The organism is Pseudomonas sp. NFACC02, from assembly GCF_900110765.1.
In the GTDB taxonomy this organism is placed as follows: domain Bacteria; phylum Pseudomonadota; class Gammaproteobacteria; order Pseudomonadales; family Pseudomonadaceae; genus Aquipseudomonas.
This window is the reverse complement of record NZ_FOEO01000001.1, coordinates 1-57,210: the sequence shown is the minus strand read 5'-3', so window position 1 is coordinate 57,210 and position 57,210 is coordinate 1. Positions and strand designations below refer to the sequence as shown.

The following is a 57,210-nucleotide window of genomic DNA, read 5'->3' as shown; positions in this document are numbered from 1 at the left end:
ATCTCACTCATCGCAAACTGACGCTCACTCAGGATTGGGGCGCAGCAGCGATGGCGTCGGCCAGATCTTCGTATTCTTCACAGGTCGTGTTGCACAGTCCCTTGATCTTCACCAACTGTTCCTGGGCCAGATCCAGGCGCCCTTTGATGACATACGCCTCTCCCAGGTATTCACGCACTTGCGCGTAGTTGGGGTCGAGTGCCACGGATTTCAGGTAGTAACTGATGCCTTCGTCGGTGCGGCCCAATTTGCGGGTCGCATACCCACGATAGTTCAGCGCCTTGGCCGTGTTCGGATTTTTCAGCGTATCGAGCAATGCCAGCGCTTCTTCATAGCGGCCGTCTTTGGCGAGTCGATACGCGTAATCGGTGCGATCGGCATCGGAGGTCGCCTGGCTGGTCTGCATTGTGCACTTGCCGGTCTTGCTGTCCCATATTTGCCCTTTAGGGCAATTGGGCTTGGGCGGAGACGATTCGTCGCCGGAGGCATGCGCCTGGCCTGCGACCAAGGCCAGTGCCATGCACATGCCAAGGAGCAAGGGGTTGCGGTGTTCAGCAGCTTCGTGGCTGTTCTTCATGGTGGTCATGCTCCGTAACGATCCAGTCAGGAAAGGTCAGTCTGGTAACAAACGGTGAATTCAATGCCCCACTCGTGGGAAATCCCAGAGCGCGTTGAGTAATGAACACGCCAGCAGGCGAACTTATTCGGTCGGGTAAGAAGGATTTTTTGCACGCTCCGTTCCGGCTTGCGGCGCAGGGGTGAAGGACTGCGTCAGGCAAGACGCAATCCTTCGCTGAAAGCTGAGTTCAGAGGAAGCTGAGTTCAGAGGCCGCTGGCCTCAGAGCTTGAAAAAGCTCACACGTGCGGTCAGCACATCCGCCAGATTGGACAGCTCGTGACTGGAACGTGCCACCTGGCTTGATCCCACGGCGGTTTGCTGCGCCGCGTCATGAATGCGGTTGATGTTATGACTCACGTCTTCCGCCGCCACACCCTGTTGTGCCGCGGCACTGGCGATCTGTGCGTTCATGTCGTTGAGCGCGCCCACTTCATGGCGAATCTTCACCAGAGAGGTCTGTGCTTCCTGCGTCTGGGCCACCGTCTGCTGTGCCATCTCGCGGCTTTCGCGCATCAGATCGGCCGTCTTGCCCGCGCCACTCTGCAACTGACCCACCATGTTGCGGATTTCTTGCGTGGACTCCTGGGTGCGGGTCGCCAGTGAGCGGACTTCGTCGGCCACCACGGCAAAGCCGCGGCCTGCTTCCCCGGCACGGGCAGCCTCGATGGCTGCGTTGAGGGCCAGCAGGTTGGTGCGCTCAGCGATGGAATTGATCACCGCGACAATCGTCTCGATGGCCTGGCTGTCGCTGGAAACCTGGGTCACCGATTCCGCGGCGGTTTCCAGTTTTTCGGCGAGCGCGTGCATGGCCTGTGCGGTGTCCTCGACCATGCGCTTGCCGTGCTCGACTTCATGATCGGCGTTCTGCGTCGCGTTGGCGGCTTTCGCGGCATAGCCCGCGACTTCTTTGACGGTGCTCGCCATCTGATTGATAGCAGCCGCCATGTGCTCGGTCTCGCTGGCCTGCAGACGCATCTGCTCGCTGTTGCTGTCGGAACTGGCGCGCAGTTGAGATGAAGAGCCCGTCAGCTCCATTGCGGCGGCGCGCACTTGGTGGATGGTCGCCGACAAGTGCGCGTTGGTGGTTTTCAGCGCGCCCATGACGCTGTCGGGGTAGGGTGTGTCGACCCGCTCGGTGAGTTCGCCCGCTGCCAGGCGACGAATTGAAGTCGCCACTTCATGGGGCTCTGCGCCGAGTGTCGATTTGATGCTGCGAATGATCAGCAGCGACGCGATGATGCCCAGCAACACGGCGATACCGGTCGACACCAGCATCAACGAGGCGAAGTGCGCGGCCGTCACACGGACGAAACCTATGTGCTCGCTAATGGACGCCTCTTCGAGATCGATCAGCGCATTGATGCGATTCAGCCATTCTTTGTAGGCGCCCGCCACTTCGGCCATCAATACGGCCTGTGCCCCTTCGATGTCACCCTGTTGGCGCAAGCGCAGCACCTTGTCGGTGGCGGTCAAGGCGCTGCGTTCGATGGCCTTGATGCTGCTGAGCAACGCCTGTTCCTGTGCCGTCGCCTGCTTGGTCTGATAAATCTGGTCCATGGGCGCGGCCGATGCCTGATACAGCGCGTTGAGGCGCTCGATATCGCGCAGGTGAGTGGCCAGCCCTTGATCATCGCGCACCAGCACGGCATCGCGAATAGCGATCGCCCGGTCGTGGACGCTGCCACGAAAGTTGATGGCGTAGCGCTGTTTGATGGTTGCGTCTTCGCTGACGTCTGTCAGGGTCGACTCGATCATGCCGACGCGCTGGACGCCGAAGAGGGCTACCAGAATCATCAGCGCCAGGACCAGGCCAAAACCAAGGCCCAGACGTTTTGCAATCGTGAGCTGCTTAAACATATGCGTTACGAATCCCGATTGAATGGTGATATTAGAGAGCTATCATTCGCGCACCTTATACACCGCCTGAGGGTCGGGAGTAGCCCGCTTTTTCTATTGGCGCGATAGTTTTTCACCAAGGGGATTCGCATCACGGCGTGCGTGACACCACTGACCAACCGCCGTGGGCATGGATTCGTTCGAGGTCGGGAGGTGCTTCAACGTCGAGCGTTGCGTGCCGCCTCGTTTTGAAACTATGGTTGCTCCTCTATGGTCGGGCGGCCCGCAGGCCACGACCGCCTTTTCGCATAAAAAGGATCTGTCATGCGCTTTTCTCCCTTCGTCGAGCGAGTTTCCGGCCATGGTGTGGCCGCTTGGGATATTCATCATGAAGCCTTCAACGCCCAGCGCGACGGCGCCGATGTGATCATCCTGAGCATCGGTGATCCCGACTTCGCCACGCCTGATTTCATCACGCAGGCGGCCATCGAGGCGTTACGCGCCGGTGACACCCACTACACGGACATTGCTGGCCGCCCCAAGCTGCGACAGGCCATCGCCGACCGGTATTCGCAACGACTCGGGCGCAGCGTGCTGGCGGACAACGTCATTACCGTGGCGGGCGCACAGAATGCATTGTTCATGGCGTCTATGTGTCTGTTTCAGCCGGGGGATGAGGTGGTCGTCCTTGACCCGATGTATGTCACGTATGAAGCAACGCTCAATGCATCGGGGGCCACACTGGTGCGCGCTACCTGCCGCGCCGAGGATGGATTTCGTCTGCGTGAAGCCGCGTTGAAAAATGCCATCACGCCACGTACCCGCGCCATCTTTCTGTCCAACCCCAACAACCCGACCGGCGTGGTGCTGGATCAACAGGAGCTGCAGTTCATCGCCGATCTGGCCATCGCCCATGACTTGTGGGTGGTGGTGGATGAGGTGTACGAGAGTCTGTGCTATGAGCGCGAATATCAAAGCCTGGCCAGTTTGCCGGGGATGGAGAAGCGTTGCGTGATCATCGGCAGCCTGTCCAAGTCTCACGCCATGACCGGATGGCGGATCGGCTGGATGATCGCCGATGCGCAGTTGATCGGCCATGCCGAAAACCTGGCGTTGAGCATGCTGTATGGCTTGCCGGGATTCGTGATGGAAGGCGCGCTGGCCGCCGTGAATGCCCATGAGCCGGTTACGCGGGAGATGCGCGAGACCTATCGGCGGCGGCGGGATCTGGTGGTGGGGCGCCTGAGCGATTGCCCAGGGCTGTCAGTACTTGCGCCGGACGCCGGGATGTTCGTCCTGGTGGATGTACGCGGAACCGGGCTGAGGTCGCTGGATTTCGCCTGGCGGCTGTTTCACGAAACCGGTGTGTCGGTATTGGACGCGGCAGCGTTTGGCGAGCCGGCGCAAGGGTTCGTGCGCTTGTCGTTCACCTTGAGCGATGAGCAACTGGCCGAAGCTTGTGAAAGGATTGCGAACTTTGTCGGTCAACTTCCCCGGGTAATTTGATCGCTGGAAACTTGCCTGATCCTGCAAGTTATCAGCAAACATTATCCTGGACGCTGACAGCGGTGTGCCCATTGATTGAACGGGACCGTACAGAAGTTAAAAATTTATTTAATAAAAAAAGCCACCGCACTGATGTGGGGTGGCTAAAAAGTCTTACCAAAGGAATGATGAAGTGGAGCAAGATTCGATTGCCTGATGTTGCGGATTCATCAGGCCGTTGAGTCATGTGCTTCATCGCCGACAACGGTAACACCGCATGGATGATTTCAACTATTACGAAGATCGATAATGACTATCACGACTCGTTTGGGAACCTTCGAGCGGAAAAGTGCTAAAAGTTTTTCGGTCGGTGGAGCACACCCGACGTAACAACGAAGCGCGTGACGCTTCAGGAAACAATAACGAAACGGGCTTGAAGCCCGTGAATTGACCGTGTATTTCAATACGGATTCGATGCAGTTAGCCCATCTGCCATAGCCTATATCCACCGTTTCAACTTCGCCTGAACGCAGGGGATTCCCCGTATCCAGGGGGACGGAACGCTGGGCCTTAATTGAGACAGGGGATAATAATGACGTTTGTGAAATGGAACCTCATGACGCTTGCGGTTTCGCTGGGCGTGAGTCAACTGGCAACGGCAGGGGTTGTCAGTGATCAATCGGAAGCCAAGGGGTTCGTCGAAGACAGCAGCCTGACCGTTCACCTCAAGAACTACTATTTCAATCGGGATGGCAAAAACGGCGGCGGCGATCGTAAGGACTGGACGCAAGGCGTGCTGGGCAATTTCAGTTCGGGTTTCACTCAAGGCACGGTCGGCTTCGGCGTTGATGCCTACGGTTACTGGGGTATCAAGCTGGATGGCGGCGCAGGCACCGCTGGCACAGGTAACTTGCCGGTCGATCGTCACGGCGACCCTGAGGATGAATATGGCACCGCAGGCGGTGCGATCAAGATGCGCATTTCCAAGACAGAGCTGCGCTATGGTGATCTGATGCCGACGGCGCCGGTATTCGCCGCCGGTGGCTCGCGGCTGTTCCCGCAAACCGCAACCGGTTTCAACCTCTTGAGCAGCGACATTGCCGGGCTCGAGCTGGACGGCGGTCACTTCACCGGCGGCAACGGGCCGGTCACGACTAACCACGATCACGATATTTATGCGTCGTATGCGGGTGTCACGGCATCGAGCATTGATTATGCCGGCGGCAAGTACACGTTCAACGACAATCTGACGGCGAGTCTGTATGGCTCCAACCTGCAGGATGTGTGGGACCAGTACTACGGCAATATTAACTACACCCAAGCCATCACGGGCGATCAGTCGGTTAACTTCGACTTCAATATCTATCGCACCAATGATGCCGGCTCCGCAAAAGCAGGCGATATCAGTAACACCACTTGGTCGCTGGCAGCCGCTTATTCTTTCCTGACGGCCCATACCATCACCCTGGCTTATCAGAAAGTTCACGGCGATACGCCGTTTGACTATGTGGCATTCGGGATTAATGGCCCCGGCGATACCGCGGACTCGATCTTCCTGGCGAACTCGGTGCAATATTCCGACTTCAATGGACCGGGTGAGAAATCCTGGCAGGCGCGTTATGACCTGAACATGGCGACTTATGGCGTACCGGGTTTAAGCTTCATGGCGCGTTATATCACCGGTGATGACATCGACGGCTCGCACATGCCGTCCAATAGCACCTACGTCAACTACGGATATGGTGACGACGGCAAGCACCACGAAATTAACGTCGAGGCCAAGTATGTCGTCCAGTCGGGTCCTGCGAAGGACTTGTCGCTGCGTATGCGTCAGGCGTTCCACCGCGCGAACAGCGATCAGGCCGAGGGCGACGTGAACGAATTCCGTCTGATCGCCGACTACCCGATCAACGTGTTCTGATGCATTAAGCATTACCAACGAAAGCCAGGCACTCCGCGAAGGTGCCTGGCTTTTTTGTACCCGCCTGCACTCAATCCGGCGTGTGGTCACCACGAATCGAGAAATTCGACATGTGCTCCAGGCCCTTGATCAGGCCCGAGTGATCCCAACCGCTGCCACCCAGTGCCGCACAGGTGCTGAACACCTGTTGCGCATTGGCGGTGTTGGGCAGGTTCAGCCCCAATTCACGTGCGCCTTCCAGCGCCAGGTTCAGGTCCTTCTGATGCAGGGCAATACGGAAGCCCGGATTGAAGGTGCCCTTGATCATGCGCTCACCGTGTACTTCGAGAATCTTCGACGAAGCGAAGCCACCCATCAGCGCTTCACGCACCTTGGCCGGATCCGCGCCGTTCTTCGAGGCGAACAGCAGGGCTTCGGCGACCGCCTGAATGTTCAGTGCAACGATGATCTGGTTGGCGACCTTGGCGGTCTGGCCGTCGCCGTTGCCGCCCACCAGGGTGATGTTCTTGCCCATGGTCTGGAACAGCGGCAGCGCACGGTCGAAGGTGCCTTGGTTGCCTCCCACCATGATGCTCAGGGTCGCGGCCTTGGCGCCGACTTCGCCGCCGGACACCGGTGCGTCAAGGTATTGCGCGCCCGTGGCGTTGATCCGGGAGGCAAACGCTTTGGTCGCCGACGGCGAAATCGAGCTCATGTCGATCACGACCTTGCCGGCACCCGTGCCTTCACTCAGCCCGTTCTCGCCGAACAGCACGTCGTTGACCTGCGGGGTGTCCGGCAGCATGACGATGATGAATTCAGCTTCCTGCGCCACCTCTCGTGGGTTGTTCAATACCGTCGCGCCGCCTTCGACCAGCGAGGCGGGCGGAGCGATGAAGTGCCTGGACAGAAACAGTTGATGACCTGCTTTTTGCAGGTTTTCTGCCATGGGCAGGCCCATGATGCCGGTGCCGATGAATCCGATGTTAGCCATGAGATGTTCCTCTTATTTTAGGTCAGGTTTTAGGTCAGGTTTTATGTCTGGTGCGGTCTCCTGTAGGCGCGTGGCTTGTCCCGCGATCGACTGGGAACCGGTCGTAAATCAGGGTGCGATGTGCGTCTGGCACACCGCACGATGAGGTTTTACTGCCGCTTCGCAGCAGATCGCGGGACAAGCCACGCTCCTACAGGATGTGGTTTTCGGTTAGAGCGGCGAGTGTGTTCAGATCAAGTTGTGGGTTTTCAGCCACCCCAGGCCCGCTTCGGTGGTCGTCAGCGGCTTGTACTCGCAACCGACCCATCCGCGATAACCCAGCGTGTCCAGATGCCCGAGCAGGAAGCCGTAGTTGATCTCTCCAGTACCGGGTTCGTGGCGACCGGGGTTGTCCGCCAGTTGCACATGGCGAATCACCGGCAAGTGCTTTTCCATCGTCCGGGCCAGGTCACCCTCCATGATCTGCATGTGATAGATGTCGTATTGCAATGACAGATTGCGGCTGCCGACTTTCTCGCGAATGTCCAGCGCCTGCGCCGTGGTGTTGAGGTAGAAACCGGGAATGTCGAGGGTGTTGATCATTTCCATGACCAGATCGATGCCTTGGGCCTGCAGCTTGTCCGCCGCGTATTTAAGGTTGTCGATGAAGGTCTTTTCGATCAGCGCATCGTCGAAGCCTTGTGGCTTGATCCCCGCCAGGCAGTTGACCTGGGTGTTGCCCAGCACTTTGGCGTAGGCAATTGCCAGGTCGACGCCGGCGTAGAACTCTTCGACCCGGTCAGGATGGCAGGCGATGCCGCGCTCGCCTTTGGCCCAGTCTCCAGCGGGCAGGTTGAACAGCACTTGAGTCAGGCCGTTGGCCTCCAGTTCGGCCTTGATCTGCGCCGAGCTGAAGTCGTACGGAAACAGGTACTCGACACCGCTGAAGCCCGCGTTGGCGGCGGCTTCGAAGCGTTGCAGGAAGTCCAGCTCGGTGAAGAGCATCGACAGGTTGGCGCATAAACGGGGCATGGTGGGTTCCTTGTTCTCGCTCGTATTGAGGGGCGCCGATCAGTCCAGCAGGCTGATGGCGGTCGGTGCGTCGTCGCGGTGTCCGGCCAGCGATTCGAATTCGTTGATCGCGTTGATCTCGGTGCCCATGGCGATATTGGTCACACGCTCGAGAATGATTTCGACGACCACCGGGACGCTGTACTGCTGCATCAGGCTGGACGCTTCGGCGAGGGCGGCCTGGATGTGTGACGGATCGCTGACCCGGATCGCCTTGCACCCCAGGCCCTCGGCGACCGCAACATGGTCGACGCCATAACCTTCCAGTTCCGGTGCGTTGATGTTGTCGAACGCCAGTTGCACGCAGTAATCGATGTCGAAGTTGCGCTGTGCCTGACGGATCAGCCCCAGGTACGAGTTGTTCACCACAACGTGGATGTACGGCAGATTGAACTGCGCACCGACGGCCAGTTCTTCGATCATGAACTGGAAGTCATAGTCGCCGGACAGCGCAACGACCTTGCGACCCGGATCTGCTTTCGCCACACCCAGTGCAGCCGGAATGGTCCAGCCGAGCGGACCGGCCTGGCCGCAGTTGATCCAGTGACGCGGCTTGTAGACATGCAGGAACTGCGCGCCGGCGATCTGCGACAGGCCGATGGTGCTGACGTAGCAGGTGTCCTTGCCGAAGTACTGGTTCATCTCTTCGTAGACACGTTGGGGCTTGACCGGAATGTTGTCGTAGTGCGTCTTGCGCTGCATCGTGCGCTTGCGTTCCTGGCAACTGGCGAGCCACGTACTGCGGTCTTTGAGCTTGCCAGCGGTGTGCCATTCGCGGGCCACCTCAAGGAACATCGCCAGTGCCGCGCCCGCGTCTGACACGATGCCAAGGTCTGGCGTCAGCACGCGGCCGATCTGCGTCGGCTCAATGTCGACGTGGATAAACGTGCGGCCTTCGCTGTACACCGAAACGGTGCCGGTGTGCCGGTTCGCCCAGCGGTTACCGATGCCGAGCACCATGTCCGACGCCAACATCGTGGCGTTGCCATAGCGATGAGACGTCTGCAGCCCGACCATGCCTGCCATCTGCGGATGGTCGTCCGGAATCGCGCCCCAGCCCATCAAGGTCGGGATCACCGGGATGCCGGTCAGTTCGGCGAATTCCACCAGCGCATCCGAGGCATCGGCATTGATGATGCCGCCACCGGCGACGATCAACGGGCGCTCGGACGCGTTGAGCATGGCCAGCGCTTTTTCGATCTGGTTGCGACTGGCTTGTGGCTTGACGACCGGCAGCGGCTCATACGCGTCGATGTCGAATTCGATTTCAGCCATCTGCACGTCGAACGGCAGGTCGATCAATACCGGGCCGGGGCGACCGCTGCGCATAAGCTGAAAAGCTTTCTGAAACACGTAAGGCACCTGGCCCGGCTCCATGACGGTCGTCGCCCACTTGGCGACCGGCGACGCGATGCTGGCGATGTCGACCGCCTGGAAATCTTCTTTGTGCATACGGGCACGGGGCGCTTGCCCGGTGATGCAGAGAATCGGGATCGAGTCGGCGGAGGCGGAGTACAGGCCGGTGATCATGTCAGTGCCGGCAGGGCCGGACGTTCCGATGCAGACGCCGATGTTGCCCGCGATTGCGCGGGTGTAACCCTCGGCCATATGCGAGGCGCCTTCGACGTGGCGCGCCAGCACGTGATCGATGCCGCCGAGTTTCTTGAATGCGGCGTACAACGGATTGATGGCAGCGCCGGGGATACCGAACGCGGTATCGACCCCTTCGCGACGCATCACCAGAACGGCAGCTTCGATGGCTCTCATGAGGGGCATTTGTTAGTCTCCTGAACTCGATAGTTTTTGTATTTGGTTCTGTAGTTTTTGTACGCAGTCAGCGTGATTTGAATCGAAGTTTTTGTGAATGGCTGCTTTTGGCAGTTCTGTCGGTATCAGGAGTATCGAATGGATCGTTACACAGAGCTGCGCAGCTACGTGCTGGTGGCCACCCACGGCAGCTTCGCAGCGGCGGCGCTGGTTGAAGGCGTGACACCGGTCATCATGGGGAGGCGGCTCAGTGCACTTGAGGCGCGGCTGGGGGTGAAGCTGATTCACCGGTCAACGCGCGGCCTGACCCTGACCGACGCGGGTGATTCCTATCTGGAAAGCGCCAGACAGGTGCTGCAGTCGTTCGAAGAACTGGATGCGAGCATCAGCGAAAACGAAAGCAGTGTGCGTGGCCATCTGGTGGTGTCGGCCCCGGCAGGTTTCGGGCGTCAGCATGTGGCGCCCCATGCGCCGGAATTCCAGGCGCGCTTTCCGGACTTGCAACTGTCGTTCAACCTTACGGACAACGTGGTCGACCTGGTGCGTGAGGGGTATGACATGAGCATCCGCATCGGTGAGGTGCTCGACCCCAACTACGTGGCCATCAAGCTGTACGCCAACAAACGCGTGGTCTGCGGCTCGCCGCAGTATTTCGTCGAACACGGGTTTCCACGGGCGCTGGAGGACCTGGCCGAGCACAATTGCCTGTCATTCAACCTTCAGGGCGGACAGCATCGTGGCTGGACATTTCTGCGCGACGGCAAACAGGTGGCGATCAAGGTGGCCGGGAATCTGTACTGCAACGACGGGGAGTTGCTGTACGACTGGGCCAAGCGTGGCCTTGGCCTGTGTTGGCGTTCAACGTGGGAGATTCAGAACGAAATCGAGAGTGGCGCATTGGTGACGGTACTGGATGAGTTCGCATTGCCCAGCTATGACATCCAGGGTGTGTACCCGCAGCAACATTACCTGCCGGCAAAGGTGCGGTTTTTTATTGCGTTTCTCAAAGAGGTGTACAACCGGCCGGGGTATTGGAAGCAGGGTTAGATAGGCTTTTGGTTCCCGACATTGAGGAAAGACTTCCCTCTGTGGGAGCGAGCTTGCTCGCGAAGACTGACGGGCAGACGATAGACACCTGTATCGAATTGACCGACGCATTCGCGAGCAAGCTCACTCCAACAGGGGAGGTATACAGCCGACGGATCGCTGTTCAAGCGGCGCGCGGCCTGTCAAATCAGCTCCACCGACACCGGCGGCAAGCCGCGAATTTCACCCACCGCCAATCCCGGTCCTTTGGTCACATACATGCCGGTGTACGACCCCGTCGTGATCACCAGGTCCGGCGTTAGGCTCTGGCCGTTTTGCGTGTGGTGATTGACCAGCCATGGCAGCAACCGGCGCGGGTCGCCAGCAGGATTCGCACCGTCGCCCGGGACGATGTCTTCATCGGCGAAGGTAAAGGTCAGCGCGGGTTCGACGAAGGGAAAGCTGGCGTCGTACGGGATAAATTCGCCGACGATCAACGCGCCATGGTTGAGCAGATCGCCGAGTGCCAGCAACGGCTCGATCTTCGGCCACGCCGCAAAACGGCTGGAGACCACTTCAATGGTGGCGCCCATGGAACCGATGCTGCCCAGCACTTCTTCGTCAGAGTAAGGCTGCTCGCGAGGGGCAAATTCACGGTTCAGGCGAAAGGCGATTTCCAGTTCCAGAATCGGCGACGGGTAGTCGATGCATTCCACCTGACTGCCACTGGCGAACAGGCCGTCTTCAGGCAGCAGCGCGCCATTGATAGGGCCGCCGCGGGTGGATTTGGAGCCGACCTTCCAACCGCCGACGGTCGTCTCGCGCAGGCGCAGGATTTCCCGCTGCAGCGCGTAGGCGCTGGCGGCATCGGCGGGCACGTATTCCGGACGAATCTCGGTGAGTTTCTGACCGTCGCGCATGGCGTTGACGATCAGTTCGGCAATGTTCGCTGGGTGAGACGGTTGAGTCACGCGGGACTTCCTTCATGTAATTGAATGGAAAGTGCCCCACGACCAAAACGCTGTGAGCCGTGGGGCGGGCAGCTCTACTCTAACCTCATTTGCTGACAACCGCTGAAACGGTGCTCAGCCCGGAGGACGGCTCGGTGGACTGCAGCGGACTCAACACAGGTGCTTCAGGGAGCGTGAATTTATCTTCGGGCTTCATCCGCAGGGCAAGAATCACGCCGATCGCCATCAGCACCACACTGCCCACGAAGGGCAGTTCCCAGCTGCCAAAGCGGTCGATCACGTAGCCCGAAACCACGGGCGACAGAATCGCCGCTGCCGCTGAACCAGTGTTCATGATCCCGGAAGCGGTGCCGCTGTACTGGGGGGCGATATCCATGGGAATCGCCCACATCGGGCCAATGGTCATTTCTGCGAAGAAGAAACCACCTGCCAGGCACACCATCGACACATAGACGTTGTGGCTGAGCATGACCGGGATCACGCAGAGCAGCGTCAGGAACATGCAGATCGCGACCATCCAGCTGCGTGAGCGCTTCAGGCATTGGGTCTTGACCAGCACACGGTCGGTGACCAGGCCGCCGAGGGTGTCACCGACCACGCCGGCGAGGAATACCGCCGACGCAAAAATCGCCGATTTCTTCAGGTCCATGCTGTAGCTGTGCAGGAAGTACTGCGGAATCCATGACAGAAATAACCAAAGCGTCCAGCCGTAGCAGAAGTAAACGATCGTCACCGGAAACATGCGCTTGAAGAGCGGTGTCCATGGCACTTTCGGTGGCTTGGGTTTGGGGGGCGGCAGCAGCGCCAGTTCTGCCTGAGTGATACGCGGATGATCCTTCGGGTGCTCGGTAAAGACGAACGCCCAGAGCACGACCCAGAGCAGGCTGATCGCGCCGCAGACGAAGAACGCTGCGCGCCAACTGTACGCGGCCATGATTGCCACCACGGCCGCGGGGGCCACGGCATTGCCGATACGGGCTGCCGAGTGCGTAATGCCTTGGGCGAAGCCGCGTTTCTCCTGGGCGACCCAGCGTGACATGGCCGCTGTGGCCGCAGGGAAGGTGGCGCCTTCACCCAGACCGAGCAGCAAGCGCGCCGCGAGCAGCGAGAACAGGCCGCCAGCGAAACCGGTGAGCACGGTCGCGAGCCCCCAGAGTGCGCCGCAGAAAATCAGCGTCCGGCGCGCGCCATACTTATCGCTGATCCAGCCGCCGATGATCTGGAATACCAGGTACGGGTAAGCGAACGCAGAAAACACCAGGCCGATTTGTGTATTGGACAGGCCGAACTCCGTGCCGAATCCAGAGGCGGCCGTGCTCACATTGACGCGGTCCAGGTAGGTGACGAAATACATGACGCAGAGCATGAGCAGCACCATGCTCGTGGGGCGAAGGCGGAACAGTTTCATGACGCTATCTCCAGTTTCTTATTGTTCGCGCCAAGGGCGCGTGAGTCGGGATAGGGCAGAAGCAGTAACAGGTTGCAAGGCTCAAGCGACAAGTGAGTTGCCGCTTGAAAGGCTTTTATCGCTGGAAAGGCAAGTTCTGCGAGCCGATGAAATCCATGGCTGCGGCCACGCCGCTGCCGCTGAGTTTCACCCCTGCCATTTGCAGGCCCATCTCACAACCGGCCAGGGTCGCCATCAAGGTCAGGTCGTTGCAGTCACCCAGGTGACCGATGCGGAACATGCGGCCTTTCATTTTGCCGAGTCCGGTCCCCAGCGACATGTCGAAGCGTTCGTAGATGACCTTGCGCACCTGATCGGCGTCGATGCCGTCGGGCGTCATCACACCGGTCAGTACGGGGCTGTAAACCGACGGGTCCGCGCACTGGATCGGCAAACCCCAGGCGTTGACCGCCGTCCGGCAGGCTTGCGCCAGACGATTGTGGCGGGCAAACACATTGTCCAGACCTTCGCCCAGGATCATGTCCAGCGCTTCGGACAGCCCGTACAGCAGGTTAGTATTGGGGGTGTACGGCCAGTAACCGGTCTTGTTCATCTCGATAATCTCGTCCCATGCCCAAAAGCTGCGCGGCAAACGCGCAGTTTTACTGGCGGCGACGGCTTTGGCGGAGACAGCGTTGAAGCTAATGCCTGGCGGCAGCATCAGGCCCTTCTGCGAACCCGACACCGTCACGTCCACACCCCATTCGTCATGACGATAATCCGCCGAGGCCAGTCCGGAGATCGTGTCGACCAGCAGTAGAGCAGGGTGCCCGGCAGCGTCGATGGCCTTGCGCACGGAGGCGATGTCAGACGTCACGCCGGTACTGGTTTCATTGTGGACCACACACACGGCTTTGATGCTGTGGGCGGTGTCGGTGCGCAAGCGCGCCTCGATCCTATTCGCGTCGACCCCATGGCGCCAGCCTTCGATGCCTGGCAAGCCCAGGAACTCCGGCTCGATGCCCAGGCTTTCGGCCATTTTCTTCCATAGCGTGGCGAAGTGGCCCGTCTCGAACATCAGAACCTTGTCACCTGCACTCAGCGTGTTGCACAGAGCCGCTTCCCAAGCACCTGTGCCGGAGGCCGGATAGATGATCACGGGTTGAGTGGTCTTGAAAATCTGTTTGATCCCCGTTAGCACCTTGAGCCCCAACTCGCCGAACTCAGGGCCCCGGTGGTCGATGGTGGGGTAGCTCATGGCGCGCAGAATGCGGTCCGGGACCGGACTGGGCCCAGGAATTTGCAGAAAGTGACGACCGGCAGGGTGGAAATCGAGCTTCATAGGGGCATGCCTCTGTTTTTGTATTTTGAATGCAAAATACATTAGCAGTGGTTTGGCGCACGTCAAATGCATGGGCGGAAGACGGTAATACCGCTATTTTCCGCCGCAAAGGTCGACATTTTGTCTTAGTATCCGAGCATCACTGTGAGGACTTTGTATGCAAGATCCAGAAGTCGCGATGTCCATGGAAGGCGTAAAGCAACTGCCCAAGCTGGAGCGTCAACGTCTTCATGACACCGTGGTAGAGCACCTGCGCAGCTTCATCATTGAAGGTACTTTGAGCGCGGGTACCAAGCTGAACGAGCGCGAGCTTTGCGAAACCCTCGGTATTTCACGGACGCCCTTGCGAGAAGCGTTGAAGGTTCTGGAAGCTGAAGGCCTTATCGACATCTCGCCCAATCGTGGCGCCAGCGTCGCCCGTATGTCGGAATTGGAGATTCGTGAAGCGTTTGAGCTGATGAGCGGCCTGGAAGCCTTCGCTGGCGAACTGGCGTGCGAACGCATCACCGCTGATGAGCTGGACGAAATCAAAGCACTGCATTACGCGATGGTCGTGTGCAAAAACCAGAATGACCTGCCTGGCTATTACCAGCGTAACCGGGCCATTCACGATCTGATCAATCTTGCTGCACGCAATTCGGCATTGCGCCAGACGTACATGGCCTTGAACTGGCGGATACAGGCATTGCGGTTTCGCTCGAATCTGCAATTACCCAAGTGGGACCGCGCGCTGCATGATCATGAAGAGATGATTCAGGCGCTGGAAGCGCGGGACGGGAAACGCTTGAGTGCCATCCTGAGGCAGCATTTGTTGGCCAAACGAGACGCACTGATGCTGATGGTGGGGCAGGGAAGCGTATGACCGAAAAAGCGGTCATCGACACGTCGACCAGCCACTTTTAGCCGTTATCACATTCATCGCCCAGCCGGGTGTACTCAAGTTTATGAGAGATCCCCTTGCTGTCGACGTATTCCATTTGAGCCTTGACCGGGCCACAGGCGTTGTTCGCTGAGCTGGCGTTGCTGATTCTCACGACCTTGGCGATGTCCAGGTCCTGTGTGTAATCGTACTGGACGTCCTGGGCCGCTGTGGCGGCGGTCTGGCTGGCAATGTCTTCGGCCGATGCGAACAGACTGAACATTGATAACGCGGCAAACAGTGCGTATTTCATGACGGGCTCCAACGAGGCGACAACGCCAGCGGCAATGACGGAAGGGCTTGCTGATGGCGTTATTCTAAGTAGCGTCTCTATCTGTCCTGAAATATTGTCTGTCGATAGGCGTCATCATGTTCAATGATGCTCACAACGCGGCCTGCTGTTTCGGTAAAGGCATCAGGCCAGTGCCGGATAGTCGATGTAGCCGCGTGCGTCGCCGCCGAAAAAGCTGCTGCCATCGGCGGGGTTCAGCGGGTGGTCTCCCCGCAGGCGCGCTGGCAGGTCGGGGTTAGCAATGAACGGGCGACCAAAAGCGATCAGGTCCGCGCGGCCATCCTGCAAGGCACGTTCGGCGGTGTGTTGATCGTAACCGCCGGCCAACATCAGCACGCCTTTGAACTCGCTGCGCAGACGCTCAATGATGGCGTCCCAGCGTGGATCGAATTGCTCGTCGCGCACGGTGCCGACCATGGCCGGTTCCACCAGATGCAGGTAGGCAAGGTTCAAGGTGTCGAGCTGGCGCACGATGTAGCTGAAGGTTTCTTCCGGGGTCTCATCGCCCATGCCCATGAAGCGTCCCATCGGCGTGAGTCGCACGGCAACGCGATCCGCCCCGACTTCCTCAACGACTGCGCGAGTGACCTCCAGGACCAGTCGTGCGCGCTTCTCCAGGGAGCCGCCGTATTCATCGGTGCGGTGATTACTCGCCGAGTTAATGAACTGATCCAGCAGATAGCCATTGCCGGCGTGAATCTCGACGCCGTCCATGCCTGCCAGCAGCGCGTTACGCGCCGCGACGCGGTAGTCCTCGATAATCGCTTGAATGCCGTCGACGGTCAGGGCTTGCGGGACCGGGACATCGCCCCAGACGCCGTTGCCGTGCTCATCGATGATAAACGTCTTGCCCGGAACCGGCAGGGCGCTTGGCGCTACGGGCAACCCGCCCGCAGGCTGAAACACGGGGTGCGAGACGCGGCCGACATGCCACAACTGCAGAAAGATCCGCCCGCCCTCGGCATGCACCGCATCACTGACCTGTTTCCAGCCAGCCACCTGTTCAGCGCTGTGGATGCCGGGTGTCCAGGCATACCCCTGGCCCTGCTGCGAAATCTGCGTGGCTTCGGTGACGATCAACGCTGCGGAGGCGCGCTGGCGGTAATACTCGACGTTCATCGGGGTCGGCACGTTGCCGGGTTGACCGGCACGGGAGCGGGTGAGCGGCGCCATGGCCACGCGATGGTTGAGCGTCAGGTTGCCAAGTTTGATGGGGGTAAACAGTTTCATGATGGTTGCCTCGCAGTCTCGAAGGGGGTAGTCGATGGGTCTACGGTAGGCGTTAGGGCGCGGCGGGAGAATCGGTCGTCGGCGCAACGGTGCATCGCATTTTGCGCAACGTTGAAGGCTCAGACGCTATTTAAGACAGTCAAAAAAAAGCCCCGCGGGGGCGGGGCGCTGACGAGTGTTCGCCGCACGCGTCACCGTGTGGAAAGCGGGTCGATCCCCATGATCCGGTTGCCCATCGAGATGCCCCAGTCGACCATCTGCGCGCCTTCGCGTAATTGATCGCGCTGCCACGTATCAAGCGCCTTGCGCACGTCAGGTTGATGGTTGAGTGCCTGGGCCAGGGCCACCGCATTGGCCGCCGCTTTGGCCGTACTTCCTGCAGTGTGTGGCCTTGGAATGAACGCGGCATCGCCGGTCAGTAACACCCGGTCAAACACCATGCGAGGGACTTTCAGGTCCAGGATCGATTGCACGAAAATGGCGTGGGTGAGACAAATCAGTTCAAGAAACGCGGGATTGATGCGTCCCTTGGCCAACGCCCGAAAGGCGGCTTCCTGTGCGGGCGCCATGGCACCCGGCGGCACCGAATACGGACGTCGCAGGCCCGCATGGTCAGTCAACGCGGCGTCCAGCTCGGCGCCGGGCGCGGCTTTCAGGTACCAGAGCCAGTTGAACCGGCGTTCGCCAACCCGGGTTGAACCGTCCGCGCCGGGCACCATGTACGTCAACATCAGCGACTCGGGACTTTGCTGAAACACGAAATTTTCGTAGAGCAGGTCTCTGGTGTGGTCCGGTAAATCACGTTCGTCCACCAGTCCGCGCCACACCAGATACCCTGAATAGTCGGGTTGCATATCCGGCAGCACGAGGCTGCGGACCGTGGAGTGGCCGCCATCTGCGCCAATCAGTAAATCGCCTCGTACCTGCTTGCCGCCTTCGAAGGTGGCGGTGACACCTTGGTCGTCCTGCTGAACGTCGATCAGGGTCGCCCCACGGTGGTAATGCCCGCTCGGCAGACCTGACATCAGTGCCGCGTAAAGGGTGTTCCAGGACGTTTGGGTCTGAGGCATCAGCTGGTTGTGACGGATCTTGCCAGCAGCATCCAGAAAGACCCGGTGGCGGGAGCGCACACCCAGCGCATGGGTGTACTGGATACCGGCGAAATCGAAGGCCCTCAACACGTCAGGTTGCAGCACGATGCCGCCGCCCCGACTGTCCAGGGCTGCGGGCGAGCGTTCGAACACCTCGACCTGCCAGCCGATCGCGCGCAACGCCGTCGCCGCGAACAACCCGCCCAGCGATCCGCCGATGACCAACGCTTTGCCTACCTGCGCGGGTGATGGATGGGGAGATGAGTCGTTCATGGGGCTGCGCTCCTGGCGTGATCGGTGCCACCACACTAGGGCCGCTGCCGTGCTCGGAGAATCCGCCGCGTACGCAAAAGGGTGTTGCACTGAATGCAAGAGGGTCAGTTCGACACGATCTCCTGCATAAACGCAATAAACGCCTTCACCCGCGTCGAGCCGCGATGGTTAGGCAGGTACAACGCCGAGATTTCGCCTTTGGCGTTGTCCGGGTAGGCCGGGCTGTTTTCGAACAGTTCGACCAGCCGCCCGGCTTCGATGTCCTGATCGATCAGCCAGTCGGGCAGCAGCGCGATGCCGGCGCCCGCCAGCGCCAGTTCGCGCAGCACTTCGGCGTTGTTGCTTTTGAAGCGGCCCGTGACGGAGACGCGGGTCTCTCCGTCGATCGAGAGAAAAGTCCAGGCCTGCTGGGGATTGCCGAAATTGAAGCGCAGGCAGTCGTAGCGGGAGAGGTCTGCCGGGGTCTGCGGTTCGCCGTGCAGTTCAAGGTACCCCGCGCTGGCGATGACTCGGCGTCGAAACACGCCGACCGGGCGGCTGACCACGCCGTCCATGGGCGCAGCGTTGCCCAGCCGGATCGACAGGTCGACACGTTCGCTGAACAGGTCAACGATGCTGTCGGTGAGGGTGATGTCCAGTTCCAGCCGCGGGTAGCGGCTCATCAGTGCACCCAGCTTCGGCGCGATGATGGTTCGTCCGAAAGCCGTGGGGACGGAGATGCGCAGCGGACCCGAGGGCTCGTCGTCGCTGTCCATCACGGTCGCGTCGGCGTCTGCCACGTCTTCGAGAATCTTGCGCGCGCGCGCGTAGTAGGCAGCGCCTGCGTCGGACACCGTCACCTGGCGGGTGGAGCGGTTGAACAGCACCGTTCCCAGCTCGGCTTCAAGGGAATCGATCATGCGCGTGACGCTGGACGTCGCTACGCCCAATTGCCGGGCAGCGGCTGAAAAGCCTTTGGCATCGACGGTTTCTACGAACATTTTCAAGGCGAGCAGCTTGTCCATCGACCTTCCGTCATACCTGCACTGTGTGCGCGCAGTGTAGGCGGTCGGTGCGGCCTCGCCAACGGCCTTGTTCAGGGGTTGAGGCCCACAGACGGTATCGCTGGCCAGTCGGGTAGGTTGGCGGTCCCGAGCACGTTCAGCTTGCCGTCGGGCATGACCTGTACGAACAGCGAGCTGTCGTATTCGCTCATCGCGGCATGTTTGAAACCGATCTGTTTTTCAAAATCACTGATGCAGCCGCTGTGGGTGACCAGGATCAGATTGTGTCGGGCCTGTTTGTGGGACAGCACATCGTCACGCATCGTCTTCCCGCAATCGGCCAACCATTGCTGGCTGACGGATCGGGTGTCAAACATGAACCGGGCGGTCTGTACTGTCCGGGTAATCGGGCTGTGCATGATGTCAGTGCTTTCCAGCCCCCACTGTGCGAAGGATCGACCTAACTGCTGTGATTCCTCGCTGCCAAGCCGGGTGATTCCGTCGGCCAGTCCCAGGCATTCATGGCTGGAGCGGTCGCACCGCTCACCATGCCGGATTAGCACGACCAGATCGCCCTGGCGCCAGTGGTTCATCAGGCTGACGATGTCCGCTGAACGTGGATGCCTCAGATCCAGAATGGGCGGCGACATCGGCCAGACAATAAACCCCGTGGTCATGGTGACCATCAGCACGATGGCCAGGATGAGCCACCGACGCGAACGATGGCGGTCTCGTTTGAGCGCCACAGGCCACCGGATTGAGAACTTGGACATTGGTGTCACCTGATACCCGTTCTACGCATGAAGACGCAGGGGCACGAGGGCGCCCATGCGTGAGGATTCGATGAGCGCTACGTTACGGATCGGGAGGTAGAGCGGGAGTGAAGGCGCTGTGAAAAATTTGCGTGTAACACGGGTGTAATAAACAGAAAGCGCCTCGTAGCCGTATTCCTTTACGGAATCCACATTATAAAAAACATGAATTTTATTTATGTAGAGTTCACCTCTACTGTAGGCGGATAACACACCAAAGGATCTGACATGAGCGTTCAGCCTCCACCCGCCACTTCACAAGCGTCTGCTGTCGCCCCGTCCGTTGCCGAGCACTACTGGAAACGCAACCTTGCGGTCTGCGTGCTCGGCGCGTTCACCACGATCATTGCCATGACGCTCTTGCTGCCGTTCCTGCCCCTGTACGTCGAGCACCTTGGTGTCAGCGATCCTGCGGCCATTGTGCAATGGTCGGGCGTGGCGTTCGGTGCGACGTTTCTGTCGGCAGCGCTCACGGCACCGCTCTGGGGACGGTTGGGCGATCGCTATGGGCGCAAACTGATGTTGATCCGCGCCAGCCTCGGGATGGCCATCGCGATGTCGCTGATTGGTCTGGCAGAAAACATCTACCAATTGGTGGGCTTGCGCCTGTTGGCCGGCCTGTTGGGCGGCTACGCCTCAGGGGCAACGATCCTGGTGGCGACCCAGACGCCCAAAGAGCGCTCCGGCTGGGCGCTCGGTATGCTCTCGTCGGGAATCATGGCGGGTAACCTCACCGGCCCGATGATTGGCGGGCTTCTGCCGCCTCTGATCGGCATACGCAACACGTTCTTTCTGGCCGGCGGGGTGATCTTCCTGACCTTTCTGGCCACCTTGTTTCTGATGAAAGAAACGCCGCGTCCCAAGCGTGTTGCTGGAGCACCGAAGCCGGTAACCGTACGTGCGTGGGATGTGATTCCGGACAGAAAGCCGGTTATCACGATGTTCGTGGTCGCGTGCCTGGTGATGTTCTCGATCATGTCCATCGAGCCCATCATTACCGTTTACCTGATCCAGTTGCACACAAAGAACGTGACGTTGATGGCAGGTATGGTGATGTCGGCAACCGCCTTGGCCAGCGTGTTGTCGGCGTCGCGCATTGGCAAACTGGCGGACCGTATTGGCCACTGGAAGGTGGTGATCGGGTGCCTGAGCGCGGCGGCCGTACTGCTGATCCCGCAAGCATTCGTCAGTAATGAATGGCAGTTGGTGGTGCTGCGCTTTCTCATGGGGATCGCATTGGGCGGTCTGCTGCCGTGTATCGCCGCCATCATTCGTCATTCGGTCCCGGACATCGTGGCCGGCCGCATGTTGGGTTATTCGACCTCGAGCCAATACGTCGGTCAGGTGCTCGGTCCGCTGACCGGTGGTTACCTGGGTGGCCATTTCGGCATGCCGGTCGTGTTCATTGCCACCTGTGTGCTGATGGCGGCGTGTGCGGTGGTGATGCTGGTGTTGCGTCCGATCAGGGTTTGATCACCACCGTCACAGCACATGGGCCTCGCCTGCCGTCGACAGCCTTACGGTACTGCCGAGGGGTGGGATGTTGATGCCGGGGTTGCGCACATTGAGCGTGCGATGGGGGATCTGTTCGCCGCCAGCGGTCGTTCTGGCGGCGAGCTCCAGCGTCAGGATGCAAGAGCTGCCGGTGAAATCGATGTCCGTCACGCGCCCGACGCTGTAGGGGCCCGTCTCGGTGGCGTCGTGGGTGACGACGGTCAGTTGTTCAGGACGCAGGAGGATTTGTACGGCACCTTGCCGTCGCGGTTTGAGCACCGGTACCGAGCCCAGTTCGCAGGTGGCGATGTCGCCCTCGACCCACGCAGGCAAGATGATCGCTTCGCCCAGAAAAACAGCCGTCTCCTCGTCGATGGGGTGGCGGTACAGAGCCATCGGGGACCCTGCCTGCACCAGTCTGCCTTGACGCATGACCGCCAGTTGATCGGCAAATGACAGCGCCTCCGCTTGATCGTGAGTCACCAGGATCGTGGTGATGCCCGCGTCCGACAACAGTTTGCTGACCGCCTTGCGCATGCTGCTGCGCAGGCCGGTGTCGAGCGCCGAAAAAGGCTCATCGAGGAGCATGATGCCGGGATTTTGCGCCAATGCCCGGGCCAGCGCGACACGCTGCTGCTGACCGCCCGAGAGTTCATGTGGCCAACGTTCGCCCATTGACTCATCGAGCGAAACCATCTCCAGCAATTCGGTAATGCGCCGGCGTCTGAGCGTGCGATCACCCGACAGGCCGAAACCGATGTTGGCAGCCACCGACAGGTGAGGGAACAACGCACCATCCTGCGGTACATAGCCGATGTTGCGCAGGTGCGCCGGAACCGCGCGGGTTTCATCGACCATCCAGTCGCCCTGCAGGGCAATGCGTCCGCGGTCCGGGAATTCAAAGCCTGCGATCATCCTCAATAACGTGGTCTTGCCCGATCCTGACGGGCCGACAATGGCGGTGCGACTGCCTGCAGGAATTGACAGGCTGACGTTGTTCAGTGCCGGCACATGACCGAAGGATTTATAAAGCGCGTGCAGCTCAAGAGCGTTCATCGGCCTGCCGTACGTTTGGATTGGTGATAGAGAAGGGCGGTCAGCGGTAACGACAGCAGAACCATAATCAGCGCATACGGCGCGGCGGCGGCATAGTCGATCTCACTGGTCATGGCCCAGAATCCGGTCGCCAGGGTGCGTGTGCCGCTGGGCGACAGAAGCAGGGTGGCGGTCAGCTCATTGGTGATGGCCAGAAACACCAGCGCGGCGCCGGCTGCTGCGCCGGGCGCGGCCAGACGCAAGGTGATCAGCCAGAGGGTTTGAGTCGGCGTGCGGCCGAGGCTGCGTGCGATGTTCTCCAGCTCGACCGGTGCCTGGGCAATGCCCGCGCGCAGACTGACCAAGGCGCGGGGCAGGAACATCAGCAGGTACGCCAGCAGTACGGTGATCACGGTCTGATAGATCGGTCGTGCCACCTTGATGGTGATGGTCACCAGCGCCAGCGCGACCACGATGCCCGGCAACGAACTGGTGATGTAGTTGCAGCTTTCCATCAGGCGGTTGAAACGACTGGGTGCGCGAATCGACAGCCAGGCGATGGGGAACGCAGCGGCTGTGATCAAGACCGCGCCGACGGACGCCAGCATCAGGGTTTGCTGCACAGCGTCCAGCAACCCGTCTTGCTGCCAGGCTTCGCTGCCACCGGCGATCAGCCATTTCGCCAAGGTCATAAGCGGCACCCCCAGCGCCAGCGCAGACAGGCTAAACGGCAATGACAGGCACAATACGGTGGCCGTTTTCGACAATCTCCAGAGCTGCGGTTGGCGTGCGCTGCCTGATCCCACACGGGCGTAACGCGCATGGCCTCGGGCGGCCGACTCCAGTGTCAGCAACAACAGACACAGCAGTGCCAATACCCCTGCAAGCATGTTCGCAGCAGGGCCGTTAAAGGATGACTGGAACTGGTCGAAAATCGCCGTGGTGAAGGTGTCAAACCGAATCATCGCGAACAGGCCGTACTCTGCGAGCAGGTGCAGTCCGATCAGCAACGAACCCCCGCAGATCGCCAGCCGCAGCTGCGGTAACACGATGCGCACAAACACCGACAGCGGTTTGAGTCCAAGGGATTGACCCACGTCCTCGATGGCCGGATCCAGTCGCCGCAAGGTGGCGGCGATGGGCAGGTAAAGAAAGGGGAAGTACGCCAGCACGGACACCAGCACGGCACCCGTTAACCCGTGCATCGAGGGCACCAGACTGACCCATGCGTAGCTGTGGACGAAGGCCGGAACAGCGATGGGCGCGGTGGCGAGCAGAGACCATAGCCGACGTCCCGGCAAATCGCTGCGCTCCGTCAGCCAGGCCACAGCCACCGACAGTACGATGCACAGCGGCAGCGTGATCAGCACCAGCATCAAGGTGTTGAGCAAGAGCTCCGCGACCCGGGGGCGAAACACCAGCTGGACGATGCTGTCCCAGCCGCTCTGAATCGCGATGAAAATCACGAAACCCAAGGGCAGCAGCGCCAGCAGCGAGATCAGCCATGAGCTGCCGGTGATCCAGGCCGCAAAATGCCGACCCTGCTGACGCCCGCGCGGAACCCCCGTGAGCGCAGAGCCGGTCACGGGGGCGTTAACCGTCGGGGAAAGACGTTCCAGTTGCACCGTCAGAGCAGCCCCGCCTGGGTCATCAGGTCTACGACCTTTTTACTGTCCAGCTTCGACGCATCGACGACCGGCGCATCGAGTTCGGCCAGCGGCGTCAACTGTGGATTGGAGGCCGCACCCTGGCCGACGGCGTATTCAAAGGACTTGCCGTCCTTGAGTACCGCCTGACCGTCTTTGCCGGTGATCCATTTGATGAACGCCTGCGCCTGCTCCTGATGCTTGCTGGAGGCCAGCACACCACCACCGGAAATGCTCACGAACGCGCCCGGGTCCTGGTGCTTGAAGTAGTGAAGGGCGGTGTTCTTGCTGTTTTCGCCGGTCTTGGATTGATCGACGAAGCTGTAATAGTGAAAAATCACGCCGCTGTCGACCTGACCGGCATTCACTGCCTTGAGCACGGCGCTGTTACCACGATACGCCGTGAAGTTGGCTTTCATGCCTTTGAGCCATTGCAGGGTTGTCGCTTCGCCTTTGAGCGCCAGCATGCCGCCGACGATGGCCTGGAAGTCAGCACCAGCGGGCGATGCAGCCCAGCGTCCTTTCCAGCTCGGGTCAGCCAGATCGAGGATCGACCTGGGCAGTTGAGCCTGAGTCAGTTTGTCCTTGTTGTAGACGAACACCGTCGAGCGCGCCGCGATGCCGACCCAGTTGCCATGGGCCGGGCGGTACGCCGAGGCAACCTGCGACAGTGTCGACGGCGCGATCGGGGCGAACAGACCGGCACCGTCGACAAGCACCATGGACGGGGAGTTCTCAGTGAGGAAGACATCGGCCGGGGACGCCTTACCTTCCTGAACGATCTGGTTCGCCATCTCGGTGTCATCGCCATTGCGCAATGTCACCTTGATGCCGGTCTGTTTGGTAAAGCCCTCGACCCAGGCTTTGGTCAATCCTTCATGCTGGGCGTTGTACACGACGAGGCCGTCGTCGGCCCATGCACTGATGCTGGAGCAAGTCATGGCAGCGAGCAGAAGCGCTTTGAAGAAGGTGGGTCTGTGAAGCGTCATGGTCAGGATTCCCGAGCAGGGGGTAGAGGGATCAATCCGTTTAAACGTCCAGAAAGGCGTGTTGCGCCCGTCCGCTCAATGCGAATCATTAGCGCATGCGAGGGAATGGCAAATTAATGTCGGGAATGAGAAAAAATCGTGAAAACCGTGTGGCCTTCTCGTCATTAGAAACCTTTGTACGGCCGTGTCCGTGTCGCTGACCGTTTTCGGGACGTTTGAATATGCGGACGCAGCGCGGGCGTCAGTTGCGCTGTTGAGCAGAACATCGGCCAATTAACGAAACCATGACATCGCGCCCCCAATAATGAGCGGCAATAGAAGCAGTGCGGACACCGGCACGGATATGTACGAAAACTGATGGATATCAAACCCAGCCTTAAACAACGGATCGTGATTGTCTTTGCCCTGATGAGCGCGTTAGTGGCGGGTGTGTTCGCGGTGGGCATTATCGCCACCGTCCACATTGTCGAGACCCGACTCACCACCATCAGCCTGGGCGGCAATCTGCATCGTTTGCTCAAGCAAGATCGCATCGAAGACTGGCACCATCGTCCGGATAAAGACGAATTGTTCTACGCCGAAGACGGGATTGGCGATGTGGCGATGAGCGATGACCTGAAAGAGTTGAAACCCGGCTTTCAGGAATTTTTCCGGGGCAAGAAAGCCTACTACGCCATGGTCGAGTCTGTCGGCGGACGACGCTACGTTTTGCTACGCGACCAGCGCAAATTCGAAAAGCGCGAACGCATTCTGTTCGCGGTGGTGCTGGTGGGGTTCATGCTCAGTGTGTTACTCGCGGTACTCCTCGGGCGCTTGCTCGCTTCGCGGGTCATGGCGCCGGTTTCGCGTCTGGCCGGGCAGGTTCGGCACAGGGACCAATTGCTCGAACTGGCGCCGACGCTGGCGGACGATTACGCACGGGACGAAGTCGGTGCGCTGGCGAAATCGTTTGACGAGACACTTGGCCGACTGCGAGCTGCGCTAGGGCGGGAAAAACTGTTCACCAGTGACGTCAGTCATGAATTGCGCACACCGCTGATGGTGCTCGCGACCTCCTGCGAGCTGTTGCTGGAATACCCAGCTCTTGACGAGCGTTCGCGCACTCAGGTGCAGCGCATCAGCAAGGCGACCGCAGGCATGAACCAACTGGTCGAGACATTCCTGCTGCTGGCGCGCACGGAAGGCAAACGTACCTCCGAGGGGCAGGGTTCGACCATTGCGCGGATGGCCGATGAGCTGGTCGAGGTATGGCGCCAGCCGATCGAGGAAAAAGGGCTGGCGTTTATCTATGTGTCGTCCATCGACTCGCCGGGGAATGCTGGGAGCAGGCTGTACAACGCGGCGTTGCTGCGCTCGGTCATGGGTAATCTGCTGCGCAACGCCTGGCATTACACCGATCACGGCTTCATCCGCCTGACCCTGACCGATCAGGGGTTCAGCGTCGAGGACAGCGGTATCGGGATTCCGGAAGAGAAGCGGCAGGCGATGTTTCAACCTTTCGTGCGCGGTGACGAGCAGCGCGGGGAAGGGCTGGGACTGGGGCTGTCACTGGTCCAGCGCATCTGCGCCAATCAGCGCTGGACAGTGACATTGACCAGCCGGGAGCCCGCCGGGTGTTGTTTTACAGTTTTGCTGGAGCTCCCAGGGGCGTTGCCGGTGTAACGTTCAGCGTTCGCTCTGGATGTAGCTCAATCGTCGGATCCAGTCGGGCCCGGCCATAGAACACCATCGCGGTGAGGAACATCGAGAACCACACGATGATGCCCGCCCATGGCGTGTGCGACATGAAGTGCCAGCCCTGAAACACTCGCGTCGTGCCGTACACGGTGCCCAGGATCAGCGAGAACGCCAGCACCTTGCGGGCATGGCGCCAACGGTAACGACGCGCAACGAAGAACAACGCCATCATCGTGAAGCCGCCAGAGGCGTGGCCGCCCGGCCAGCAGCGCCCTTTACCGGCGTCGTGCAGCAGGTTGAAGTTCTCGTACCACTCTTTCTGCTGTTCGGTCCCGCCATACAACGTGGTTTCCACGGGGCAGTAGATGCTGGTGTGGCTTTTGAAGTAGTGAATCGCCCCCGTGGTGATGGAGAACGACAACACCACGAATAGCAGGTCGCGACGATGGCGGGTGAGAAAACGCAAGGCCGGGGCGATGCGCACCGTCTCCAGCCAGGCCATCATCCGGGCGTGCTTCTCTGCCCTGAAACGCGGCCACAAAAATGAAAGAAGCGCCCCGATGATTGCCGCTTCACCTGTCCAGTTGGGGATGATCCTGGCCCATTTGTGCGTAATGGTCTCGAACAGTTTGCTGTGCTGCAGCGGGAAAGCCTGTGTGCTGGCGTTGTATATCCAGTTGCTGAACCTGACGTCTAGCCCCGTCAGGTCGAAGCTGACGAACACCACGAGCGCCAGAAGCAAGGGAATACCGACGTAATTGAAGTAAAAGCGGTTTCTGCTGTTTTGCACGATCACAGGTTCCGATGGGGTTTTTGGATGACAGGGTCGAGGCCCGGCGGGGCAATTGCGCCTTGCAACGCGCTATGCCCAATCTTGCACGTCGGCAAACACCCCGGCAGATGAGCTCGGTGAATGTTCGGCGGCTGGCGGGCGCGTCACGAACACCCTCCCGGCGAGCACGGCGAGATGTCGATGTCTCTGGGCCGCGAGGGTAAGGGGAGAGGAGTCAACAGCAGGTGAAGTCCTTGTGAAAACGGCTTTCACATATATCCGGGCGGTTCATGTCAATGTGGGCAAATACAGCCGCCGTTCAACACGGTTCATCAATAATGGCAGGCACGTCGTGTTCAGTTTCAGCAACGCGGACGATGCAGCGAAGATGCGCTCGCGCGGCATGAACAATCGCGGTCCATACCTTTTGATCGGGAATAAGACTGTCATTGTTCAACGCTATATCGGGGCGGGCCAGTACGTTGAAAGACCGCAGTGTCTATGCCGTATTTCCTTGTGCGGCTTACTGTTGTTTTCTGCATTGGGCAATGGGCAGTGACAGGACTTCGGCGGCAAGGCGAGGCAAGTTGATCTTCGCGTAGATAAGCATTGAAAGTGGGCAGGTAGTCGGTGACCGTGTCTATTATTTCGTCAGCCGTTGAACGTTCAGTGGCAGGACATCAGGAGTTTGTGTTGACATCGATCGCTTCGGAATTTTTGTCGGGTGTTACGCCGGCGCGTGCCAGGCGTCAGGCCTGGACCGCCGGTGGGCTGGCGTTTCTTCTGTTCATTGCCGCCAGTTGGCACCTGAGTATCGTTGGCTTCGACTCACGTTTCGTGTTGTTCGCTCAGGAAATGTTGCGCCACGGACCGGGCTTTTTTCCCACCACCTACGGCGAGCCTTACCCGGATTATTCGGCGTTTTCGACCTGGCTGATTTATCTGTTTTCCTTACCGTTTGGGGAAGTGACCAGTCTGACGGCGTGGCTGCCCACCTGCGTGGCATCGGCGGTCACGGTGGGGTTGATGTACCGCCTGTTGGCACCGTATTCGCGACGCTGGGCGTGGTTGAGCATTGCGTTTTTATTGCTGACCAACACGTTTATCACCGAAACCCGGGCGGTCTCCCTGGACCAGATGCTCGCGACGGTGTCTTTCTGTGTGTTCTATCTGGCGTATGCGGCGGATCATTTCGGCTCAGCACGGAGGCTGTGGGCGGTGTTCGCGCTGCTCGTGCTGGGGTTTGCGATTCGGGGGCCCATCGGCGTCGTCGTGCCGGCCGGCGTGATGTGCAGTTACTACGCCTTGAACCTGCAATGGCGGCGGTTGTGGTGGTTCGGGCTGGCTGCACTGGCGCTGTTGGTGGCGTGTACGCTGGTTCTGTTGCTGTTGGCGCGGCTCAGTGGCGGTGAGGCATTGCTGGCCGAGGTGCTGCGCATGCAGATCACTTCGCGTATGGACGGCACTGAGGGCAGCAGTCCGCTGCTTTGGTATTTCGGCAGTTCGCTGGGCAACTATGCCTTGGCGTACCCGATGGCGCTCGTGGTGCTGGCGGCGGTGGGCGTCACCGGCCAGCGGTCGACCAGTGCCGCCTTGCACCTGCTGTATCTGGCGGCATTCGCCGGTCTGGTGGTGATGGTCGGACTGTCCGTGCCGCAAGCGAAAAAGGCCCGCTACATCCTGCCGATGCTGCCGATGGCAGCGATCATTGCGGCGTATCCGTTTCAGGTTCGCACCGGGCGCGTCTTCGGGTGGCTACGAGCGTTGACGCTGACGCTGTGCTGCTTCATTCCCGGGGTATTGTTCGCCGCGTTGCTGGCGGTGCGTCCGCGTTTTCCGGAAGCGCTGAGCGATATCGGTTCTGTGCTGGTTGCCCTCGGCCTGTTGCAACTGATCGCCTTGCCCCTGTTGATGCGCCCACGCTTGTGGTTGTACGGGCTTCCGGCGTGTGCGGTGCTGGCGGTCTGGATCAGCTACATCGGCGTTTTCGAGAAAGCGGAGCGCACACTCTACGACACGCGTCACTTCACCCAGGCGGTGCGTCAGGTGACACAAGCCGACAACGCGTTACTGGTGTTGCATTCGATGGGCAAAGACGCCAAGGCCATCAAGTTCATGGTCAACGTCGATCAGGACCTGCTGCCGCAGTTCACCGAAACACCGGAACAACTGAGCGCGGTGCAGGGACCGGCGGATGTGGTGATGAGCAACAACGATTTTCAGCGATTGCAGGGCACGCCGTTAGGCGCCTTGCCGGTGTTGCTCAGCGGTCGGTTCGACAAGGAAGAGTACGTACTGCTGCGGTTACCGGCGCCATGACCGCACGGTAGCGCAAAAGCGCGGCCTGACTGACCAGGCCGCGCGGTATGGGGCTTACACCGCGTGGTGGTTGGCCAGCAGTTCGTAAGGCACCCACAGTTGTTGCGGAATGGGCAAGCTGCAGGAGTCACCCCGGCCAATCGGGAAGTACTGGAAGCCGCGCTTGGCCAGACGCTCGGTGTCATACAGGTTGCGGCCGTCGAAGATGACCGGTGACTTGAGCCGCTGTTGAATCAGGTCGAAGTCCGGTGCCTTGAACTGCTGCCATTCGGTACAGACGATCAGGGCGTCGGCCCCCAACAACACCGATTCCGGCGTGCCCATCAGGATCAGGTTGGGTTGCTCGCCGTACAAGCGCTGGGTTTCCTGCATGGCTTCGGGGTCAAACGCGCGAACGGTGGCGCCTGCGGCCCACAGCGATTCCATCAGCACACGACTCGGTGCATCGCGCATATCGTCGGTGTTCGGTTTGAATGCCAGCCCCCACAGCGCGAAGGTCTTGCCCTTGAGTTCGCCCTTGTAGAACGCGTTAATGCGGTCGAACAGCTTGTTCTTCTGCCGCTCGTTGATGTCCTCGACCACATTGAGCAGATCGTTCGAGCAGCCGGCTTCCCGCGCACTGTGAATCAACGCGCGAATGTCCTTGCCGAAGCACGAGCCGCCATAGCCACAGCCTGGGTAGATGAAGTCATAACCGATCCGTGAGTCGGCACCGATGCCCAGGCGCACGGATTCGACATCGGCACCCAGGTGCTCGGCCAGCTCGGCAATCTGGTTGATGAAGCTGATCTTGGTCGCCAGCATGCAGTTGGCCGCATACTTCGTCAGTTCCGCGCTGCGCAGGTCCATGAACATGATGCGTTCATGGTTGCGGTTGAACGGGGCGTAGAGTTCGCGCATGACAGGGAACACGTCCGGGTTGCCACAGCCGATGACGATGCGATCGGGGCGGCGGCAGTCCTTGACTGCCGAGCCTTCCTTGAGGAATTCGGGGTTGGACACGATATCGAATTTCAGCAGCGGGGCCGACTGGCGCAGGCTCTGCTCGATGTGGCCGCGCAACGCGTCGCCGCTGCCCACCGGCACTGTCGACTTTTCAACAATGATCACCGGGGTCTCGCGGTGGCGAGCGATGGCGTCGCCGACCGCAAAGAACCCGCTCAGGTCAGCGGAGCCATCGGGTCGGGAAGGTGTACCCACCGCGATGAACAACACTTCGCCATGCTCCACCGCGCGTTTCTCGTCGGTGGTGAAGTGCAAGCGTCCGGCTTCCAGGTTCTCGCGAACCAGATTTTCCAGACCGGGTTCGTAAATGGTCACATGGCCTTTGCTCAGTTGCTCGACCTTGGCCGGGTCAATGTCCATGCACACCACGTCGTGGCCAACCTCAGCCAACACGGTCGCCTGCACCAGACCCACATAACCGCTACCGAAGACGCTTATTTTCATCGGGAAAGCTCCTTGTCACTGTTACTGCCGTTGTCGCAGCTACGCCGGAAATTGATCGTCACCACGCCGAGCACGATCAGGGTGACTCCCACCGTTCGAGGAGCGGTGAGTGTCTCGTTGAAAAAGGGGAGCAGCGCCGCCAGTACGTACACCGCTGCGTAGCTGATGCTGAGCAGCGAATAGGCGCGGCTCAGGGGCATATCACGCAGGGCGCCGAGCCAGCAGAGCATGGACAGGGCGTATGCAGCGATCGCGGCTATCACCACGCTGAGTGCTACAGCGTCGACTTGTTGCGCTGCCAGCCATTGGGCAGGGTGTGGCAGGCGTTGCATGCTCCAGCGCATGCCCAGCTGTGCTGCGCTGACCAGCAATACGCTGCCCATGGCCAGACTCAGGCCGCGGCGCGCGTTCACGCCTGGCGCCCCAGCAAGACAACACCCACCAGAATGAGCGCCACGCCGAACCAGTGACGACGGTCGACGGGCTCTTTGAACATATAACGTCCGGTCAAGGTGACAAGGACGAAATTCAGCGCCAGCATGGGGTAAGCAACGCCTACGTCCATGCGCTGCAGTACCAACAGCCACAGCAGCAGGCCTGCGCCCAGGCACGCCAGTGCCAGCCACAACCAGCCGCTTCTCAGTGCGGTGCCAACGCCGGGGAAGGTGTGCCCCCAGCGTTCGATGGTCAGCTTCTGCGCAATCTGGCCCAGGCACGTGAGCAGGCAGGCGCAAAGCAACAGGACCACCGTCATGACGGCGTCCTGTCGAAGATCAGGATCGTCAGGTTGCCTTCTTCATAACGTTTGCCATCCTGCGGCAGCAGGCTGAATCCGTAGGCGTCATCGTCCGAGTTGCCACGCATTACTACCGCGACAGAACCCTGCTGACGTGCCTTGGTCATCCACGCCTGAACCTGTTTCCAGTTGACCTCCCTGGGCGTCGGTTGTGGGTAGCCGAGCCCGTACTCCAGTTCGCCACGGGTGTCGTAAAGCACCACATCATTGCGTTTGAGGCGCCATGACAGCGCGGCCGCCGCGCCCAGGTCGTTGCTGAGCAGGTGGGTGGCAGCGCTCAGTTCGTCCAAGTGGTGAGCCACGAACTGGTCGGGCGTCTTGTTGGAAACAATGCTGCCGGGCAAGGCCGCCGGTATTAACGCAATGGTCAACCAGCTGCCCAGCGCTGGCATCAGCCAGAACCGCCGGGGCTGGGCGCCCTGCAGCGCATTGGTCACGATCCAGCCCAGCAACACCACCACCGCCAGGATCAGGTGCTGAGGCTCCTGCTCATACACCGATTTTTTGAACTGGATAAACACCAGCGCAGCCAGCGCAATCACGCCCAAAGCGCTGTTGAACAGGCCATTGATGCGCAACGCGGTGGTTTTTCCGGCGTTCTGGGCTTCGACGAGCGCATGCCCCATCAGCAGGGCCAATGGCATCAGGCAAGGCAAAATGTAGGTCGGTAGCTTGCCTTTGCTCAGGCTCAGAAAAGCCAGCGGCAGGACCAGCCACATCAGCAGAAACCCGCTGTGGCTCAGGCTCCTCTGGTCCCAGGCCTGCTTGAGGGTGCCGGGTAACAACAAGGCCCAAGGTACGCAAGCGCCGACCAGCAGCGGCAAGTAGTACCACCATGGCTGGGCGTGCTGAGCATCTTCACCGGCGAAGCGACGGATGTGTTCATGCCAGAAGAAGAACCGCCAGAAGTCAGGTTCCCGGGCCTGCACCGTCAATGCCCACGGCAGGCACACCAGCACGGCGACGATGATGGCCAGCGGGCCGAAAGTCAGCAGCTCGCGCAAGCGTCGCTGCCAGATCATGTAGGGCAGGGCGATGATCACCGGCAAGGCCCAGGCCAGAAATCCCTTGGTCATGAAACCCATGCCGCAAGCAAAACCGAGCACCGCCCAGCACAGTAACCGCTGGCGCCCGACGCTGTGGATGGCGAACCAGAAGGCAACCAGCGTCAGGTTCACCCAGAGGGTGAATTGCGGGTCAAGATTGGCATAGCCGGATTGCCCCGCCACCAGTACGAAACTCATGAACAGCAGCGCACTCGCGAAACGCTTCTGAGGGTCGGCCCAGAGGCGTCCCGCGATCAGCCAGGTCAAGAGTACGCTCAAACCTGTGGTCAACGCGGAAACGAAACGCACGCCGAACAGGTTCTCACCGAACACCGCCTGCGCCGCCGCAATCAGCCAATAGCCCGCAGCGGGCTTCTCGAAATAGCGCAGCCCCATGAAATGAGGCGCGGCCCAATTGCCACTGTGCAGCATTTCCTGGCTGATCTGGGCGTAGCGGGTTTCATCGGGAATCCACAGGCCGTGAGTGCCCAACGGCAGCAGATACGCGAGCAAGAACGCGGCGAACAGCAACGCGATGTTCTGATGGCGGCTCATGGTTGCTGCACTCCCAGCCAGCCTTCACGTCCGTCCAGCGCCCCGCGAACCAGGTGCCCCTGCGCGATCGCCTCGAGGTCATCAGGTAGCAGACTGCCCAGCGGTTGGAACTGTATGCGGTGGGTCTTTGCCTGAACGAGCAGATGGCGGAAATGATCGGCCATGGCGATGCCTTCCACCTCTGCGTGCACGGTGTAGACGTTCAGCTTCGCAGGGCTGAACTGACGCAGCAGGTACGCATTGAACGCGCGGGCATCCAGTCGAGGGCCGACGACTTCATCGAAGGTTGGCAGGTCCACGGGAATCTGAGGCGTGCCAGGCTGACCGTCCGCGAGCAACGGACGAAACAGCCCGTAGCCTCGACAATCGCTGTTGTAGCGAAAGCCAAAACCTTGTTTGGCTTGCACCACGCGTTCATCCGCACGCCATCCGGCGGCGGCTGAGCAGGTGACGGGATTGCCGAGAATGTCACTCAGGCAATCCACGCCACAGGCAATCTGGCTCGTCAGTTGGTTGGGCGTCCAGGTGCCCGCATTAGCTTGCCAGCCATGGTGATCCCAGGCGTGCAGGCCGATCTCGTGACCGGCGTTCTGGGCACGACGCATCAACGGCCCCAGATCGCGGCCGATGGGTTTGCCGGGCCAGGCAGTGCCGGCCAGCAAGATGTCCCATCCATACAGACTGGCGGCTTTGGACCGCAGCATTTTCCAGAAAAACTGCGGCCTTGCCAGGCGCCACAGATGACGGCCCATGTTGTCCGGACCGACGCTGAAAAAGAACGTGGCTTTGACCTGTGCTTCGTCCAGCAGGTCGAGCAGACGCGGCACGCCGTCCCGCGTTCCGCGATACGTATCGACGTCAATGCGCAAGCCTGCCTGCATCAGCTCGCTTCCGCTTTTTCAGCCATGGCTTCGCGCAGGAAAAAATCCAGCGTCTTGCCGATGGTTTCACGCAGCTCGATGGTGGGTTGCCAGTCGATCAGGCGACGCGCGTTGTCGATGCTCGGTTTGCGGTGGCTGACGTCCTGATAGCCCTTACCGTAGAAGGACTGACTTTCCACTTCCCGGAAACCGGCGAATGGAGGGAAGTTGTCACGCAGCGGGTGCGCCTCGAACTGACGCAACAGCTCTTCACCCAACTGGCGGATGCTGGCCTCGTTGTCCGGGTTGCCGATGTTGATGATTTGACCATTGCAGCGGCCATCACGGTTTTCGATGATGCGCGCCAAAGCCTCAATGCCGTCCACCACATCGGTAAAGCAGCGTTTCTGGGCGCCGCCGTCTACCAGACGGATCGGTGTGCCTTCCACCAGGTGCAGGATCAGTTGCGTGATCGCGCGCGAGCTGCCGATGCGAGCAGAGTCCAGTCGATCCAGGCGCGGCCCCATCCAGTTGAACGGACGGAACAGGGAGAACTGCAGACCTTTTTGCCCATAGGCCCAGATCACGCGGTCGAGCAACTGCTTGGAGACCGAGTAAATCCAGCGTTGTTTGTTGATCGGGCCGACCACCAGGTTCGAAGTGTCTTCGTCGAAGTTCGCGTCCTGGCACATGCCGTAGACTTCCGAGGTCGACGGGAAGATCACGCGCTTGTTGTACTTGACGCAGTAGCGGACGATTTTCAGGTTTTCTTCAAAGTCCAGCTCGAAGACGCGCAACGGGTTGCGGGTGTATTCGATCGGGGTGGCGATGGCCACCAGCGGCAGTACCACGTCGCATTTCTTGATGTGGTATTCGATCCATTCGGTGTGGATGCTGATGTCGCCTTCGATGAAGTGGAAATTGGGGTGGCTGCGCAGGCGCTCGATGGCATCGGAGCCGATGTCCATGCCGTAGACCTCGTAACGGTCATCTTTGAGCAGCCGCTCAGACAGGTGATTGCCGATGAACCCGTTGACGCCCAGGATCAGCACGCACGTACGCCGCAGTTGGCGCCGCTTCTTGCCGCCCACCAGCCGGGAGCCGTCTACCAGGCCGAACTCCCGGGCCAGTTGCGCGCCGCTCAGATAGAGCCCGTCATCGCCGCGCTGCCCGGCAGTGACCAGCAGGGAGTCCTCGCCACAGGCAATGCGCAGCGGATCACAGCTGATGACCGTACCCGGCGTCTGGCCTTCATTGCCGGACTGCACCTTCGCGCTCCAGACGATCATCTTGTGTTCGCCCACCGGACAGAATGCGCCCGGATAGGGTTGGGTGACTGCGCGCGTCAGGTTGTACAGCTGCAATGCCGACTGCTGCCAGTCGATCAATCCGTCGGCTGGCGTACGGCGGCCAAAACAGGTGGCTTTGGATTCATCTTGCTCGGTGCCTGGCAATTGTCCCTTACCCAGCAAAGGTAGGGTTTCGGACAGCAGGTCGGCAGCGCTGGCGCGCAGCTTGGCGTGCAGCGTCAGGGCGGTGTCAGTGGTACTGATGCTGACGCGCTGCTGAGCCACGATGGCGCCGGCGTCGGCCCGCTTGACCATCCGATGCAGGGTCACCCCGGTTTCGGTCTCACCGTTGACCAGCACCCAGTTGGCCGGTGCACGGCCGCGATAGCGTGGCAACAAGGAACCGTGCAGGTTGAAGCCACCGTTCCTGGCGCACGCCAGCAGGTTTTCGCTGAGCAGATGGCGGTAATAGAACGAAAAGATGAAGTCAGGTGCCAGCTTGCCGATGCGTTCGATCCACAGCGGGTGATTCGCGTCCTCAGGCGCGTGAACGGGAATGTTGTGTTGCGCGCACAGTTGTGCGACCGAGCCGAAGAAGGTCTTTTCCCTGGGGTCGTCGGCGTGGGTAAACACCGCCGAGATCTCATAGCCAGCGTTGAGCAGGGCTTCAATACCGACACAACCGATATCGTGATAGGCAAAAACAACGGCTTTGAGGCTCATGGTGCGACCTTATTCAAAATGGGAGCAGGGGCATCGACTTTCTGAGGGGTGGAAACAGGCTGGCTGCGCACGACCTTCTCGATGAAAAAACGTGGGCGCGCGCGAACATCGCTGTACATGCGCCCCAGGTATTCGCCAAGCAGGCCCATGCCGATGAACTGTCCGCCGGTAAAGACGAACAGCACCGCGAACAGGACGAAGGTGCCGTGTCCCGCCCATGGCGCGCCGAAGATCAGGCGCAGTACGATCAGCAACATCGCGAACAGCACCCCGAGAAAGGCCATGCTGAAACCGATGATGCTCAACAGCCGCAACGGCGTCGTGGTCATGCAGGTGACCAGGTCGAACATCAGATTGATGAGCTTCATCGCGCTGTATTTGGATTCCCCATGCTCGCGCTCAGCATGCATCACCTGTACTTCAGTGGTGTGACGGGCAAAACTGTTCGCCAGAATCGGGATGAAGGTGCTGCGTTCCCGGCAGGCCAGCATGGCGTCGACAATGCTGCGGCGGTAAGCACGCAACATGCAGCCGTAGTCGGTCATCGCGACGCCGGTGGAGCGCTGCACGGCCAGGTTGATGAGTTTTGAAGGCCAGCGGCGCAAGGCTGAATCCTGACGGTTGCCACGCACCGTGCCGATCACGTCGTAACCCTGCTCGGCGAGCCTGACCAGTCTCGGGATCTCTTCGGGCGGGTTTTGCAGGTCGGCGTCCAGGGTGATCACCAGGTCGCCTTTGCACTGTTCGAAGCCGGCCATGATCGCGGCGTGTTGACCGTAGTTGCGATTGAGAATGACCGCGACCACCGGGCTGCCTTCACGCTGGCTGGCGTCGAGCAGGATCTCGGCGGAGTCGTCACGACTGCCGTCGTCCACCAGAATGATTTCGCAGGGCTGGCTGACTTGTGCGCAGGCTGCTTCGGTGCGGCGCAGCAGCTCCGGCAGACTCTGTTCCTCGTTGTAGACCGGGATGACGATCGAGACGCGGTTGATGGGATACGGTTTCACGAGCGGGCTTCCACGATGGATTCAATGGCGCTGACGACGCGGTCGACATCGGCGCGGGTCATGTCAGGGAACAAGGGGATTGAACACAGCCGCGACGAATTCCATTCGGTCTCGGGCAAGTGCACCTCAGGGAATCGCTGGCGGTAGTAGCTGTGCAGGTGGGTCGCAATGAAGTGAATGCCGCTGCCGATGTTCTGAGCCTGCAGGGCTTTCATGAACGCATCGCGATCCAGGCCGCAGCGTTCTGCGTCAATGCGCAGGATGAACAGATGCCAGGCGTGGTGCTGGTCGTAGCGAGGATGCGCCAAAGGTTGAACGGGGCTGCCTGCCAGCCGTTCCAGATAATGTCCGGCCAGCTCCGCACGACGGGCGTTAAGGGTGTCCAGACGTTCAAGCTGCACCCGCGCGATGGCGGCATTGATGTCGGCCAGGTTGTACTTGAACCCCGGCTCGATCACTTCGGCCTGCGGCTTGCGGCCGTGGGTCAGGCGGTCATAGGCATCGACGCCCAGGCCATGGAATTTCAGGCGGCGAACACGATCGGCCAACTCTGGATCGTCGCTGACAAACATCGCGCCTTCGGCGCAGGTCATGTTCTTGATTGCATGAAACGAAAAGATCGCGGTGCCGGAGGCGCCGACCGGCCGGCCTTTGTAACGCGTCCCTGCAGCATGGGCAGCGTCCTCGATGACCGCAATGCCATGGCGTTCGGCCAGGGCATACAGCGGATCAAGGTCAAACGCGGCACCGGCGTAATGCACCGGAATGATGGCCTTGGTGCGGGGTGTGATGGCGCTTTCGATCAACGCGGCGTCGGTCATCAGCGTGTCGCGGTCTATGTCGACGAAAACCGGGGTCGCGCCCAACAGGCAGATCATGTTGGCGGTGGAGACCCACGTCTGCGAAGGCGTGATGACTTCATCCCCCGGACCGATGCCCAGCGCGAGCAGTGTGATGTGCATGGCACCGGTGGCAGAAGACAGCGCCACGGCCTGCTGCGCGCCGCAATGTTCGGCAAACTGCTGTTCCAGGCGCTGGCATTCCGGCCCCGTGGTAATCCACCCTGAACGCAGGACTCGGGTGGCGGCTGCCACTTCCTCATCGCCCATGCTGGGGCGGGAAAAAGGAAGAAAATCCAGACTCATGTAGACCCTCCTGCACAGTTATCGGTGTTGAAGACATTGTCGAGGCGCAAGCAAACGCGAGCTGCTTAGAGACAAGGCGCTCGTTGTTAAATAATTTCGGCCACGTGGGCGTTCAGATAAAACGGGTGCTAGCGGTGCCCGATCCTGGGTGGGTCGCATTTACTGCCCTGTTAGAGAAACGCAAGATTTGGCACTTTCTTTATCAGGATAGTAGGAGATAAATCATGAAAATTCCGTTGATAAAGTGTTGTTGTTTTATCCGAGAAGAGCAGTGAGAAAGACGTGCTCATCTTTTGTTGAAGGTGAAATGAAAAGGTCATAAATGTCGTTTAGGCTCAATAACTTTTTCTAGCGAGCCCCCGTGCTACAGGGGCTGTGGTGCATCCAGTCCTTCATCTGTCATCACCAGCGTACGCTCGCGAAGCTGAACAGGAACTGAAATGTTTAAACGTTGCGGCTAATTCTTTTTGGCAAAGGCCGGACGTGATCGCCCGCTATCGTATGACTGTTAAGCGCAATGGTTAAAAAGGGGGAAGGGCGGGAAGGCAGGAGAAGGGGGTGAAAAAGACGCTATAAGTCATTCGGCTTGGATGTCCTGGATATGTTTATAGATTGTTTATAGCTGGGCATTTTTTCAACAAGTAAAAACGAGTCATTCCGGAATAACGACGGACTCCCATAAACAGTCTTCCTGGGGTTTTTCGTCGCCTGTTCCGCTTACGCGTGTGCGTCGCCCTGGCCCGGTGCCCTCGCAGCCTGCCAGCCATGTCAGTCGTTAGTGGAATGAAACGTTGCTTTTATTTCGTTTGTGAGAAGGGGTGGAGATCGCTTGAATAGACGTCTTTCCCACGTTCGCAGGTCGTTAGAGCATGGATTTCCCGTCTGTCAGCCAGTCCATTTCGTTCGTTCATCCCATCACCCTTACGCATGGAAAAAACGCTGAGGTCTGGGACGTTGACGGAAAGCGTTACATCGATTTCGTCGGCGGTATCGGTGTGCTGAATCTGGGGCATTGTCATCCCAGGATCGTGGCGGCGATTTGCGAGCAGGCGCAGCGCATGACGCACTACGCGTTCAACGCAGCGCCGCATAGGCCGTATCAGCAGTTCATTGAGCGGCTCGCGGCGTTTATACCGGTGAGCTACCCGGTCAGCGGCATGCTCACCAACAGCGGTGCCGAAGCGGCGGAGAACGCGTTGAAAATCGTACGCGGGCATACCGGCAAGACGGCGGTGATTGCATTTGATGGCGCCTTTCACGGCCGCACGCTGGCGACCCTGAACCTCAACGGCAAGGTCGCGCCGTACAAGCAAAAAGTCGGCGTATTGCCGGGGCCCGTGTTTCATCTACCGTATCCAAGCGCGGACAACGGCGTTTCGACGGCCGACGCCTTGAAGGCGATGGAACGGTTGTTCAGTGTGGAGATCGACCTCGACGAGGTCGCTTGCTTCATTATTGAACCCGTGCAGGGCGAGGGCGGTTTCCTGGCGCTGGACGTCGAGTTCGCTCAGGCGTTGCGCACCCTGTGCGACGACAAAGGGATTGTGTTGATCATTGATGAAATCCAGTCGGGCTTTGGGCGTACCGGACAACGCTTCGCTTTCAGCCGCCTGGGCATCGAGCCGGATCTGCTGTTGCTCGGCAAGAGCATCGCCGGTGGTGTACCGCTGGGTGCAGTCGTGGGGCGCAAGGCGTTGATGGATACGCTGCCCAAGGGTGGGTTGGGGGGTACCTATTCCGGGAACCCCATGGCGTGCGCGGCCGGCCTGGCCACGCTCGATGAGATGACCGACGCGCACCTCGCGGCCTGGAGTGAGCAGTATTCGGCCACGTTGCTCGCCCGTTACGAGCAATGGCAGGCGCAACAGCTGTCGCCCTACCTCGGGCGATTGACCGGTGTCGGCGCGATGCGCGGCATCGAGCTGCGGACGCCGGACGGCAAGCCTGCCACGGCCCAGATGGCCCAGTTACTGGCGTGCGCCAGGGAGCGCGGTTTGCTCTTGATGCCGAGCGGTAAAGCCCGTCACATCGTTCGCCTGCTGGCACCGCTCACCATTGAGCCTGAGGTGTTGAACGAGGGGCTGGACCTGCTCGAAGCATGTCTGGCAGCTCTTCATCCGTAACGACATCGAAAAAAATAGCGGCGCGCGGCGCATCGGCATGAAAAGAAATGCACGACTGAGCGAGCGCGCACTCTAACCCTGCATTCACCGAATGAGTCAGTGGTCATGAGCGCTAAAACACCTACGCCCGATCCCCGTTTTCCGGAAGTGCCAGAAGTACCAGAGGTGCCAGACGAGACGCCGGAATACCCGCTGTCGGCACCCGTCAAACCGGATGATCCCGAGCGCCGCAGTGAGCAGTCCAGGGCCGAAACCGAAGGCTGCGTTGAAGAGCAAACGACTGCAAACACAAATCCGCGCGCATGAGGATCATTCGAGCTTTACCGGGTAACTGCGTGTCATCCTTGATGATTGCGCTTGGAATCTGTGACTAGACGCGGAAAAATGCGCATTTTTTATCGCGCGCATTTGGTCGTGCCAATCACCACGCTGACAACTCCAGCGGAGGACACGAATTTGAACCAGCTAAAACGCCTTCAGAGCGGCATTGAAGGATTGGATGAACTGCTGAAGGGCGGCTTCGTCGCCGGATCGTCGTACATCATCCAGGGGCGTCCGGGCTCGGGCAAAACCATTTTGGCCAATCAGATTGGTTTCAATCATGCGCGTGAGGGTGGACGCGTCCTGTTCGCCACCTTGCTCGCGGAACCACATGAGCGTCTGTTTCAGTTTCTTTCCACCTTGAGTTTTTTCGACAAAGACAAGATCGGTGATCAGATCCAGTTCGTCAGCGCGTTCGACACGATGGAAAACGACGGACTGGATGAGGTGGTCAAGCTGTTGCGCCGGGAAATCGTGCGGCAAAAGTCCACGGTGATGATCCTTGATGGCCTGCTCAACGCTCGCTCCAGAGCTGAATCGCCACTCAACACCAAGCGGTTCATCTCTGAGTTACAAGGCCACGCTGCGTTTGCGGGCTGTACGGTGTTCTTTCTGACCAGTTCCCAGCTTGACGATGGCAGTCCTGAACACACCATGGTCGATGGCGTTCTGGAGTTGGGCGAAGAGATGGTCGGGACCCGGTCGATACGCCGTATCAAGATGCGCAAGACGCGGGGCAGCGGCGCGCTTGCCGGAGCCCATGAGTGCGAGATCACGGAAGATGGACTGGTGGTCTATCCAAGGCTGGAAACGACCCTCACCGATTCGGCCCTGCGGGACAGCGACCATTGTTCGCTCTTGCCAAGCGGTGTGCCTTCCCTGGATCCGTTCATCGGCGGGGGGCTGGTGACGTCGTCCTCGACGCTGATCGTCGGGCCCTCAGGCGCGGGCAAGACCTCGTTCGGCCTCAGTTTTCTGGGTCCGTCGACGGTCGAATCACCTGGCCTGCACTTCGGCTTCTATGAATCACCGCAACGCCTGCGCATGAAGGCTGCCGCCTTGGGACTGGATTTTGAGCGTATGGAGCGGTCGGGGGCACTGACCCTCCTGCGCAAATCGACGGCTGCCGGTCTGGTCGACAAGCTGGCCATAGAGCTGCTGCGCGTGGTCGAGGAAAAATCCATCAAACGTGTTTTTCTCGACAGTCTAGGGGGAATGGCGCGGGTGGCCGCCGACAAATCACGGGTACAGGACCTGTTCACGGCACTTATGAGCGAGCTGCGTGCGAACGATGTCACCGTGGTGGCGTCGTGGGAAGTGCAAAACGTGTTGGGTGGCGAGATCAATGCGCCCGCGCCTGATCTTTCGAGCATCGTCGACAACCTGCTGGTGCTGGGTTTCCTTCAGCAAGCCACTGAACTTAAACGCCAATTGTCCATTCTTAAAATCAGGGACAACCCCTACGACCCTTCGCTGCTGGAAGTCACCATCGGCAGTCAGGGTCTTGACGTGAAAAAGGCTCATTTCCATGCCCCTGGCGATACCCGTAACGCGTGAACACCGCGGTCGCCAATTCGTTCGCGATGTGTCGAGCGGACCGGGGGCCTTATGACCACGATATTGATCGTCGACGACGAGTATCTGATCGCCGATATCCTGAGCCTGGCGCTCGAGGATGAGGGCTACCTCACTGTGACCGCAGGAAGCGGTCCAAAGGCGTTGAGTATTCTCGAGCGGGAAAAGCCGCAACTGATCATCACGGACTACATGATGCCCGGCATGAATGGTATCGAACTCGCCGAGTCGGTCCGGGCGCACAAGACCCTGGGGCGGCTGCCCATCATGTTGATGAGTGGCGCACAGTCGCATCTGGGGGTTGCACGGCCTGATCTGTTCGTGGCGGTGTTCGACAAACCGTTCGAGATCCAGGCAGTGCTTGGCAGGGTCAAGGCACTGCTCGGTCCTGGCGGCACTTGAACCGCTGCTTGCTGCCAATGATGGCAGACGGCGCCTGACCTGTCGGCGCGTCAGCGCGCTCGTCCGGTAGAAACAAAATATCCGGAATCTCGCAGAGGACCCAGAGTCCAGAGTTCATAACACATAAAAGGAATGCACCATGATCTCTTCACTCGAACTCTGCCAAATCATCGAATCCTCCTTCCTGCCCGCCAGATGTCAATGCTCGGTGGACGCCAGAGGACTGATGTCTATCCAGTTGTACACCTCACATACCGGCCATGCTGACTTCATGGCGACCGGCATCGAGGTGTCGACGCTCAACACCAGCCGCAGCATCGCCTCGCTGATCACCGGTCTCAAAGAAGACCTGCGATTACGTTCGTTGAACAGCGACTGGGCTCAAGGCATTGACCACAGATCGACCACCTACGGCCGTTAGATCGGGTCAGGCGACTGTGCCAGGCGGGGCCACGGGTTTCCCCTGGATTAGCCCTTCAGCACAGTCGTCGACGGGCGGGACGTCTCAACGGTTGAAGCGCTCGGCCAGGCTGTGCAGGTAATGGGCCATCTGCTCCAGTTCACGGCTAATGGCAGAACCTTGCTGGGCCTGGCCTGCGCTTTGATCGCACAATTGGGCGATCCGGTTGATCTGCTGATTGATGTTCTCGGCCACGTGCGTCTGCTCTTCGGACGCCGATGCCATTTGCTGGCTCATGCCGGTAATTCGCGTAACGGCCTGGCTGATCCCGCTCAAGGCCTGTTGCACAGCCTCGACGCTGGCGACGCTTTCCTGAGACATCGTTTGTCCTCGACTCGCAGTGGCAACGGCACGGGCGGCGCCTACGCGCAATTCCCCGATGATCCCTTGTATCTGCTCGGTAGAGGATTGGGTGCGTGACGCCAGCGAGCGAACTTCGTCCGCGACCACGGCAAAACCTCGACCCTGTTCGCCGGCGCGTGCAGCTTCGATAGCGGCATTCAGTGCCAACAGGTTGGTCTGCTGCGCGATGGCATTGATGACGTCGACCACACTGCCAATCGACTGGGTCGCGTTAGCAAGTTCGCCCACGGCATCGCCGATTTCCATCACCGAGTTGGCCATATGTCGAATCGCCAACAGGCTGTCGTCGGCCAATCCACGGCCCTGCTGCGCCAAGGTGTCCGCTTCGAGCGCTGCGTTGGCGGTATTTTGGACGTTATGGGTGACTTCCTGAATGGTCGCCGCCATCTGGGTAATGGCGGTCGCGGACTGGTCGGTTTCATTACGCTGTTGATCGAGCGCTTCAGCCTGCAATGAAGACAGGCTGGCTGACTGCCCGGCGCGCTGCTTGACGCTTTCCCCCGCATCAACCAGGCGGGTAAGGGCGGTTTGCAGGCGAGCTTCTTCACTGAGCATCGCCAGGTCGAGTTGCGCCTGCGGGCCGCGGTTATCGCTGTAGGTCAGCGCGATCAGCGGATCGGTGAAGGCTTTTGGGTGATCGCTCAATATCGTCCTTAGCGCCCGGTTCTGCCGAACCTCTAGCGCGGCACTCAAAGCAATCAGCGTGATAAGCATCGCGGCAAACGATGCGTGTCCGCTCAACAGGTAGTTGCAAAAGCCCAATACCACGGCGGCAATGATTAGGGGCAGTTGTCGCAGCAGGTAATACCGGGCTGTGCTCAAGGCCGATACCGCCGACTTGCCCGCCCGAAGGCGCGCATACAGAGCCTCGGCGCGGCGAACCTGATCGCGTGTCGGTAACGACCGAACGGATTCATATCCGGCGATCTTGCCGTTTTCGTAAACCGCGGTGACGTAGGCGCTGACCCAATAGAAATCACCGTTCTTGCTGCGGTTTTTCACGACGCCCATCCAGGGTTTGCCTTGCTTGATCGTCTCCCACATGTGGGCAAACACGGGCGGCGGCATGTCGGGATGGCGGACGAGGTTATGTGGTTGCCCGATCAATTCCTCGCGGGTGAACCCGCTGAGTGCGACAAACGCGTCGTTGCAATAGGTGATGTGGCTATTGAGGTCGGTGGTGGAGATGAGGCGCTCGCTGGCGGCAAATGTACGTTCCTGTTGTGTAACCGGCATATTCAAGCGCATAAGACCGTCTATTCCCTGAAAAATCTGGACATGGTACCCGTCAATAGGTGTAGCACAACATTTTCCAGTGCATGAGGCACTTTTCAGCGGGCATCCTTTCCCGCCTGCAAGCGTGGTCGCGACGGTCCGGTCAGTTGCCGTCAGCGACCTTTCTTTCGATCTCGGCGGTCTTGCGATCAAGGTCCTCGACTTCCTGTTCTTTGACCCTGTTTGAGGACGGCGTGATGACCTCATCCACGGCACGGGTGTCATCGTCAGAGTCTTGTAAATCACGCTCGACGACGTTGACCGGCTTGCCGGATGCGTCGGTGGGCGGTGCATCGGATTGAACGGGTGGGGTGCGGGTTTCATTGCTCATGTCGATATCCTCCTGTGACATGCGAGTTGGATATCGACGGCGGTTGCAAGTTCGGGTTTTTTGACTGGCATCCGGTCAATGCCACAGCGGCAAACGGCAGGCAGAAAAAAGCCCGCTGGGGAAGACGGGCTTAAAAAGGATCAAAAGGAGTAGGTGCAGATTGACCCTGACGGCGTGAATATTTTGTGAAAACCCATTTATAACTAATTCCCATTTAGAAGTTGGCGACGAACGGTCAGAGGCTGAGCGATTGGGCTTTTTCGTTGTCGAAGATTTCGCTGACGTTGTCGGGCGATCCACTGCGGAATACTCCCCAAAGCACAGTTGGTTTTCCCGTGTTCAGGTGTCGCCCGGCCGTATAGGTCAGGGCGCTCAAACGTGCTCTAATCATCTCCATTCGAACGGGGGAGCTGCCGGCAGTGTCATGCCGTGCTGTCCGCTTTTCCCGATTCTCTCCGTTTTTTACATAGGGCAGTCATGGATACGGGGTCACGACTCAAGTTAGTGCGGGAAAGCTACAAGATGTCCCAGCGAGAGCTGGCCAGACGCAGCGGTGTCGCCAACGGCACGATCTCCTTGATTGAACTCAACCGTGTCAGCCCTTCGGTCAGCTCGTTGAAAAAGCTGCTCGAAGGGTTTCCCATGACGTTGGCCGACTTCTTCTCCTTCGACCAGCCTCCCCAGGAACAACGTTATGTCTTCCGTGCAGGCGAGCAACCTGACCTGGGCCGTGACGGCTTGCGTCTGCTGTTGATCGGTGCGTCGGTGCCGAGCCGTCAGATGCGGATGCTGCGCGAGCAGTACGCGCCGGGCGCGGGTTCAGGAGCAGAACCTATCGTGCATGCGCAAGGCGAGGAGTGCGGTCTGGTCACGCGTGGCACTGTCGAGCTGACGGTTGATGGACAAATCAGCATTCTCAATGCCGGTGACGGCTACTACTTCCCGACCACGCTGCCGCACAGTTTCCGTAACATCGGTCAGGATGAAGCTGAAATCATCAGTGCCAATACACCTGCAAACTTTTAAGTCGACACACGAAACACAGGCAAAAAAAAGCCGCTATTCCGTTATCTCAGACGGCGTAGCGGCTTGAAGGAGCGGTATCAAATCGGCGGATTTGATGGGTTCGACTGTACCGACTCACTTCGTCGCTCGCCAGCCATCGTTTAACAAGACTGTATTTCCAGACTGGAAACAATGCAGGAGCTTTTCAGAAGAACGGGACGATTCGGTCGCTGTTTTGCGCTCAACGCCCCTCGTGCATGGACGGGGCGGCCGTGCCAACCTCCGGCGCCGCGAGGCGATAGCCCACACCGTGGAGCGTGTGAATCAACGGCACGTCGAAGCCGATGTCGACGACCTGTCTGATTTCGTGAATGCGCGTGGCCACTCCATTCTTGTTCTTCAGCATGACGTTCCCCCACAAGACCGCGGCGATTTCCGATTGTGTGACGATGGCCGGGCTCCTGCGCATCAGCAGTGCGAGCACTTCGATGTTGGTGGGATTGAGTCTCAACGGTCGTCCACCGCGCGCCACCTTGCACTGCGTCACGTTGAGGAGCAGATCCTCTACGGTGAGAATTTCGGGGGTTCTGATGGGGCGCAACATGCGGAAGTGTCTCTGGCGAACGTTTCATTCGGCAGGGAGCGTACAACCCGGAATGTAAAAAAATAGTGCCTCCACGGTGAAAGGCCTGTTGCGGCAATGAACGTAAAGCATTGAGGTGCGGTATCACCGGCGAAGCCACGCCAACGGGCTTAATCGCTCAGAGGGCGTGTCCCACTCAGTAAAGAGTGGGGGTGCAAGCGGTGGATCGTTGAAGGCGGTCCACACGTTAGTCCGCCGTTCATAGTTCCAGCGGCACGGCTTTGCACGCAGTCGTTAGGTCTCTCGGAAGCGGGGGAGTGGCCTTATTCGAAGGCTCCGTTGAGCACTTCGTAAATGAGACCGGTCGCCAATGCAACCAGGATCAGATCCGTGCCCGCCTGCTGCCACTCATACCCCTCGTAGCGAGGAAGTTGACCGAGCAGCCGACCGTCCAGCTTCTTCGCGATACCCGGTGGAAGGGGTTTGCCTCGCGCGAGGTTCTTCTGGATGCCTGGCGGCAGAGCAGGGCCAGGACGCCAGTAGTCCCTGGACCCGCCAATGATTCCCAGGATACTGCCGCGATCGATGCCTGGGCCTTGGTCCCAATCATTGCTCCCGGCGTTTTTGCCTTTGTTCCCCTGTTTTCCCTGCTTGCCATGGTCTTGGCCATTCTGGGAGTGCCCTTTTCCGTTTCCGTTCCCGTTTCCGGGATCAGCGAGGACCGATGCCGAGCTGCTCAACAACGTAAAGCATGTAACGACTGCAACCAATGAGCGTGAACCGAGCATTTGGCGTTCCTTCTGAGTGGCGGAAGTTTCGGTAAAGCTTAGCCTCCATCAGGCGCTCAGGGAGCAACCACTCTCTCTTCAGGCCTTGACCCAGAGGCTGCATACGCCCTGAATGCGCTACGCAGTCGCCCGGATTTTCGCGATGTCTTTGCTGGGAGGCGCACCGAACATCCGGCCGTACTCTCGACTGAACTGAGAAAGGCTTTCGTAACCCACCCGGAAGGCTGCAGTCGTGACATCAAGACCCTCTGAAATCATCAAGCGGCGAGCTTCTTGTAGGCGTAGTTGTTTTTGGTACTGCAACGGGCTCATGGCGGTGATGGATTTGAAACGATGGTGAAGGGTAGAGGTGCTCACGCTGACGTGGCTGGCCAACTCATCGATATGGAGCGGCTTGGCGTAATGATGGTTCAGCCACTCGATCGCTTTCGTAACGCGGTGGGTCTGGCTGTCGGCGATCGCAATTTCATGCAGGCGCTGGCCCTGCTGGCCTTTTAGCAGGCGATAGAAAATCTCCCTGAGCGCGAGCGGCGCTAACGCAGGGATATCGGACGGGGTGTCGAGGAGGCGCACCAGACGCAACATTGCATCCAGCAGCGATGTATCAATTCTGTCCAGGTATAGCCCACGATGCGGCTCCCGTTCGGGTACGCCAATGGGACTGGTGTCGGCAATAAGCTGTGCGATTTGCGCAGGGTCTATATCCAGCCTTATGCACAGGTAGGGCTGATCCGGGGAGGCCTCGATGACGTGTCCTGCCAGCGGCAAGGTCACCGCCACGACGAGGTAGTTCAGAGGATCGTAAATATAGCTTTCGTCCCATAGGCGAACCTCCTTGCGTCCCTGGGCAATGATGCATAAGCCCGGCTTGTGAGTGGAGTGGATGGTCTCGGTCGGTGCATCGCTACGGATGAAGTGAAGCGGGGAAATCGCCGTCTGAAACACGCCATATTCGGGAGCATGACGTTTCATCGCCGTGGCCAGTTCGGCTCTGCGCTGCGTTATCTCTGCGTCATGGTCGCTCAACTCGATTACCTCCGTTTTGGCTGTCTGCCGGGTTAGACGCGGCCGTTGTTTTTAACACAGCTGAGCGGCCAACGATAAGGACGGGACTCTTGGCATGTGCTCATTGCCGTACAACCACGCCGACCTGGCTGCATTGCCGGGAGCATTGTGCAAAACCTTCGCAGGATTTGCCTAACAGCATGGCATTGCGACTTCTTAATCTTGCTCCACGACCTGCTGACCGGCAGGAACCTTGAAAGCGAAGACAGGAGTGTCGAGATGCAGAATATCAATGAGAAAGTCATCGTCATCACAGGCGCCAGCAGCGGTATCGGCGAGGCGACTGCCCGTCTTCTCGCCAGCAAAGGTGCCCGTGTCGTATTGGGTGCCCGCCGTATCGATCGGCTGGAGGCGTTGGCAGGCGAAATCCGTGCAGCGGGCGGCGTAGCCGACGCCGTGCCGCTGGACGTCACTCGACTGGAGGACGTGCAGTCATTCATCGACTTCGCGGTGGAGCTCCACGGCCGTGTTGACGTACTGATCAATAATGCCGGGGTCATGCCGCTGTCCAGACTCGAAGCCCTGAAGGTCCATGAGTGGAACCGGATGATCGATGTGAACATTCGCGGCGTACTCCATGGTATTGCGGCGACGCTTCCCCTCATGCAGCAACAGCGCGCCGGGCAGATTATCAATATCGCCTCAATTGGTGCGTATGCCGTAAGCCCCACCGCCGCAGTGTATTGCGCGACCAAATATGCCGTCCGTGCGATCTCCGAAGGTCTGCGCCAGGAGGTAGGCGGCGACATCCGCGTCACGGTTATCGCACCGGGTGTCACCGAGTCCGAGCTCGCCGAAAGTATCTCCGATGAGGGCGGCCGCGAGGAGATGCGGGAGTTCCGCAAGATCGCGATTCCTGCTTCGGCCATTGCCAGTGCCATTGCCTACGCGGTAGAGCAGCCCGCCGACGTGGACGTCAGCGAATTGATCGTCCGTCCGACCGCAAGCCCGTTCTGAGTAACCCGCCGCTCAGTGTCGACGCAGGTTGCAGAGCAGGCAGCCAGTGCTGCGTTACTTGCCCGGCTGCCTGTGTCGCGCATACAGCACCGCAGCGCCACCAGACCCGTTACGTGTCTGGATCTCAAACGCCTGAGGTTGCCCTTTTATCAGCTCGCTGAGCTTTTTGTATCCATGCGTGCGGGGGTCAAAATCAGGTCGCAGCTTCGTGATGTTCGTTCCCAGCGCGCTGAGGTGAGCCCAGCCATCCTCGTCGGCAAGGTCGTCCATGATTTTGGCGATAAACCCTATGGGGACCTTGGGCTTCTTCTTGGGCTCAGCAGCGATGGGAGCCTTGGCAGCATCAACGGGCGTTGCCGACTCGCCCTGGATCTCTGCGCTACTTGAAGAGGCAACTTCGTCACGGAGCAGCTCGATATAGATGAATTTGTCACAAGCGGCCACGAAAGGCTTCGGAGTCTTTTCTTCACCGAAGCCATACACCGTTAACCCTTCCTCCCTGAGCCTTGATGCCAGACGGGTGAAGTCACTGTCGCTCGACACCAGGCAGAATCCATCGAAACGTCGGGTATACAGCAAGTCCATGGCATCGATGATAAGCGAGCTGTCGGTGGCGTTTTTGCCTTTGGTATAGGCGAATTGCTGGATCGGCTGGATAGAATGGTCCAGCAGCACCTTCTTCCAGCTGCCCAACTGAGGGCCCGTCCAGTCCCCGTAGATACGCTTTACACTCGCAACGCCGTACTTTGCGATCTCCTCAAAGAGACCTTCGACGATTGCTGCGGGGGCGTTATCTGCATCGATGAGAACGGCCAGATGTTTTTGAGAGCCGCTGGTGCTGTGAGTGGCCATAGATCGTCCCTGGATAGTTGGACCCACAATACCTGTAAAGGCACGGGATGCAATCCCGTTACGGCGGCCGCAGAGCGCCCACTCACATTCGACCGAGTTTTATTGATCGTCGGGCAATTTATCTCCTCACCTTGTCAACAGGCTGGGGTATCAATGCTTTACTGCGACCGAAGCTGGACGTTGAGGGATGCATAACTCCCCCGTTGCCCGAATGAGAGCCATTTCGTGCAATCTATCCTTGGCCAACTGTGGCAGTGCCTGGTTTAGCCAAAGAGGGCAGGCGGGATCAGCTCTCGATGCGCTGAATTTTGCGTACTGCTGCAGCAGCCCGGTCTGAAGTGCGTCCAGCCGAGGACGGATTTGATTCTTCAAGTCCGGACGCTGAGTCAGAGGCGCCTTTCCATCCGAATGCCATGTCGCGAGCAAACCGTATTGAACCAGTTTGTTCGCTTCAATCTGAGCGGCCATCAATTGCGCTGCCTCTTTTTCCGCGATCGCGTAGCTCGCAGCCTGCCGTTGTGCATCGGCGATCACCGTCGACTCTCTGTCACTGTCCTGAACAGGTTGTGCGCTATCCCATTTCGTCAGCGCCACGAGGTCGGCGATTTCCAGGCGCTCGTTGATGATGCTCAGAAGAAGCTTCAAAGGCTCAGGGGAGGGGGGCGGTGGGTCCCCGGGTGACTTTGCCATCGCGTCCACTCCGGCGACAACCAGGGAAAGCAGCGCTGTTCTCATCAGGCGTTTCAACATTGGGATAATCTCGATGGACCTTGCTGATCGGCAGAAAGGCGAACGATAAAAACGTTTGAAGGCCTGCGCGTCTTGAAAAGAAGCAAGGCGCGCCTTGCCGTCAGTTGCACTGGGTAACTTGAGCCTGGTGGGCGTTCGTCGTTTGCGGGACGGCTGCTCTGTTGCGAGTCGTACCGCCTGCGTTGGGTCGGTTATGGTTCACGGCTATCTCCCGTTAATCAAAACCATAAAGGGTAACTGGATTGTCCTTCAGGATCATCGTCCTTTCGGCTTCGCCAGGCGCCCAGTCCGCCAGCAGATCCAATATCAATGCGTCGTCTGGCTTCTGCTGTTGCATGGTCGGATGCGGCCAATCGGAGCCCCACAACATCCTTTGTGGCTTGAGCTTGACCAGAGCCTTGGCTACCAGTCCCACATCTGCATAGCTCGGTGGCCCGACTTTTGACCGTATATAAGGGCCGGATAGCTTTACCCATACCTTCTCATTATCCAGAAGCCGTCGAATCGTTTTGAAAGCTTCCGAGTCCGTCCCTTCTGGTTGTGGTACGTGCCCCATGTGATCGATCACCAGCGGCGCAGGCAACTGAGCCAGGCGTGATTCCAAGTCAATGAGCTGTGTGCCTGGTGCGACAATTTGGACGTTCCAGCCGAATTCGTTCACGCGAGCGGCAAGCCGTTCAAGGTCACTCAACGCGGCGCCACCGTAGCTGAGATTGAAGCGTATCCCTCGCACGCCTGCTTCGTGCAGGTTTGCCAGGTCCATGTCAGTGATCGAGCCGTCTACAACTGCCACCCCTCGAGCAGCACCCTGACTGTGTTTCAACCCTTCCAACATGCACCGATTATCCGTGCCGTAGGTCGACGGGGTGACGATGACCATGCGATGGATGCCCAGGCGACGTTGCAACGCCTGGTAGTCGGTCAGGAACGCATTAGGAGGGCGCAAGGTGGCATCCGCTGCCGCTGGATAGCGGTCGTCATACAGATGCATATGGCTATCAACGCTCCCATGTGGCACTTGAAGCATGGGTCGTTCTTCGCCTGAAGAGTAGGGCGTCCGTGCGTGTGCCTGGACGGAGGCCAGGGCACTAAGGGTGCCCATGGCCTGAATGAATCGACGCCTGGAGAATGTCATGCAGAACCTTCCTGTTGTTGTTTTAAGGTCTCGTTGCCAGGCAAATATGAAATGTCGTTTCATAAAAATCAATATTGATTTTTTTCAGCAGGCGCTGAACATGCTTCAAGATTGGAAATCGATATGATTTTTTACGGTGCATCAGGCATGTCAAACAACAGGCACGTTGGTATTCGCAGGGCGCGTGGTGAAGGGAGCGTCAAAAATGGCGATCAGCGATGGCAAGCTTCCATGGCTCAGACATGTATTGGATGGGATTAAATGAAACAGCATTCTATAAAAATGGCTTGCGAGTTTTCAGATGCCCTCGACGCACCGCAAGCATCGAGTCTGCGGTGCGTCAACACACGGGCACTCCTGATCCGCACTCGCGGAGCGGATCACGCTATGCGCGCGACGGCTCAGAGTGTGTAGGACACACCGACCTGAACAGTACGAGGCTCTCCAGGGTAGGCATACACATTCCCGAACGCGCCCTCTTCGTAATCTCGATCAAAAAGATTCTTCACATCAAGATTAAGCCTGATCTTGTCATTGACCCTGTAATAGGTCAGCAGATCGAAGACGGTGTAGCTGCCCATGGTGAATGCCGTGTTGGCAGTCTGCCCGGCACGCTCATCGACGTATTTCCCACCGACACCCAGACCCAGCCCCTTCAGGCCGCCATCCTGAAACTCGTACATGTTGAGCAGGCTGAAACTGTTCTTCGGAATGTTCAACAGCCGCGTGCCCGATTCGAGGACGTTGTCTTTGGTCACTTCAGCGTCGACATAGGCGTAACCGCCGATGACTTTCCACTCAGGCGTAATATTGCCGGCGACGTTAATGTCCAGTCCCCGGCTGCGCACCTCGCCTGCCGCAACGCTGAACGTTGAGTCGACCGGGTCTGTCGTCAGCACGTTACGCTTCTCGATCTGATAGATCGCGGCATCGACGCTGAGCTGGCGATCCAGCGCTTCCCATTTGACGCCAATCTCATAGGACTTGCCCTTTTCCGGTTCAAACCCGCCGCCTTGACGACTCGCACCGGTGTTGGGCTTGAACGAGCGGGCGGTATCGGCGTAGACCGCAAGGGTGTCCGTCAGGTCGTAGATCAGCCCCACGCGAGGTGTCACCGCGTTGTCACTCGCCTCCCAGCTTTTCCCGCCTGGCGCGAAAGTGTCGTAGTCATGCTCGAAACGCTCAAACCGCGCTGCCCCCAACAACCTCAAGCGCTCGGTAAGGGCCACTTGATCCTGCACGAAGGCGGCATAGGTCTTGAGATTTTCCTTATCGTGGGTCGGTGTGCGGGTCAACGCAGGTCGCGGCTGACCGTAGACCGGATTGAAGATGTCGATCGGATACGCACTGACCGCGCCACTGGAACGTTGAATAATTGATTTGTAATCGTAATCTTCGAACTCCACGCCGGTCAGCAACGTATGGTCGAAACCCATCGTCGAGAAATGGCCGGTCAGGTTCAGCTGCGTGTCCTTATCCGTCCAGTCGAGCTTGCGGTAGTTGAAATTGCGACCAAGGGTACGGCCGTCCGCCGCCACGCCATTAGCTTCGATCGCGTTACCTTTCAAGGTGCCGTCCAGCCACTGGAAACCGCCGGCCAGTGTCCAGTTCTCGTTGAGCAGGTGCTCGAAGCGTAATTGAGCCATATTGTTGTCGTTGTGCAGCTTGCCGGCATCTTTCTCTCCAAAGAAGGTGTCCCGGGAGGCTGTACCGATCTGGTTGGGGTAACGCGTCACGCCGCGATCCAGCGGGTGGTTGTTACGCATGAAATCGCCCTCGAAAACGATCCTGGTGTCATCGGACGCTTGCCAGCTCAGGACGGGCGTGACGCCGTACCGCTCGGTTTCGACGTGATCCCTGAACGTATCTCCTCCTTCTCCTATCAGGTTCAGTCGGTACGCCAACCGCCCCTCATCGTCCAGTGGGCCAGACGCATCCAGGGTGCCGCGTTTCATTCCCTGATCGTCGAGCTGACTGCCCAAGGTCACGGTACGCTCGGCGGTGGGCTGTTTGGAGACGACATTGAAAGTGCCGCCTGGATCGCCACGCCCATACAACGTTGTGGCCGGGCCACGGATGACCTCAAGACGCTCGATTGAGTTGGCGTCAGGCATGTTGGGGTAGCCCCGATTGATCGGGAACCCGTTGCGATAGAACTCGCCTGTGGTAAAGCCACGTACCGTAAAGGTGGTGAGGCCTTGTCCGCCAAAATTGTTGGCCCTACCCACACCGCCTGCGTAGTCCAGCGCTTCCTGTAGCCGCGTCGCACCCAGATCTTCAACGACATCCCTGGGCACGACGCTGATCGACTGCGGAGTTTCGTGGATCGAGGTGTCAGTACGCGTGGCACTGGCCGAGCGAGTCGCGTGATACCCATTCACCGGGCCAAAGGCCGACTCATAATCTGCGGTACCCACGATATCTGTCGCTTCCAGTTCCAGACTGTGGGGTAAGACGGGATTCTCCTCAGCCCACGAGGAAGGAGAGCAGGCCTGGAGCACACAAAGGGAGAGCAAAGTACGACGCATCGACGGAAAGCCTTAGCCAGGAGAAGACGTGTTGGCATATGCCAAATCGGTGCGAATGGTATTTGATAATCAACGGAAATGATATGTATTGCTATTTATAAGTTAGCGATTCGTGCCGCGATTTTGGGGGAGGGCGCCGGAAGTGCGCGCGACGGTGCATGCATTGGCATCTACGCTTTCTCTGAGAGAGCATGCTGCGCTCAGCGTCGATCGACATTGGAGTTGGTTCGTTTGCAAGACGAGTTGCCAACTGGATTTCGACACATCTAATCGCTAACGGATGCGCCATTTCAGCTATAGGCATGACTTATAGAAAGCATTGTATATCGGTCTTGGACGTTATAACGCGTGATGCCCAATATGGCTTCAACAGCAAACGACTCCGAGACCAACACCATGAAAGCGCTCATCGAAGGCATCCTGAAGTTCCAGACAGAAGCATTTCCGCAACGCACTGACTTGTTCAAGCACCTGTCGACTACACAACAACCGGGCACGCTCTTCATCACCTGTTCAGACAGCCGGGTCATTCCGGAGATGCTGACGCAGCAAGAGCCGGGTGAACTGTTCGTGATTCGCAATGCTGGCAATATCGTACCTTCCTACGGCCCCGAGCCAGGCGGCGTTTCCGCAACGGTTGAGTACGCAGTGGCGGTGCTTGGCGTCACCGACATCGTGATCTGCGGACACTCCGACTGCGGCGCCATGACCGCGATCTCCCAGTGCAAATGCCTGGATCATCTGCCTGCCGTCGCCAGCTGGTTGCGCCACGCTGACTCGGCCAAGGTCATCAATCAAGGTCGCACACATCTGTCGCCGGCACACAAATTGAGTTCGATGGTCCGCGAAAACGTAGCGGCTCAACTGACTAACCTGCTGACCCATCCGAGCGTGCGCCTGGCGCGTCAACAAGGCCAACTGAACCTGCACGGCTGGGTGTATGACATCGAAAGCGGGGCCGTCGAAGCCCTTGATGGACGCACGAACCAGTTCGTCTCGCTGAGCGAGCATCCCCAGACCTGCGCCTACGGCTCAAACCCAGAGACCGCTGCGGCCTGAGTTTCACCCCGAACGCCTGAACCCCGAAGCGTGTGCGCATGGATGTCCATGCGCTGGCTTCCTGCACTTGAAATTCACCATTACTTACTTAAAGAGGATTTCACCATGTACAAGTCTTTCCTGATCGCCGCCCTGACTTTCACCGGTTTCGCAGCCCACGCCGCTGATCAAATCCCCGTCGAGCATTATCGATACGGCACCGAGCTGGACATTGCCAAAGTCATTAGCCAGACCGCACCCGATGAGTTCAAGGATGTGTCGACTGTTCAGATGACCTACGAGGATTCCAAAGGCGTGGTTCACGTCGTGGAGTATGAAGTGGTAGGCACTGGCCATACAGGCTGAAGACCGCGAGTATTAACACTTAATCTACCTATCGGAGTGACCGACATGACCCAGTCCAATGCTTACCAGGATCCAACCCTTGCCCTGACCGCCAAAGTGCTCGACATCAAGGCTAAAAAAGGCCTGACCTTCGAACAACTGGCCGAAGGCACTGGCCTCAGCCTGACCTACGTGACCGCAGCGCTGTTGGGTCAACACCCACTGTCGACGGACGTGGCGAAGCTCATAGGCGAGCGCCTTGAACTCGGCGCTGATGAGGTGCGTCAACTGCAAGCGATTCCTCTGCGTGGCAGCCTGCCAAGCGGCGTGCCGACTGACCCGACCGTCTACCGTTTCTACGAAATGATTCAGGTCTACGGCACCACGTTGAAGGCGTTGGTCCACGAGCAGTTCGGCGACGGCATCATCAGCGCCATCAACTTCAAGATGGACATCAAGAAAGTCGAAGACCCGGAAGGCGGCTCCCGCGCGGTGATCACGCTGGACGGTAAATTCCTGCCTTACCGCCCATTCT

50 protein-coding genes and 2 pseudogenes are annotated in these 57,210 nt (G+C 59.2%); 17 read left to right on the top strand and 35 right to left on the bottom strand.

Features of this window, described 5'->3' with window-relative positions; translation table 11 throughout:
• Positions 1-28: 28 nt before the first annotated feature.
• From BMY73_RS00250 to BMY73_RS28660, 3 genes and pseudogenes are all read right to left on the bottom strand, one after another.
• On the bottom strand, positions 29-586 hold the full coding sequence (locus BMY73_RS00250) for a tetratricopeptide repeat protein (RefSeq protein ID WP_092404119.1): 558 nt from the start codon (positions 584-586) through the stop codon (positions 29-31).
• A 252-nt stretch (positions 587-838) separates the two neighbouring features.
• Positions 839-1,450: a methyl-accepting chemotaxis protein gene (locus BMY73_RS28665; protein WP_370588089.1), complete on the bottom strand. Its 612-nt coding sequence runs from the start codon at positions 1,448-1,450 to the stop codon at positions 839-841.
• A gap of 516 nt (positions 1,451-1,966) precedes the next feature.
• A pseudogene (locus BMY73_RS28660) lies at positions 1,967-2,476 on the bottom strand (MCP four helix bundle domain-containing protein); the annotation flags it as partial.
• 303 nt (positions 2,477-2,779) lie between these two features.
• Between BMY73_RS28660 and BMY73_RS00240 the strand changes: the two are divergent.
• A pseudogene (locus BMY73_RS00240) lies at positions 2,780-3,955 on the top strand (pyridoxal phosphate-dependent aminotransferase); the annotation flags it as partial.
• Positions 3,956-4,532: 577 nt separating this feature from the next.
• The gene (locus BMY73_RS00235; protein ID WP_062381470.1) at positions 4,533-5,861 is read left to right on the top strand and encodes an OprD family porin; all 1,329 of its coding nucleotides are present in this window, start codon (positions 4,533-4,535) and stop codon (positions 5,859-5,861) included.
• Positions 5,862-5,931: 70 nt separating this feature from the next.
• On the opposite strand, the gene BMY73_RS00230 is transcribed toward BMY73_RS00235, so the two are convergent.
• The 3 genes from BMY73_RS00230 to gcl all read right to left on the bottom strand — a co-directional run bounded on the left by BMY73_RS00230 (position 5,932) and on the right by gcl (position 9,660).
• Entirely contained in the window at positions 5,932-6,834 is a 903-nt protein-coding gene (locus BMY73_RS00230) for a 2-hydroxy-3-oxopropionate reductase (RefSeq protein ID WP_092404106.1), read from the bottom strand.
• A 228-nt stretch (positions 6,835-7,062) separates the two neighbouring features.
• Positions 7,063-7,845, bottom strand: a complete 783-nt coding sequence (gene hyi, locus BMY73_RS00225; protein ID WP_092404095.1) for a hydroxypyruvate isomerase — start codon at positions 7,843-7,845, stop codon at positions 7,063-7,065.
• Positions 7,846-7,884: 39 nt separating this feature from the next.
• Positions 7,885-9,660: a glyoxylate carboligase gene (gene gcl / locus BMY73_RS00220; protein ID WP_092404093.1), complete on the bottom strand. Its 1,776-nt coding sequence runs from the start codon at positions 9,658-9,660 to the stop codon at positions 7,885-7,887.
• A gap of 129 nt (positions 9,661-9,789) precedes the next feature.
• Between gcl and BMY73_RS00215 the strand changes: the two genes are divergently transcribed.
• Positions 9,790-10,698, top strand: a complete 909-nt coding sequence (locus BMY73_RS00215; protein ID WP_092404084.1) for a LysR family transcriptional regulator — start codon at positions 9,790-9,792, stop codon at positions 10,696-10,698.
• Between the two features lie 182 nt (positions 10,699-10,880).
• On the opposite strand, the gene BMY73_RS00210 is transcribed toward BMY73_RS00215, so the two are convergent.
• The 3 genes from BMY73_RS00210 to BMY73_RS00200 all read right to left on the bottom strand — a co-directional run bounded on the left by BMY73_RS00210 (position 10,881) and on the right by BMY73_RS00200 (position 14,377).
• A complete protein-coding gene (locus tag BMY73_RS00210) occupies positions 10,881-11,648 on the bottom strand; it encodes a 2-keto-4-pentenoate hydratase (RefSeq protein WP_092404082.1) in 768 nt (255 codons plus the stop codon).
• A gap of 85 nt (positions 11,649-11,733) precedes the next feature.
• Entirely contained in the window at positions 11,734-13,056 is a 1,323-nt protein-coding gene (locus BMY73_RS00205) for an MFS transporter (RefSeq protein ID WP_092404080.1), read from the bottom strand.
• A gap of 115 nt (positions 13,057-13,171) precedes the next feature.
• A complete protein-coding gene (locus BMY73_RS00200; protein ID WP_092404078.1) occupies positions 13,172-14,377 on the bottom strand; it encodes a pyridoxal-phosphate-dependent aminotransferase family protein in 1,206 nt (401 codons plus the stop codon).
• Between the two features lie 157 nt (positions 14,378-14,534).
• On the opposite strand from BMY73_RS00200, the gene BMY73_RS00195 reads away from it, so the two are divergent.
• Positions 14,535-15,239 carry a GntR family transcriptional regulator gene (locus BMY73_RS00195; protein ID WP_092404076.1) on the top strand — a complete coding sequence of 235 codons (705 nt, stop codon included), beginning with the start codon at positions 14,535-14,537 and terminating at the stop codon, positions 15,237-15,239.
• Between the two features lie 37 nt (positions 15,240-15,276).
• Here the strand turns inward: BMY73_RS00195 and BMY73_RS00190 are convergent, their stop codons facing one another.
• From BMY73_RS00190 to BMY73_RS00170, 5 genes are all read right to left on the bottom strand, one after another.
• On the bottom strand, positions 15,277-15,549 hold the full coding sequence (locus tag BMY73_RS00190) for a DUF2790 domain-containing protein (RefSeq protein ID WP_092404074.1): 273 nt from the start codon (positions 15,547-15,549) through the stop codon (positions 15,277-15,279).
• Positions 15,550-15,711: 162 nt separating this feature from the next.
• Entirely contained in the window at positions 15,712-16,818 is a 1,107-nt protein-coding gene (locus BMY73_RS00185) for an alkene reductase (protein WP_092404072.1), read from the bottom strand.
• Between the two features lie 191 nt (positions 16,819-17,009).
• On the bottom strand, positions 17,010-18,182 hold the full coding sequence (locus BMY73_RS00180; protein WP_092404070.1) for an FAD binding domain-containing protein: 1,173 nt from the start codon (positions 18,180-18,182) through the stop codon (positions 17,010-17,012).
• Positions 18,183-18,286: 104 nt separating this feature from the next.
• On the bottom strand, positions 18,287-19,186 hold the full coding sequence (locus BMY73_RS00175; protein WP_092404069.1) for a LysR family transcriptional regulator: 900 nt from the start codon (positions 19,184-19,186) through the stop codon (positions 18,287-18,289).
• A gap of 71 nt (positions 19,187-19,257) precedes the next feature.
• Positions 19,258-19,938 carry a lipopolysaccharide core heptose(II)-phosphate phosphatase PmrG gene (locus BMY73_RS00170; protein ID WP_092404068.1) on the bottom strand — a complete coding sequence of 227 codons (681 nt, stop codon included), beginning with the start codon at positions 19,936-19,938 and terminating at the stop codon, positions 19,258-19,260.
• 267 nt (positions 19,939-20,205) lie between these two features.
• On the opposite strand from BMY73_RS00170, the gene BMY73_RS00165 reads away from it, so the two are divergent.
• Entirely contained in the window at positions 20,206-21,450 is a 1,245-nt protein-coding gene (locus BMY73_RS00165) for an MFS transporter (RefSeq protein ID WP_092404064.1), read from the top strand.
• 9 nt (positions 21,451-21,459) lie between these two features.
• On the opposite strand, the gene BMY73_RS00160 is transcribed toward BMY73_RS00165, so the two are convergent.
• Genes BMY73_RS00160 through BMY73_RS00150 form a run of 3 tightly spaced genes read right to left on the bottom strand, consistent with a single transcriptional unit; the run spans position 21,460 to position 25,141 of the window.
• A complete protein-coding gene (locus BMY73_RS00160) occupies positions 21,460-22,527 on the bottom strand; it encodes an ABC transporter ATP-binding protein (protein WP_092404062.1) in 1,068 nt (355 codons plus the stop codon).
• Positions 22,524-24,092: an ABC transporter permease gene (locus BMY73_RS00155; RefSeq protein ID WP_092404060.1), complete on the bottom strand. Its 1,569-nt coding sequence runs from the start codon at positions 24,090-24,092 to the stop codon at positions 22,524-22,526. Before BMY73_RS00155 ends, BMY73_RS00160 begins: the two co-directional genes overlap by 4 nt.
• 41 nt (positions 24,093-24,133) lie before the next feature.
• Positions 24,134-25,141, bottom strand: a complete 1,008-nt coding sequence (locus BMY73_RS00150; protein ID WP_092404058.1) for an iron ABC transporter substrate-binding protein — start codon at positions 25,139-25,141, stop codon at positions 24,134-24,136.
• Positions 25,142-25,498: 357 nt separating this feature from the next.
• Here BMY73_RS00150 and BMY73_RS00145 point away from each other — a divergent pair, with 357 nt between their 5' ends.
• Complete coding sequence (locus BMY73_RS00145; RefSeq protein WP_062381509.1) at positions 25,499-26,803, top strand: sensor histidine kinase; 1,305 nt, start codon at positions 25,499-25,501, stop codon at positions 26,801-26,803.
• On the opposite strand, the gene BMY73_RS00140 is transcribed toward BMY73_RS00145, so the two are convergent.
• The gene (locus BMY73_RS00140) at positions 26,763-27,611 is read right to left on the bottom strand and encodes a phosphatase PAP2 family protein (protein ID WP_092404698.1); all 849 of its coding nucleotides are present in this window, start codon (positions 27,609-27,611) and stop codon (positions 26,763-26,765) included. The two genes, BMY73_RS00145 and BMY73_RS00140, sit on opposite strands and share 41 nt — an antisense overlap.
• Before the next feature lie 672 nt (positions 27,612-28,283).
• Between BMY73_RS00140 and BMY73_RS00135 the strand changes: the two genes are divergently transcribed.
• Positions 28,284-29,909, top strand: a complete 1,626-nt coding sequence (locus BMY73_RS00135; protein WP_371914930.1) for an ArnT family glycosyltransferase — start codon at positions 28,284-28,286, stop codon at positions 29,907-29,909.
• Between the two features lie 54 nt (positions 29,910-29,963).
• Here the strand turns inward: BMY73_RS00135 and BMY73_RS00130 are convergent, their stop codons facing one another.
• The 8 genes from BMY73_RS00130 to arnB are packed head-to-tail and all read right to left on the bottom strand — an operon-like array spanning position 29,964 to position 38,779.
• Positions 29,964-31,358, bottom strand: coding sequence for a UDP-glucose dehydrogenase family protein (locus tag BMY73_RS00130; protein WP_092404056.1), 1,395 nt, complete (start codon positions 31,356-31,358; stop codon positions 29,964-29,966).
• Positions 31,355-31,771, bottom strand: a complete 417-nt coding sequence (gene arnF, locus BMY73_RS00125) for a 4-amino-4-deoxy-L-arabinose-phosphoundecaprenol flippase subunit ArnF (protein WP_092404054.1) — start codon at positions 31,769-31,771, stop codon at positions 31,355-31,357. The genes BMY73_RS00130 and arnF overlap by 4 nt, the downstream gene beginning before the upstream one ends.
• Complete coding sequence (gene arnE / locus BMY73_RS00120) at positions 31,768-32,112, bottom strand: 4-amino-4-deoxy-L-arabinose-phosphoundecaprenol flippase subunit ArnE (RefSeq protein ID WP_092404052.1); 345 nt, start codon at positions 32,110-32,112, stop codon at positions 31,768-31,770. The genes arnF and arnE overlap by 4 nt, the downstream gene beginning before the upstream one ends.
• Positions 32,109-33,755 carry a lipid IV(A) 4-amino-4-deoxy-L-arabinosyltransferase gene (gene arnT, locus BMY73_RS00115; RefSeq protein ID WP_092404050.1) on the bottom strand — a complete coding sequence of 549 codons (1,647 nt, stop codon included), beginning with the start codon at positions 33,753-33,755 and terminating at the stop codon, positions 32,109-32,111. Before arnT ends, arnE begins: the two co-directional genes overlap by 4 nt.
• On the bottom strand, positions 33,752-34,636 hold the full coding sequence (arnD, locus tag BMY73_RS00110; protein ID WP_092404048.1) for a 4-deoxy-4-formamido-L-arabinose-phosphoundecaprenol deformylase: 885 nt from the start codon (positions 34,634-34,636) through the stop codon (positions 33,752-33,754). Before arnD ends, arnT begins: the two co-directional genes overlap by 4 nt.
• The gene (arnA, locus tag BMY73_RS00105) at positions 34,636-36,627 is read right to left on the bottom strand and encodes a bifunctional UDP-4-amino-4-deoxy-L-arabinose formyltransferase/UDP-glucuronic acid oxidase ArnA (RefSeq protein ID WP_092404045.1); all 1,992 of its coding nucleotides are present in this window, start codon (positions 36,625-36,627) and stop codon (positions 34,636-34,638) included. The genes arnD and arnA overlap by 1 nt, the downstream gene beginning before the upstream one ends.
• The gene (gene arnC / locus BMY73_RS00100; RefSeq protein WP_062381521.1) at positions 36,624-37,634 is read right to left on the bottom strand and encodes an undecaprenyl-phosphate 4-deoxy-4-formamido-L-arabinose transferase; all 1,011 of its coding nucleotides are present in this window, start codon (positions 37,632-37,634) and stop codon (positions 36,624-36,626) included. Before arnC ends, arnA begins: the two co-directional genes overlap by 4 nt.
• Complete coding sequence (arnB, locus tag BMY73_RS00095; protein WP_092404043.1) at positions 37,631-38,779, bottom strand: UDP-4-amino-4-deoxy-L-arabinose aminotransferase; 1,149 nt, start codon at positions 38,777-38,779, stop codon at positions 37,631-37,633. Before arnB ends, arnC begins: the two co-directional genes overlap by 4 nt.
• 869 nt (positions 38,780-39,648) lie before the next feature.
• On the opposite strand from arnB, the gene BMY73_RS00090 reads away from it, so the two are divergent.
• From BMY73_RS00090 to BMY73_RS00075, 5 genes are all read left to right on the top strand, one after another.
• Positions 39,649-40,902 (top strand): 2-aminoadipate transaminase, encoded by a 1,254-nt coding sequence (locus BMY73_RS00090; RefSeq protein WP_092404042.1) that lies wholly within the window; start codon positions 39,649-39,651, stop codon positions 40,900-40,902.
• Positions 40,903-41,007: 105 nt separating this feature from the next.
• Positions 41,008-41,208, top strand: a complete 201-nt coding sequence (locus BMY73_RS27725; protein WP_139214045.1) for a hypothetical protein — start codon at positions 41,008-41,010, stop codon at positions 41,206-41,208.
• Between the two features lie 150 nt (positions 41,209-41,358).
• Positions 41,359-42,780, top strand: a complete 1,422-nt coding sequence (locus BMY73_RS00085) for an ATPase domain-containing protein (RefSeq protein WP_256570751.1) — start codon at positions 41,359-41,361, stop codon at positions 42,778-42,780.
• A gap of 51 nt (positions 42,781-42,831) precedes the next feature.
• Complete coding sequence (locus tag BMY73_RS00080; RefSeq protein ID WP_092404040.1) at positions 42,832-43,200, top strand: response regulator; 369 nt, start codon at positions 42,832-42,834, stop codon at positions 43,198-43,200.
• Between the two features lie 139 nt (positions 43,201-43,339).
• Positions 43,340-43,621 carry a DUF1652 domain-containing protein gene (locus BMY73_RS00075; protein ID WP_062381529.1) on the top strand — a complete coding sequence of 94 codons (282 nt, stop codon included), beginning with the start codon at positions 43,340-43,342 and terminating at the stop codon, positions 43,619-43,621.
• Between the two features lie 84 nt (positions 43,622-43,705).
• Here the strand turns inward: BMY73_RS00075 and BMY73_RS00070 are convergent, their stop codons facing one another.
• Positions 43,706-45,271, bottom strand: coding sequence for a methyl-accepting chemotaxis protein (locus BMY73_RS00070; protein WP_092404039.1), 1,566 nt, complete (start codon positions 45,269-45,271; stop codon positions 43,706-43,708).
• 130 nt (positions 45,272-45,401) lie between these two features.
• Positions 45,402-45,629 (bottom strand): hypothetical protein, encoded by a 228-nt coding sequence (locus tag BMY73_RS00065; RefSeq protein ID WP_092404038.1) that lies wholly within the window; start codon positions 45,627-45,629, stop codon positions 45,402-45,404.
• A gap of 477 nt (positions 45,630-46,106) precedes the next feature.
• Here BMY73_RS00065 and BMY73_RS00060 point away from each other — a divergent pair, with 477 nt between their 5' ends.
• Positions 46,107-46,655, top strand: a complete 549-nt coding sequence (locus tag BMY73_RS00060; RefSeq protein ID WP_062381536.1) for a cupin domain-containing protein — start codon at positions 46,107-46,109, stop codon at positions 46,653-46,655.
• A 220-nt stretch (positions 46,656-46,875) separates the two neighbouring features.
• On the opposite strand, the gene BMY73_RS00055 is transcribed toward BMY73_RS00060, so the two are convergent.
• The 3 genes from BMY73_RS00055 to BMY73_RS00045 form a co-directional block, all read right to left on the bottom strand.
• Entirely contained in the window at positions 46,876-47,238 is a 363-nt protein-coding gene (locus tag BMY73_RS00055; RefSeq protein ID WP_092404037.1) for a winged helix-turn-helix domain-containing protein, read from the bottom strand.
• A 302-nt stretch (positions 47,239-47,540) separates the two neighbouring features.
• Positions 47,541-48,005, bottom strand: coding sequence for an anti-virulence regulator CigR family protein (locus BMY73_RS00050; RefSeq protein WP_092404036.1), 465 nt, complete (start codon positions 48,003-48,005; stop codon positions 47,541-47,543).
• Positions 48,006-48,122: 117 nt separating this feature from the next.
• Entirely contained in the window at positions 48,123-49,031 is a 909-nt protein-coding gene (locus BMY73_RS00045) for an AraC family transcriptional regulator (RefSeq protein ID WP_092404035.1), read from the bottom strand.
• A 258-nt stretch (positions 49,032-49,289) separates the two neighbouring features.
• Between BMY73_RS00045 and BMY73_RS00040 the strand changes: the two genes are divergently transcribed.
• Positions 49,290-50,027: an SDR family oxidoreductase gene (locus BMY73_RS00040; RefSeq protein ID WP_092404034.1), complete on the top strand. Its 738-nt coding sequence runs from the start codon at positions 49,290-49,292 to the stop codon at positions 50,025-50,027.
• A gap of 54 nt (positions 50,028-50,081) precedes the next feature.
• Here the strand turns inward: BMY73_RS00040 and BMY73_RS00035 are convergent, their stop codons facing one another.
• From BMY73_RS00035 to BMY73_RS00020, 4 genes are all read right to left on the bottom strand, one after another.
• Positions 50,082-50,879 (bottom strand): NYN domain-containing protein, encoded by a 798-nt coding sequence (locus tag BMY73_RS00035; RefSeq protein WP_092404033.1) that lies wholly within the window; start codon positions 50,877-50,879, stop codon positions 50,082-50,084.
• Between the two features lie 150 nt (positions 50,880-51,029).
• Positions 51,030-51,629 (bottom strand): chorismate mutase, encoded by a 600-nt coding sequence (locus tag BMY73_RS00030; RefSeq protein WP_256570750.1) that lies wholly within the window; start codon positions 51,627-51,629, stop codon positions 51,030-51,032.
• A gap of 214 nt (positions 51,630-51,843) precedes the next feature.
• Positions 51,844-52,656 (bottom strand): amidohydrolase family protein, encoded by an 813-nt coding sequence (locus BMY73_RS00025; RefSeq protein ID WP_238591695.1) that lies wholly within the window; start codon positions 52,654-52,656, stop codon positions 51,844-51,846.
• Between the two features lie 509 nt (positions 52,657-53,165).
• Positions 53,166-55,292 carry a TonB-dependent siderophore receptor gene (locus BMY73_RS00020; protein WP_092404032.1) on the bottom strand — a complete coding sequence of 709 codons (2,127 nt, stop codon included), beginning with the start codon at positions 55,290-55,292 and terminating at the stop codon, positions 53,166-53,168.
• 396 nt (positions 55,293-55,688) lie between these two features.
• On the opposite strand from BMY73_RS00020, the gene BMY73_RS00015 reads away from it, so the two are divergent.
• The 3 genes from BMY73_RS00015 to cynS form a co-directional block, all read left to right on the top strand.
• Positions 55,689-56,351 (top strand): carbonic anhydrase, encoded by a 663-nt coding sequence (locus BMY73_RS00015; RefSeq protein WP_092404692.1) that lies wholly within the window; start codon positions 55,689-55,691, stop codon positions 56,349-56,351.
• A gap of 105 nt (positions 56,352-56,456) precedes the next feature.
• Positions 56,457-56,696 carry a DUF2790 domain-containing protein gene (locus tag BMY73_RS00010; protein ID WP_092404690.1) on the top strand — a complete coding sequence of 80 codons (240 nt, stop codon included), beginning with the start codon at positions 56,457-56,459 and terminating at the stop codon, positions 56,694-56,696.
• A 45-nt stretch (positions 56,697-56,741) separates the two neighbouring features.
• The coding region (gene cynS / locus BMY73_RS00005) for a cyanase (RefSeq protein ID WP_092404031.1) at positions 56,742-57,210 on the top strand (469 nt) is incomplete at its 3' end.

Excerpts from the sequence above, each read along its gene's own strand:
- BMY73_RS00250 (WP_092404119.1), bottom strand. The coding sequence starts at position 586 with ATGACCACCATGAAGAACAGCCACGAAGCTGCTGAACACCGCAACCCC.
- BMY73_RS28665 (WP_370588089.1), bottom strand. The coding sequence starts at position 1,450 with ATGGTCGAGGACACCGCACAGGCCATGCACGCGCTCGCCGAAAAACTG.
- BMY73_RS00235 (WP_062381470.1), top strand. The coding sequence starts at position 4,533 with ATGACGTTTGTGAAATGGAACCTCATGACGCTTGCGGTTTCGCTGGGC.
- BMY73_RS00230 (WP_092404106.1), bottom strand. The coding sequence starts at position 6,834 with ATGGCTAACATCGGATTCATCGGCACCGGCATCATGGGCCTGCCCATG.
- hyi (WP_092404095.1), bottom strand. The coding sequence starts at position 7,845 with ATGCCCCGTTTATGCGCCAACCTGTCGATGCTCTTCACCGAGCTGGAC.
- gcl (WP_092404093.1), bottom strand. The coding sequence starts at position 9,660 with ATGCCCCTCATGAGAGCCATCGAAGCTGCCGTTCTGGTGATGCGTCGC.
- BMY73_RS00215 (WP_092404084.1), top strand. The coding sequence starts at position 9,790 with ATGGATCGTTACACAGAGCTGCGCAGCTACGTGCTGGTGGCCACCCAC.
- BMY73_RS00205 (WP_092404080.1), bottom strand. The coding sequence starts at position 13,056 with ATGAAACTGTTCCGCCTTCGCCCCACGAGCATGGTGCTGCTCATGCTC.
- BMY73_RS00200 (WP_092404078.1), bottom strand. The coding sequence starts at position 14,377 with ATGAAGCTCGATTTCCACCCTGCCGGTCGTCACTTTCTGCAAATTCCT.
- BMY73_RS00195 (WP_092404076.1), top strand. The coding sequence starts at position 14,535 with ATGCAAGATCCAGAAGTCGCGATGTCCATGGAAGGCGTAAAGCAACTG.
- BMY73_RS00190 (WP_092404074.1), bottom strand. The coding sequence starts at position 15,549 with ATGAAATACGCACTGTTTGCCGCGTTATCAATGTTCAGTCTGTTCGCA.
- BMY73_RS00185 (WP_092404072.1), bottom strand. The coding sequence starts at position 16,818 with ATGAAACTGTTTACCCCCATCAAACTTGGCAACCTGACGCTCAACCAT.
- BMY73_RS00180 (WP_092404070.1), bottom strand. The coding sequence starts at position 18,182 with ATGAACGACTCATCTCCCCATCCATCACCCGCGCAGGTAGGCAAAGCG.
- BMY73_RS00175 (WP_092404069.1), bottom strand. The coding sequence starts at position 19,186 with ATGGACAAGCTGCTCGCCTTGAAAATGTTCGTAGAAACCGTCGATGCC.
- BMY73_RS00170 (WP_092404068.1), bottom strand. The coding sequence starts at position 19,938 with ATGTCCAAGTTCTCAATCCGGTGGCCTGTGGCGCTCAAACGAGACCGC.
- BMY73_RS00165 (WP_092404064.1), top strand. The coding sequence starts at position 20,206 with ATGAGCGTTCAGCCTCCACCCGCCACTTCACAAGCGTCTGCTGTCGCC.
- BMY73_RS00160 (WP_092404062.1), bottom strand. The coding sequence starts at position 22,527 with ATGAACGCTCTTGAGCTGCACGCGCTTTATAAATCCTTCGGTCATGTG.
- BMY73_RS00150 (WP_092404058.1), bottom strand. The coding sequence starts at position 25,141 with ATGACGCTTCACAGACCCACCTTCTTCAAAGCGCTTCTGCTCGCTGCC.
- BMY73_RS00145 (WP_062381509.1), top strand. The coding sequence starts at position 25,499 with ATGGATATCAAACCCAGCCTTAAACAACGGATCGTGATTGTCTTTGCC.
- BMY73_RS00130 (WP_092404056.1), bottom strand. The coding sequence starts at position 31,358 with ATGAAAATAAGCGTCTTCGGTAGCGGTTATGTGGGTCTGGTGCAGGCG.
- arnE (WP_092404052.1), bottom strand. The coding sequence starts at position 32,112 with ATGACGGTGGTCCTGTTGCTTTGCGCCTGCCTGCTCACGTGCCTGGGC.
- arnT (WP_092404050.1), bottom strand. The coding sequence starts at position 33,755 with ATGAGCCGCCATCAGAACATCGCGTTGCTGTTCGCCGCGTTCTTGCTC.
- arnD (WP_092404048.1), bottom strand. The coding sequence starts at position 34,636 with ATGCAGGCAGGCTTGCGCATTGACGTCGATACGTATCGCGGAACGCGG.
- arnA (WP_092404045.1), bottom strand. The coding sequence starts at position 36,627 with ATGAGCCTCAAAGCCGTTGTTTTTGCCTATCACGATATCGGTTGTGTC.
- arnB (WP_092404043.1), bottom strand. The coding sequence starts at position 38,779 with ATGAGTCTGGATTTTCTTCCTTTTTCCCGCCCCAGCATGGGCGATGAG.
- BMY73_RS00090 (WP_092404042.1), top strand. The coding sequence starts at position 39,649 with ATGGATTTCCCGTCTGTCAGCCAGTCCATTTCGTTCGTTCATCCCATC.
- BMY73_RS27725 (WP_139214045.1), top strand. The coding sequence starts at position 41,008 with ATGAGCGCTAAAACACCTACGCCCGATCCCCGTTTTCCGGAAGTGCCA.
- BMY73_RS00080 (WP_092404040.1), top strand. The coding sequence starts at position 42,832 with ATGACCACGATATTGATCGTCGACGACGAGTATCTGATCGCCGATATC.
- BMY73_RS00075 (WP_062381529.1), top strand. The coding sequence starts at position 43,340 with ATGATCTCTTCACTCGAACTCTGCCAAATCATCGAATCCTCCTTCCTG.
- BMY73_RS00070 (WP_092404039.1), bottom strand. The coding sequence starts at position 45,271 with ATGCGCTTGAATATGCCGGTTACACAACAGGAACGTACATTTGCCGCC.
- BMY73_RS00065 (WP_092404038.1), bottom strand. The coding sequence starts at position 45,629 with ATGAGCAATGAAACCCGCACCCCACCCGTTCAATCCGATGCACCGCCC.
- BMY73_RS00060 (WP_062381536.1), top strand. The coding sequence starts at position 46,107 with ATGGATACGGGGTCACGACTCAAGTTAGTGCGGGAAAGCTACAAGATG.
- BMY73_RS00055 (WP_092404037.1), bottom strand. The coding sequence starts at position 47,238 with ATGTTGCGCCCCATCAGAACCCCCGAAATTCTCACCGTAGAGGATCTG.
- BMY73_RS00050 (WP_092404036.1), bottom strand. The coding sequence starts at position 48,005 with ATGCTCGGTTCACGCTCATTGGTTGCAGTCGTTACATGCTTTACGTTG.
- BMY73_RS00040 (WP_092404034.1), top strand. The coding sequence starts at position 49,290 with ATGCAGAATATCAATGAGAAAGTCATCGTCATCACAGGCGCCAGCAGC.
- BMY73_RS00035 (WP_092404033.1), bottom strand. The coding sequence starts at position 50,879 with ATGGCCACTCACAGCACCAGCGGCTCTCAAAAACATCTGGCCGTTCTC.
- BMY73_RS00030 (WP_256570750.1), bottom strand. The coding sequence starts at position 51,629 with ATGTTGAAACGCCTGATGAGAACAGCGCTGCTTTCCCTGGTTGTCGCC.
- BMY73_RS00025 (WP_238591695.1), bottom strand. The coding sequence starts at position 52,656 with ATGCTTCAAGTGCCACATGGGAGCGTTGATAGCCATATGCATCTGTAT.
- BMY73_RS00020 (WP_092404032.1), bottom strand. The coding sequence starts at position 55,292 with ATGCGTCGTACTTTGCTCTCCCTTTGTGTGCTCCAGGCCTGCTCTCCT.
- BMY73_RS00015 (WP_092404692.1), top strand. The coding sequence starts at position 55,689 with ATGAAAGCGCTCATCGAAGGCATCCTGAAGTTCCAGACAGAAGCATTT.
- BMY73_RS00010 (WP_092404690.1), top strand. The coding sequence starts at position 56,457 with ATGTACAAGTCTTTCCTGATCGCCGCCCTGACTTTCACCGGTTTCGCA.